The 55,476-nt window shown below is 68.4% G+C and carries 51 protein-coding genes (2 of these 51 only partly in view); 22 read left to right on the top strand and 29 right to left on the bottom strand.

Going from position 1 to position 55,476, the window contains the following annotated elements; all coding sequences use genetic code 11:
- Nucleotides 1-30, top strand: partial view of an arsenate reductase (glutaredoxin) gene (arsC, locus tag BLQ77_RS11075; protein WP_089958927.1) — the final stretch only. 309 nt of this gene lie to the left of the window's left edge; the window shows 30 of its 339 coding nt (coding positions 310-339); its start codon lies off the left edge, out of view; its stop codon occupies nucleotides 28-30.
- 5 nt (nucleotides 31-35) lie between these two features.
- On the opposite strand, the gene BLQ77_RS11080 is transcribed toward arsC, so the two are convergent.
- The 10 genes from BLQ77_RS11080 to BLQ77_RS11125 form a co-directional block, all read right to left on the bottom strand.
- Nucleotides 36-992 (bottom strand): calcium/sodium antiporter, encoded by a 957-nt coding sequence (locus BLQ77_RS11080; RefSeq protein WP_089958930.1) that lies wholly within the window; start codon nucleotides 990-992, stop codon nucleotides 36-38.
- 119 nt (nucleotides 993-1,111) lie between these two features.
- Entirely contained in the window at nucleotides 1,112-2,326 is a 1,215-nt protein-coding gene (locus BLQ77_RS11085) for a phenylacetate--CoA ligase family protein (RefSeq protein WP_207545836.1), read from the bottom strand.
- Between the two features lie 19 nt (nucleotides 2,327-2,345).
- The gene (gene thpR, locus BLQ77_RS11090) at nucleotides 2,346-2,906 is read right to left on the bottom strand and encodes an RNA 2',3'-cyclic phosphodiesterase (protein ID WP_089958936.1); all 561 of its coding nucleotides are present in this window, start codon (nucleotides 2,904-2,906) and stop codon (nucleotides 2,346-2,348) included.
- Nucleotides 2,907-2,915: 9 nt separating this feature from the next.
- Nucleotides 2,916-3,737, bottom strand: a complete 822-nt coding sequence (locus tag BLQ77_RS11095; protein ID WP_008882929.1) for an ABC transporter ATP-binding protein — start codon at nucleotides 3,735-3,737, stop codon at nucleotides 2,916-2,918.
- Between the two features lie 68 nt (nucleotides 3,738-3,805).
- Nucleotides 3,806-5,098 carry an ABC transporter substrate-binding protein gene (locus BLQ77_RS11100; protein ID WP_089958939.1) on the bottom strand — a complete coding sequence of 431 codons (1,293 nt, stop codon included), beginning with the start codon at nucleotides 5,096-5,098 and terminating at the stop codon, nucleotides 3,806-3,808.
- Nucleotides 5,099-5,149: 51 nt separating this feature from the next.
- A complete protein-coding gene (locus BLQ77_RS11105; protein ID WP_008883067.1) occupies nucleotides 5,150-6,226 on the bottom strand; it encodes a branched-chain amino acid ABC transporter permease in 1,077 nt (358 codons plus the stop codon).
- Between the two features lie 95 nt (nucleotides 6,227-6,321).
- Nucleotides 6,322-6,576 (bottom strand): hypothetical protein, encoded by a 255-nt coding sequence (locus tag BLQ77_RS11110; protein WP_008883061.1) that lies wholly within the window; start codon nucleotides 6,574-6,576, stop codon nucleotides 6,322-6,324.
- Between the two features lie 238 nt (nucleotides 6,577-6,814).
- Nucleotides 6,815-7,768 carry a branched-chain amino acid ABC transporter permease gene (locus tag BLQ77_RS11115; RefSeq protein WP_008883319.1) on the bottom strand — a complete coding sequence of 318 codons (954 nt, stop codon included), beginning with the start codon at nucleotides 7,766-7,768 and terminating at the stop codon, nucleotides 6,815-6,817.
- A 13-nt stretch (nucleotides 7,769-7,781) separates the two neighbouring features.
- Nucleotides 7,782-8,537 (bottom strand): ABC transporter ATP-binding protein, encoded by a 756-nt coding sequence (locus BLQ77_RS11120; RefSeq protein WP_050782237.1) that lies wholly within the window; start codon nucleotides 8,535-8,537, stop codon nucleotides 7,782-7,784.
- A gap of 259 nt (nucleotides 8,538-8,796) precedes the next feature.
- Entirely contained in the window at nucleotides 8,797-10,761 is a 1,965-nt protein-coding gene (locus BLQ77_RS11125) for an AMP-binding protein (RefSeq protein ID WP_089958943.1), read from the bottom strand.
- A 323-nt stretch (nucleotides 10,762-11,084) separates the two neighbouring features.
- On the opposite strand from BLQ77_RS11125, the gene BLQ77_RS11130 reads away from it, so the two are divergent.
- The 3 genes from BLQ77_RS11130 (at nucleotide 11,085) to aqpZ (ending at nucleotide 14,580) form a co-directional block, all read left to right on the top strand.
- A complete protein-coding gene (locus BLQ77_RS11130) occupies nucleotides 11,085-12,965 on the top strand; it encodes a hybrid sensor histidine kinase/response regulator (protein WP_089958947.1) in 1,881 nt (626 codons plus the stop codon).
- The gene (locus BLQ77_RS11135) at nucleotides 12,962-13,663 is read left to right on the top strand and encodes a response regulator transcription factor (protein ID WP_008883499.1); all 702 of its coding nucleotides are present in this window, start codon (nucleotides 12,962-12,964) and stop codon (nucleotides 13,661-13,663) included. Before BLQ77_RS11130 ends, BLQ77_RS11135 begins: the two co-directional genes overlap by 4 nt.
- A 185-nt stretch (nucleotides 13,664-13,848) precedes the next feature.
- The gene (gene aqpZ, locus BLQ77_RS11140; RefSeq protein WP_040383639.1) at nucleotides 13,849-14,580 is read left to right on the top strand and encodes an aquaporin Z; all 732 of its coding nucleotides are present in this window, start codon (nucleotides 13,849-13,851) and stop codon (nucleotides 14,578-14,580) included.
- Between the two features lie 28 nt (nucleotides 14,581-14,608).
- Here the strand turns inward: aqpZ and BLQ77_RS11145 are convergent, their stop codons facing one another.
- The 7 genes from BLQ77_RS11145 to BLQ77_RS11175 form a co-directional block, all read right to left on the bottom strand.
- Nucleotides 14,609-15,055 carry a DUF2383 domain-containing protein gene (locus BLQ77_RS11145; protein WP_089958950.1) on the bottom strand — a complete coding sequence of 149 codons (447 nt, stop codon included), beginning with the start codon at nucleotides 15,053-15,055 and terminating at the stop codon, nucleotides 14,609-14,611.
- A 112-nt stretch (nucleotides 15,056-15,167) separates the two neighbouring features.
- The gene (locus BLQ77_RS11150; RefSeq protein ID WP_089958954.1) at nucleotides 15,168-16,367 is read right to left on the bottom strand and encodes a hydantoinase/carbamoylase family amidase; all 1,200 of its coding nucleotides are present in this window, start codon (nucleotides 16,365-16,367) and stop codon (nucleotides 15,168-15,170) included.
- Between the two features lie 234 nt (nucleotides 16,368-16,601).
- Nucleotides 16,602-17,039, bottom strand: a complete 438-nt coding sequence (locus tag BLQ77_RS11155; RefSeq protein WP_089958958.1) for an acyl-CoA thioesterase — start codon at nucleotides 17,037-17,039, stop codon at nucleotides 16,602-16,604.
- Nucleotides 17,036-17,800, bottom strand: a complete 765-nt coding sequence (locus BLQ77_RS11160) for a TIGR02186 family protein (protein ID WP_089958962.1) — start codon at nucleotides 17,798-17,800, stop codon at nucleotides 17,036-17,038. Before BLQ77_RS11160 ends, BLQ77_RS11155 begins: the two co-directional genes overlap by 4 nt.
- Nucleotides 17,797-18,708: a sulfite exporter TauE/SafE family protein gene (locus tag BLQ77_RS11165; RefSeq protein ID WP_008883410.1), complete on the bottom strand. Its 912-nt coding sequence runs from the start codon at nucleotides 18,706-18,708 to the stop codon at nucleotides 17,797-17,799. The genes BLQ77_RS11160 and BLQ77_RS11165 overlap by 4 nt, the downstream gene beginning before the upstream one ends.
- 98 nt (nucleotides 18,709-18,806) lie before the next feature.
- A complete protein-coding gene (locus tag BLQ77_RS11170; protein ID WP_089958966.1) occupies nucleotides 18,807-19,499 on the bottom strand; it encodes a DUF4386 domain-containing protein in 693 nt (230 codons plus the stop codon).
- Between the two features lie 123 nt (nucleotides 19,500-19,622).
- Nucleotides 19,623-20,231, bottom strand: a complete 609-nt coding sequence (locus BLQ77_RS11175; RefSeq protein WP_089958970.1) for a TetR/AcrR family transcriptional regulator — start codon at nucleotides 20,229-20,231, stop codon at nucleotides 19,623-19,625.
- Nucleotides 20,232-20,428: 197 nt separating this feature from the next.
- Between BLQ77_RS11175 and BLQ77_RS11180 the strand changes: the two genes are divergently transcribed.
- The 4 genes from BLQ77_RS11180 (at nucleotide 20,429) to pheT (ending at nucleotide 28,554) form a co-directional block, all read left to right on the top strand.
- Nucleotides 20,429-21,613, top strand: coding sequence for an efflux RND transporter periplasmic adaptor subunit (locus tag BLQ77_RS11180; protein ID WP_089958973.1), 1,185 nt, complete (start codon nucleotides 20,429-20,431; stop codon nucleotides 21,611-21,613).
- 37 nt (nucleotides 21,614-21,650) lie between these two features.
- Nucleotides 21,651-24,788, top strand: a complete 3,138-nt coding sequence (locus BLQ77_RS11185; RefSeq protein WP_008883102.1) for an efflux RND transporter permease subunit — start codon at nucleotides 21,651-21,653, stop codon at nucleotides 24,786-24,788.
- Between the two features lie 167 nt (nucleotides 24,789-24,955).
- Complete coding sequence (locus tag BLQ77_RS11190) at nucleotides 24,956-25,831, top strand: MBL fold metallo-hydrolase (protein ID WP_089958977.1); 876 nt, start codon at nucleotides 24,956-24,958, stop codon at nucleotides 25,829-25,831.
- A gap of 326 nt (nucleotides 25,832-26,157) precedes the next feature.
- The gene (gene pheT / locus BLQ77_RS11195; protein ID WP_089958981.1) at nucleotides 26,158-28,554 is read left to right on the top strand and encodes a phenylalanine--tRNA ligase subunit beta; all 2,397 of its coding nucleotides are present in this window, start codon (nucleotides 26,158-26,160) and stop codon (nucleotides 28,552-28,554) included.
- A 553-nt stretch (nucleotides 28,555-29,107) separates the two neighbouring features.
- Here the strand turns inward: pheT and BLQ77_RS11205 are convergent.
- Nucleotides 29,108-29,446 carry a carboxymuconolactone decarboxylase family protein gene (locus BLQ77_RS11205; RefSeq protein ID WP_008882981.1) on the bottom strand — a complete coding sequence of 113 codons (339 nt, stop codon included), beginning with the start codon at nucleotides 29,444-29,446 and terminating at the stop codon, nucleotides 29,108-29,110.
- 395 nt (nucleotides 29,447-29,841) lie between these two features.
- Nucleotides 29,842-31,530 carry an acyl-CoA dehydrogenase family protein gene (locus tag BLQ77_RS11210; protein ID WP_089958988.1) on the bottom strand — a complete coding sequence of 563 codons (1,689 nt, stop codon included), beginning with the start codon at nucleotides 31,528-31,530 and terminating at the stop codon, nucleotides 29,842-29,844.
- Nucleotides 31,531-31,676: 146 nt separating this feature from the next.
- Here BLQ77_RS11210 and BLQ77_RS11215 point away from each other — a divergent pair, with 146 nt between their 5' ends.
- Entirely contained in the window at nucleotides 31,677-32,447 is a 771-nt protein-coding gene (locus BLQ77_RS11215) for a sulfite exporter TauE/SafE family protein (RefSeq protein WP_008883111.1), read from the top strand.
- A gap of 16 nt (nucleotides 32,448-32,463) precedes the next feature.
- Here BLQ77_RS11215 and BLQ77_RS11220 read toward each other — a convergent pair whose 3' ends face one another.
- From BLQ77_RS11220 to glpD, 4 genes are all read right to left on the bottom strand, one after another.
- Nucleotides 32,464-33,588, bottom strand: a complete 1,125-nt coding sequence (locus BLQ77_RS11220; RefSeq protein WP_089958991.1) for an enolase C-terminal domain-like protein — start codon at nucleotides 33,586-33,588, stop codon at nucleotides 32,464-32,466.
- Nucleotides 33,589-33,606: 18 nt separating this feature from the next.
- Complete coding sequence (locus tag BLQ77_RS11225) at nucleotides 33,607-34,347, bottom strand: aspartate/glutamate racemase family protein (RefSeq protein WP_089958994.1); 741 nt, start codon at nucleotides 34,345-34,347, stop codon at nucleotides 33,607-33,609.
- Nucleotides 34,348-34,506: 159 nt separating this feature from the next.
- A complete protein-coding gene (gene glpK, locus BLQ77_RS11230) occupies nucleotides 34,507-35,991 on the bottom strand; it encodes a glycerol kinase GlpK (RefSeq protein ID WP_089958999.1) in 1,485 nt (494 codons plus the stop codon).
- A 91-nt stretch (nucleotides 35,992-36,082) separates the two neighbouring features.
- Nucleotides 36,083-37,672: a glycerol-3-phosphate dehydrogenase gene (glpD, locus tag BLQ77_RS11235; protein ID WP_089959002.1), complete on the bottom strand. Its 1,590-nt coding sequence runs from the start codon at nucleotides 37,670-37,672 to the stop codon at nucleotides 36,083-36,085.
- A gap of 335 nt (nucleotides 37,673-38,007) precedes the next feature.
- Here glpD and lepB point away from each other — a divergent pair, with 335 nt between their 5' ends.
- The 6 genes from lepB to BLQ77_RS11265 all read left to right on the top strand — a co-directional run bounded on the left by lepB (nucleotide 38,008) and on the right by BLQ77_RS11265 (nucleotide 42,093).
- Nucleotides 38,008-38,841 (top strand): signal peptidase I, encoded by an 834-nt coding sequence (gene lepB / locus BLQ77_RS11240; protein WP_040383644.1) that lies wholly within the window; start codon nucleotides 38,008-38,010, stop codon nucleotides 38,839-38,841.
- Nucleotides 38,838-39,521 carry a ribonuclease III gene (gene rnc / locus BLQ77_RS11245; RefSeq protein WP_008883420.1) on the top strand — a complete coding sequence of 228 codons (684 nt, stop codon included), beginning with the start codon at nucleotides 38,838-38,840 and terminating at the stop codon, nucleotides 39,519-39,521. Before lepB ends, rnc begins: the two co-directional genes overlap by 4 nt.
- Nucleotides 39,514-40,419 carry a DMT family transporter gene (locus BLQ77_RS11250; protein WP_089959006.1) on the top strand — a complete coding sequence of 302 codons (906 nt, stop codon included), beginning with the start codon at nucleotides 39,514-39,516 and terminating at the stop codon, nucleotides 40,417-40,419. The genes rnc and BLQ77_RS11250 overlap by 8 nt, the downstream gene beginning before the upstream one ends.
- An 86-nt stretch (nucleotides 40,420-40,505) precedes the next feature.
- Entirely contained in the window at nucleotides 40,506-40,712 is a 207-nt protein-coding gene (locus BLQ77_RS11255; RefSeq protein ID WP_089959009.1) for a hypothetical protein, read from the top strand.
- Nucleotides 40,713-40,853: 141 nt separating this feature from the next.
- Nucleotides 40,854-41,759, top strand: a complete 906-nt coding sequence (gene era / locus BLQ77_RS11260; RefSeq protein WP_089959012.1) for a GTPase Era — start codon at nucleotides 40,854-40,856, stop codon at nucleotides 41,757-41,759.
- 4 nt (nucleotides 41,760-41,763) lie between these two features.
- Complete coding sequence (locus BLQ77_RS11265; protein WP_089959016.1) at nucleotides 41,764-42,093, top strand: DUF1491 family protein; 330 nt, start codon at nucleotides 41,764-41,766, stop codon at nucleotides 42,091-42,093.
- Nucleotides 42,094-42,316: 223 nt separating this feature from the next.
- On the opposite strand, the gene BLQ77_RS11270 is transcribed toward BLQ77_RS11265, so the two are convergent.
- Nucleotides 42,317-42,919: a Pr6Pr family membrane protein gene (locus tag BLQ77_RS11270; RefSeq protein ID WP_089959019.1), complete on the bottom strand. Its 603-nt coding sequence runs from the start codon at nucleotides 42,917-42,919 to the stop codon at nucleotides 42,317-42,319.
- A gap of 55 nt (nucleotides 42,920-42,974) precedes the next feature.
- Here BLQ77_RS11270 and recO point away from each other — a divergent pair, with 55 nt between their 5' ends.
- The 5 genes from recO (at nucleotide 42,975) to BLQ77_RS11295 (ending at nucleotide 45,955) form a co-directional block, all read left to right on the top strand.
- A complete protein-coding gene (gene recO / locus BLQ77_RS11275) occupies nucleotides 42,975-43,703 on the top strand; it encodes a DNA repair protein RecO (RefSeq protein ID WP_089959023.1) in 729 nt (242 codons plus the stop codon).
- A gap of 51 nt (nucleotides 43,704-43,754) precedes the next feature.
- The gene (gene pgsA / locus BLQ77_RS11280) at nucleotides 43,755-44,420 is read left to right on the top strand and encodes a CDP-diacylglycerol--glycerol-3-phosphate 3-phosphatidyltransferase (RefSeq protein ID WP_040383647.1); all 666 of its coding nucleotides are present in this window, start codon (nucleotides 43,755-43,757) and stop codon (nucleotides 44,418-44,420) included.
- On the top strand, nucleotides 44,417-44,665 hold the full coding sequence (gene moaD, locus BLQ77_RS11285) for a molybdopterin converting factor subunit 1 (RefSeq protein ID WP_083791741.1): 249 nt from the start codon (nucleotides 44,417-44,419) through the stop codon (nucleotides 44,663-44,665). Before pgsA ends, moaD begins: the two co-directional genes overlap by 4 nt.
- Nucleotides 44,666-44,669: 4 nt before the next feature.
- Nucleotides 44,670-45,116 carry a molybdenum cofactor biosynthesis protein MoaE gene (locus tag BLQ77_RS11290; protein WP_008883473.1) on the top strand — a complete coding sequence of 149 codons (447 nt, stop codon included), beginning with the start codon at nucleotides 44,670-44,672 and terminating at the stop codon, nucleotides 45,114-45,116.
- A 68-nt stretch (nucleotides 45,117-45,184) separates the two neighbouring features.
- On the top strand, nucleotides 45,185-45,955 hold the full coding sequence (locus tag BLQ77_RS11295; protein WP_040383648.1) for an FCD domain-containing protein: 771 nt from the start codon (nucleotides 45,185-45,187) through the stop codon (nucleotides 45,953-45,955).
- Nucleotides 45,956-46,361: 406 nt separating this feature from the next.
- Here BLQ77_RS11295 and BLQ77_RS11300 read toward each other — a convergent pair whose 3' ends face one another.
- From BLQ77_RS11300 to BLQ77_RS29315, 5 genes are all read right to left on the bottom strand, one after another.
- Entirely contained in the window at nucleotides 46,362-48,806 is a 2,445-nt protein-coding gene (locus tag BLQ77_RS11300) for a pyrroloquinoline quinone-dependent dehydrogenase (protein ID WP_089959026.1), read from the bottom strand.
- A 61-nt stretch (nucleotides 48,807-48,867) separates the two neighbouring features.
- A complete protein-coding gene (locus BLQ77_RS11305; RefSeq protein ID WP_008883399.1) occupies nucleotides 48,868-49,269 on the bottom strand; it encodes a hypothetical protein in 402 nt (133 codons plus the stop codon).
- 250 nt (nucleotides 49,270-49,519) lie between these two features.
- Nucleotides 49,520-50,857: an ammonium transporter AmtB gene (gene amtB / locus BLQ77_RS11310; RefSeq protein WP_008882984.1), complete on the bottom strand. Its 1,338-nt coding sequence runs from the start codon at nucleotides 50,855-50,857 to the stop codon at nucleotides 49,520-49,522.
- 38 nt (nucleotides 50,858-50,895) lie between these two features.
- Complete coding sequence (locus BLQ77_RS11315; RefSeq protein WP_008883046.1) at nucleotides 50,896-51,234, bottom strand: P-II family nitrogen regulator; 339 nt, start codon at nucleotides 51,232-51,234, stop codon at nucleotides 50,896-50,898.
- A gap of 306 nt (nucleotides 51,235-51,540) precedes the next feature.
- Nucleotides 51,541-51,717, bottom strand: coding sequence for a hypothetical protein (locus BLQ77_RS29315; RefSeq protein ID WP_242661686.1), 177 nt, complete (start codon nucleotides 51,715-51,717; stop codon nucleotides 51,541-51,543).
- Between BLQ77_RS29315 and BLQ77_RS11320 the strand changes: the two genes are divergently transcribed.
- Together BLQ77_RS11320 and BLQ77_RS11325 are read left to right on the top strand one after the other, a co-directional pair.
- Nucleotides 51,692-53,695 (top strand): transglycosylase domain-containing protein, encoded by a 2,004-nt coding sequence (locus BLQ77_RS11320; RefSeq protein ID WP_242661687.1) that lies wholly within the window; start codon nucleotides 51,692-51,694, stop codon nucleotides 53,693-53,695. The two genes, BLQ77_RS29315 and BLQ77_RS11320, sit on opposite strands and share 26 nt — an antisense overlap.
- 96 nt (nucleotides 53,696-53,791) lie before the next feature.
- Nucleotides 53,792-55,476, top strand: partial view of an aldehyde dehydrogenase family protein gene (locus BLQ77_RS11325; protein ID WP_089959037.1) — the 5' portion only. The gene runs 649 nt beyond the window's last position; the window shows 1,685 of its 2,334 coding nt (coding positions 1-1,685); the start codon lies at nucleotides 53,792-53,794; its stop codon lies beyond the right edge, outside the window.

Raw genomic sequence — 55,476 nt, forward strand, 5'->3', positions numbered from 1 at the left:
CCGCCGGAACGGGTGCTCGAGCTGCTCTGAGGCGCTCAGATCGCGGTCGCCACCAGCCAGCCCACGTAGACCACGTAGGCCGCCAGCAGAAGCGCGCCCTCACGCCGGCTGACACGCCAGCCGGTCGTCGCGAAGAGCGTCAGGGCCAGCGTTGCGCCGAGCATCACCCAGATGTCGAGCCGGATGATCTCGGGCGGGACGGCCAGCGGTTGCACCAGCCCCGTGACGCCGAGAATGCCCAGTATGTTGAAGATGTTGCTGCCGACGATGTTGCCGAATGCCACGTCGCCCTGCCCCTTGCGGACCGCCAACACCGAGGTGACAAGCTCGGGCATCGATGTGCCGATGGCAACGATGGTGAGACCGATCACCGTCTCGGGAATCCCCGCCATCTGGGCCAGCCCCACCGCGCCCGTGACGAGGAGCTTCGCCGCGAGGATGATCCCCGCGAGCCCGCCGAAGGTCAGCAGCAGGTCACGCCAGGGGCGCCCTTCGGGGATGTCGAAGACCTGGGCCTCGGCCTCAAAGACCGCCTGCGCGGCGGTGGCGCGACGGCGTTCCTGCACCAGCGTGCCGCCGACATAGGCCAGAAGCGCCAGCACCAGCGCGGCGCCTGCAACCCGCCCGATCTCGCCCATCAGCGTGCAGCCGAGGCAGAGCGCGGTGGCAACCAGAAGCACCGTGCCGTCGCGCCGGAAGGCGGCGCGCTCGACCGCGATCGGCGCCATCAGCGCGGCGATCCCGAGGATCAGGAGGATGTTGCCGGTGTTGCTGCCGACGACATTGCCCACGGCGATGCCCGGCGAGCCGACCCAGGCCGCCTGAAGGCTGGTCACCAGCTCGGGCAGAGAGGTTCCGAAACCGACGAGGGTCAGGCCGATGACCAGCGGCGACAGGCCGAGCCGGCGCGCGAGCGCGACCGAGCCGCGCACAAGCGCGTCGCCTCCCAGGACAAGTCCGACAAGGCCCAGGACGAGAAGAACGATGTTCATGATGGGGGGATCACCCGAAGACACGCGCTGAACCGCGTTAGCCGTGAGATGGGGGGCGCCGTTGGCCGGTCAACCCCCTCTCGATGAATGTCCCCGCGCCGGTGGCGGCGCGCCGCCGGTCAGTCGTATTGCCTCGTGTCCTCGATCACCACGCCGTCGCGGGGCAGACCGCCGGGCTTGACCAGCTCGACGATGCCCTTGAGCTTCAGCACCTCCGAGATCGTGCCGGCGTAGGCGCCCGGATCCTCGGCAACGGTCTCGATGCGCACGGTCATCACGTCCATCTCGCCGTCGCGGCTGGCCACCACACGGGCCCGGTCGATCTCGGAATGTTTGGCCACCAGCGCGGCGACCTGCTCGGGACGCACGAACATGCCCTTGATCTTGGTGGTCTGGTCGGCGCGGCCCATCCAGCCCTTGATGCGCAGGTTGGTGCGGCCGCAGGGGCTCTCGCCCTCCATCACCGCGCTCATGTCGCCGGTGGCGAAGCGGACCAGCGGGTAGTCCGGGTTGAGCGTGGTCACCACCAGCTCGCCGACCTCGCCCGGGGCCACCGGGTCGCCGGTGCCCGGGGTCACGATCTCGACGATCACCTGCTCGTCGCAGATCATCCCCTCCATCGCCTCGCTCTCGTAGGCCACCATGCCGAGATCCGCCGTCGCGTAACACTGCCGGCACGAGATGCCGCGGTCGGCGTAGAACTGGCGCAGCGACGGGAACAGCGCCCCGCCCGACACCGCCGCCCGCGCGATCCTGAGCTCGAGCCCCATCTCGTCGGCCTTCTCGAGGATCAGCTTCAGGTAATCCGGCGTGCCCGCGTAGGCGGTGACGCCCACGTCATGCGCGGCGCGGGCCTGCAGCTCGGTCTGGCCGGTGCCGGCGGGCAGCACGGCGGCGCCCACGGCCCGCGCGCCGTTCTCGAAGATCATGCCGGCGGGGGTCAGGTGATAGCCGAAGCAGTTCTGCACGATGTCGCCCAGCCCGATGCCGCAGGCGTTGAGGAAACGCCCCAGCCGCCACCAGTCGTGCTCGGCCCCGCCCGGCTCGTAGATCGGGCCCGGCGACTGGAAGACATGCGCGAAGCCGTGCGCAGGCCGCGCCGCGTAGCCACCGAAGGGCGCCGCCGCCCCCTGCGCCGAGACCAGCGCCGACTTGCGCAGCACCGGCAGCGCGGCAAGCGCCGCGCGGTCGGTCACCGACGCCGCGTCGATCCCGGCCAGCGACGTGGCATAGCCCGGCAACTTCTGGGCTCGCGCGATCTGCGTGGGCAGCGCCTCGGCCAGCGCCGTGGCGCGCTCGTCGGCGCTGCGGGTTTCCAGGTCGTCGTAATACATGCTCAGCCGAGCCTCCCTTTCAGTCTTCCCCGGATCCTGCGTCCAGCCTGTATTCCGCCAGGGTCTCGTAGACCGCGCCCGCGGGCGTCAGCACCGACCCCACCAATCTCATCACCTCGACCGGCGCGGGGTCGGAGCGCACCCCGGCATGGTGCGCCACGGCCTCCTCGAACCGCGCCCGGTCCGCCGGACCCAGCCCCGCGCCGAAACGCAAAAGCGTCACGTGCGGGCGGAACCTCTCGCGCGGCAGCTCGATCCCCGCCGCGGTCACCGCCTTCAGCGCCGCGCGGCGCAGCGCCACGAGCCCCGGTGCGCGCGCCACCTCTGCCGCCAGCAGCTTCACCCGCCGCCCGCCAAAGGCGGTGAGCCCCGCGACTGCCATCTCGCAGCCCGGCAGCGGACTGCCGTCGAGGGCCATGTGCAGCTCGTCCAGCACCGCTTCGGGCTGGTCGTCGAGGAAGGCCAGCGTCAGGTGCAGGTTTTCCTCGGGCACCGGCCGCCCCACCGGAACCGCCTCCTGCAGCCCGAGCATGAGCGGCAGCAGCGGCTCGGGAACCGGCAGGCCGAGAAAGCAGCGCATCGCCCCGTGTCATGCCAGCCAGCGCTTGCGGCGGCGGTAGGAGCGCACATCGCGGAACGACTTGCGGCCGTCGTCCGACATGCCGAGGTAGAATTCCTTGACGTCCGGGTTCTCGCGCAGGTCCGCCGCGGGCCCGTCCATCACCACGCGCCCGTTTTCGAGGATGTAGCCGTAATGCGCGTAGCGCAGCGCCACGTTGGTGTTCTGTTCGGCCAGCAGGAACGACGTGCCCTCGCCCTCGTTCACCGCTTTCACGATCTCGAAGATCTGCTCCACCAGCTGCGGCGCAAGGCCCATCGACGGCTCGTCCAGCAGGATCGTCTCGGGGCGCGACATCAGCGCCCGCCCGATGGCGCACATCTGCTGCTCGCCGCCCGAGGTGTAGCCGGCCTGCGACTTGCGCCGCTCCCTGAGCCGGGGAAAATAGTCGTAGACCATCTCGAGATCGCGCTCGACCGCGGCCTTGCCGTCGCGCCGGGTGAAGGCGCCGGTCATCAGGTTTTCCTCGATGGTCAGGTGCTCGAAGCAGTGGCGTCCCTCCATCACCTGGATCACGCCCTTCTTCACCAGCGCCGCCGGGTCGAGATCCTGCACGCGCTCGCCGCGATACATGACCGAGCCCTTGGTGACCTCGCCGCGCTCGGAGTGCAGCAGGTTCGAGATCGCCTTCAGCGTCGTGGTCTTGCCCGCGCCGTTGCCGCCCAGCAGCGCCGTGATGCCGCCCTTGGGCACCGACAGCGACACGCCTTTCAGCACGAGGATGACGTGGTTGTAGATCACCTCGATATTGTTGACCTCGAGAAGGGTCTCGGTGCGCCCGGCGTCCAGCATGATTTCATCTTTCTCCTATGGGTCACGGCCCGGCGGCAGCGGCTGGCGCCGCCGCCGGTCGTGTCAGCTCACATCTGGCAGTCTTCGTTGACCGGCCAGGGCGCGTTGGCCTCGGCGTATTCCTTGGCCTTCGCCATCTCGAGCTCGGAGATGGCCTCGCTGTCGGGCATGATGAGGTCCGACGCCTTCACGAATTTCGCGCCGTCCCACTCGAGGATCCAGCCGCCGGAGTGGCCGGTGTGGTTCGAGCACGAGGTCGAGAACGGCGGCACCATGCCGGTGAGGCCGAGCTCTTCGAGCCGCTCCTCGGTGAGGTTGAGGTTCTCGAGCCCCCAGCGCAGGTCGGAGGCAGAGATGTCGGGCTTGCCCGCATGTTCCTGCGCCACCACGATGCCCTCGGCAAGGATCGCCGAGATCACCAGACCGCGGGAGTAGAAGACGCCTTCCATCTCCTCGGGGTTGGTCTGCGACTTGCCCGCGTCGATCACGTACTTCTTGACGTCGGCCATGACCGGCGCGTCTGGGTTCGGGAAAGACCAGCTGACGGACTTGTAGCCCTTGCCGTCCTCGCCCACGAGCTTGAGGTCGGCGTCATGCCCGGCCCACCAGACGCCGAGGATGTTCTCCATCGGGTACTTGGTCTTTGCGGCCTCGGTGATGGCGCCGGCGTTCATCGCGCCCCAGCCCCAGAGCACCACGTAGTCGGGACGCTCGCGGCGGATCTGCAGCCACTGCGCCGACTGGTTCTGCATTTCCTTCAGGCCCACCGGGATCGGCAGCAGTTCGAAGCCCATCGCCTCGGCCTTCATCTCGAGATAGGGCAGCGGCTCCTTGCCGAACGGGTGGTCGAGGTGCAGGAAGGCAACCTTCTTGCCGTTCAGATCGCCCATTTCCGAGAGGTACTTCAGGATGATCGAGGCCCCGTCCCAGTAGCTCAGCGGGGTGTTGAAGGCCCACTGGAACACCGCCCCGTCCGCCATCGGCGAGAAGCCGTAGCCGGGTGCTAGGATCGGGATCTCGTCGACGTTGGTCTTGGGCAGCACCTGCAGCGTGATGCCGGTGGACCAGGGCTGGGTCACGATCGCCGAGCCCTTGGTCTTCTCGTAGCACTCCACGCCCTTTTCGGTGTTGTAGCCGGTCTCGCACTCGCTGAAGTCGATGGCGATGCCGCCGATGCCGCCGTCGCGGGCGTTGAGCATGGCCATGTAGTCGGCCTGGCCGTTCATGATCGGGATGCCCGTCGCGGCGAACGGCCCGGTGCGGTAGGCGAGGTTCGGCGTCGAGAGCCCCTCGGCCATCGCGGTGGTTCCCATGAGCGCGCCCAGCGCCGCCACGGCGGCCAGCCTCTTGAACTGTTTCATCTTCAAGGTCTCCTCCCTTTTTATCCGATGATCTGCGGTTCGCCCGTCCCGTCAGTGCGGGAAGGGCCAGATGATGAGCTTCTCCCGGATCAGCGCCCAGAGCCGTGCCAGCCCGTGCGGTTCGATGATCAGGAAGAAGACGATGAGCGAGCCCACGATCATGATGTTCAGGTGCTCGACGGTGGCCGAGCTGATCGGGATGCCGAGCGCCTCGGGCAGCGTGTTCAGCAACACCGGCAGACCCACGATCAGGATCGCGCCAAGGTAGTTGCCGAGCACCGAGCCGAGCCCGCCGATGATGGCGATGAACAGGATGCGGAAGCTCAGCGGGATGTCGAAGAGGTTGGGCTCGGCCGCGCCGCGCCACATGAAGACGAAGAGCGCACCGGCGACACCGACCACGTAGGACGACACGGCGAAGGCGGTCAGCTTCGAGCGCATCAGGTTGATGCCGATGAGCTCGGCCGCGATGTCCATGTCGCGGGTCGCCTTCCACGTCCGCCCGAGGTTGCCGCGGGTGAGGTTGATGCAGACCACGGTGAGCAGCGTCACCACTCCCAGCACCACGAAATACTGCACGATGGACGAGGCCTGCGGGCCGGCGACGTAGACCCCGAAGATCTCGAGGTTCGGCACCTGGATCGCGCCCGAGGCGTTGTAGTTGTAGAGCCAGCCCCACTTCTCGAAGAGCCACACGAGGAAGAACTGCGCCGCCAGCGTCGCGATGGCGAGGTAGAAGCCCTTGATCCGCAGGCTGGGGATGCCGAAGGCCACGCCCACCCCGGCGCTGAACACCCCCGAGAACAGGATCGCCACGATCGGGTTCAGCCACGGCATCAGCGTGACCATCTTGTAGCAGGCGTAGGCGCCCACCCCCATGAAGGCCGCGGTGCCCAGCGACAGCTGCCCGGCGTAGCCGGTCAGCAGGTTCAGCCCCAGCGCTGCCAGCGAGTAGATCAGGATCGGGATCAGCAGCGTCTGGAAGGTGAACTCGCTCGCCGTCAGCGGAAAGATCACCCAGGCGAAGGCCAGGATCACCGCCAGGAGCACCGCGTCCTGCCGGACGGGAAACAGCGCCTGGTCGGCCTGGTAGCTGGTCTTGAATTGTCCGGCCGTGCGGTAGAGCATCTGGCCTCTCCTCCTTGTCTGATGGCGCGCGAGGCACCTGTGCGGTCGGACGGGTCCGCCGCGAATTCGCGTTCGTAAGAGCCGCTTGCGCGGTGTCAGAGACTGCCTTCGTGCAGGCGCAGGTCCTCGTCGGGATAGGCCCGCTTCGGCGCCGGCGCGTAGCCCGTCACCTCCGAGTGCCGCACCAGCCAGAACCAGGCCCAGAGCCCCAGTCCCCCGCCGATTGCCGCAAGGATCACCGCGGTCACCATCTGCCCGCCCGCACCGCCACTGGCGGTCAGGGCGAGGTAGCCGAAGGCCCAGAAGCCGGCCCAGGCGGTGACGTTGAGGATCGCGATCAGCTTTGCCATCTCTTTCTTCTCCCTAGCGCGGTGGCGTCCGTTCTCCTTCCGGTGCCACCCACCTCCTTGCGTGGAGCCCAGAAGGGGGCTCCGCCTGTTTCGGTGATCCCGGGCACGTGGTGCGCACCGTGTCTCACCTGTCTTTCGCCCGAAGGCTGGCCGGGACCCCTGCGTGACGGGGCTCCGCCCTCCGGCGCCTCAGACCCTCCCCCCGGAGGACCTGTCGCGCCAGAGGCGCGGACCGGCGCTAGACCCTTTCGATGATGCGTTCTCCGAACAGCCCCTGCGGGCGGAACAGCAGGACGATCAGCGCGAGCACGAACGCGAACCAGGTCTCGGTGTTGCCGCCCAGAAGCGGCTGACCCCAGTAGATCTCGAACAGCTTCTCGAGCATCCCGATCAACAGGCCACCCACGATGGCCCCGGTGATCGATTCGAGTCCACCCAGCATCAGCACCGGCAGCGCCTTGTAGGCGATGACCTCGAGCGCGAAGCTGACCCCCGCCCGCGCGCCCCAGGCGATGCCCGTGACCAGCGCGATGATGCCGGCGATGAACCAGACCAGAACCCAGATCTGCTGCAGCGAGATGCCCACCGACAGCGCCGCCTGGTGGTCGTCGCCCAGCGCCCGGATCGCCCGGCCCATGCGGGTCTTGTTGAGGAAGGCCAGCAGCGCCACCACCAGAAGGGCCGCCACGACCACCGCCGTGATGTCCTTCTGCTCGAGGATCAGCAGGCCGCCCCAGGGCTCGAGCACCAGCGAATCCGTGGGGATGCCGAGCTCGTCGGTGATCATCACCTTGTTCTCGCCGCCGAAAATGATCTCGCCGAGGCCGATCAGGAACAGCGTGATGCCGATGGTGGCCATGAAGAGGATGATGTCCGGCTGGCCGACCAGCGGGCGCAGCACCACCCGCTCGATCGAGACGGCGAGCACAAACATCACGCCCAGCGTCAGGATCACGCAGATCCAGGCGGGCACGCCCATGGCGTGCAGCCCCACCAGCGTCAGCGCCGCGAAGACCACCATGATGCCCTGCGCGAAGTTGAAGATCCGGCTCGAGCGGTAGATCAGCACGAAGCCCAGCGCGATCAGCGCGTAGAGGATGCCCGAGACCAGCCCCTCCCACAGCACCTGCAGCAGGAAGTCCGGCGCGGTGAACATGTCCACGAAGGGCTTGATGAAGATGTCGTTCAGCATGTCTGCGGTCTCCTCAATGCGACACGCCGAGATAGGCGTCGATCACGTCCTGGTTGCGGCGCACCTCGTCGGGCGGCCCGTCGCCGATCTTCTTGCCGTAGTCCATGACCACCACCCGGTCGCTCAGGTCCATCACCACGCCCATGTCGTGCTCGATGAGCACGATGGTGGTGCCGAACTCGTCGTTCACGTCGAGGATGAAGCGGCTCATGTCCTCCTTCTCCTCGACGTTCATGCCAGCCATGGGCTCGTCGAGCAGCAGCATCGACGGCTCGGCGGCCAGCGCGCGGGCCAGCTCGACCCGCTTCTTGAGCCCGTAGGGCAGCCGCCCCACCGGGGTCTTGCGGATCGACTGGATCTCGAGGAAGTCGATGACCTTCTCGACCACCTCGCGGTTGGCGATCTCCTCGTTGCGGGCCTTGCCCCACCACAGCGCCTGGCTGGCGATGCCCGCGTGCATGTGGGTGAGCCGCCCGGTCATGACGTTGTCGAGCACCGTCATGCCCTCGAAGAGCGCGATGTTCTGGAAGGTCCGCGCCACGCCCATGCGGGCGATCTCGTAGGGGCGCATCGGCGGGCGCTTGGCACCCTTGTACCAGAGCTCGCCCTCGGAGGGGGTGTAGAAGCCCGAGATGATGTTGAGCATCGACGACTTTCCGGCCCCGTTCGGTCCGATGATGGCGCGGATCTCGCCCTCACGGATGTCGAAGGAGATGTCCTTGATCGCCACCACCCCGCCGAAGCGAAGCGTGATGTTGCGCAGCTCCATCAGGACCCCGCCGATCTGCCGCCCGTCCGCGGTCACGTAGCCTTCGGTATCCTTCACGGCCCCCTGCCTTTCATCGCTTCCCCAAATACTCTGGTCGGATCCGTGCATCATGCCCTGCCCTCCGCACCGGCGCGGTGCCCCGCGGGATAGTGGGTTTCGCTCCGGACCGCCGGCGGCGGCGAACCGTCCGGGAGACGGTTCGAGGAGTGAACGGGCGGAGCCCCGCGACGGCGAAGCCGAGCGTCACGCGCCATTCCCGTCATTCCGCGGCCATCGCGGGGGATGCGCCCGGCACCACCTCCGCGTCCATGATGGTGAGCGTCGCCCTGATCTTGCCCTTGCGGCCGTCCTCGTAGGTCACCTCGGTCTCGGTGTAGATGCTGGGCGAGCCGTCGTAGAGCGCGGTCACAAGGTCGCCGAACTTCTCGGCGATGATCTTGCGCCGCACCTTGCGGGTCCGGGTCAGCTCGCCGTCGTCCGCGTCGAGCTCCTTGTGCAGCACGAGGAAGCGGTGGATCTGGCAGCCCGAGAGCATCTCGTCCCCGGCCACCGAACGGTTCACCTCTTCGACGTGGCCGCGGATGATCTCGAGCACCTTCGGATGCCCGGCGAGCTCCTGGTAGGAGGCGTAGGCGATGTTGTTGCGCTCGGCCCAGTTGCCGACGGCGGTGAGGTCGATGTTGATGAAGGCGGTGCAGCGGTCGCGGCCCGCCCCGAAGACCACCGCCTCGAGGATGTTGGGGTAGAACTTGAGCTTGTTCTCCACGTATTTCGGCGCGAAGAGCGCGCCGTCGGCCATCTTGCCCACGTCCTTGGCGCGGTCGATGATGCGCAGGTGGCCGGTGCTTTCCTCGAAGAAGCCAGCGTCGCCGGTCGCGACCCAGCCCTCGGCATCCTTGGTGTCGGCGGTGCTCTCGGCGTTCTTGTAGTATTCCACGAAGACGCCCGGCGAGCGGTAGAACACCTCGCCGTTGTCGGCGATGCGGATCTCGACGCCCGGCGAGGGCACGCCCACGGTGTCGGGCCGGACCTCGTGGTCGGGCTGCTGGGTGATGAAGACCGAGGCCTCGGTCTGGCCGTAGAGCTGCTTGAGGTTGATGCCGAGCGCCCGGTAGAAATCGAAGATCTCGGGGCCGATGGCCTCGCCCGCGGTGTAGCCCACGCGCACCTTGCTCAAGCCCAGCGTGTTCTTCAGCGGGCCGTAGACCATGAACGAGCCCAGCGCGTAGCGCAGCCGGTCGAGCAGCCCCACCGGCTTGCCGTCGAGGATCCTGGGCCCGACGGTGCGGGCGTGGTCCATGAAATGGTGGAACATGCCGCGCTTGAACGCGCCCGCGTCCTCCATGCGGATCATGATCTGGGTGAGCTGGGTCTCGAACACCCGCGGCGGCGCGAAGTAGTAGGACGGCGCGATCTCGCGCAGGTCCGTCATCATGGTCTCGGCGCTTTCCGGGCAGTTCACGCAGAAGCCGGTCCAGTAGGCCTGCCCGATCGAGAAGATGAAATCGCCGACCCAGGCCATCGGCAGGTAGGCGAGCACTTCCTCGCCCGGCCCCAGCTTGTCGAACTCGGCCGAGTTCTTGGCGGTCTCGATGATGTTGCGGTTCGACAGCACCACGCCCTTGGGCTTGCCGGTGGTGCCCGAGGTGTAGAGCATCACGCAGGTGTCGTCGTAGCCGAGGCTCTCGCGGCGCGCGGTCAGCTCGCCGACGAACTCGTCATGGGCGGCGCGGCCCTGGTTCTGGACGCTGGCATAGTCGTGCAGGCGGCGATGATCGTATTTCCGCATCCCCCGGGGATCGACGTAGATCATGTGCTCGAACTGGTGCAGGTCGTCCTGGATGTCGATGACCTTGTCCACCTGCTCCTGGTCGGCGGCGATGACGAAGCGGGCGCCGCAATGCTGCAGCGCGTATTCCATCTCTTCGGCGGCGGCGTCCTGGTAGAGCGGCACCGGCACCGCGCCGCACATCTGCGCGGCGACCATGGACCAGTAGAGCGTCGGACGGTTGCGGCCGATGACCGCCACGTGGTCGCCCTTGCGGACGCCGAGGTTCAGCAGCCCGAGTGCAAAGGCCTCGATCTCCTTCTCGGTCTCCGCCCAGGTCCAGCTCTGCCAGATGCCGAACTCCTTCTCGCGATACGCCGGGCGGCTCCCGAAGGTCCCCGCGTTGCGCTGCAACAGAGCCGGAATCGAGCGCAGACCTTCCGCGCCCTCGGACATGTATGCCAAGTTGTCTCCTCCCGTCTTGCCCCTTCCCCGGGACCTCCCCCCTCTCCTCCAGAGGGGTCATCGCGCCTCCACGCGATTCAGGCACCATTAAGGGTCAGCTGCAGGCTGACGGTCAATGTTTACGTGATGTTTGCCCAATTCTAACGAATTGTAACAACCGTCGCAGGGGCGCTGCCCCTCTTGGCCTGCGGCCAATTCACCCCGGAGTTTACCGGGCAAGATGAAGCCGGGGCGCTTGTTGGCGGCGGGAAGCAGGGCATGCTTTGCACCGGCGGCGCGCGGTGCTAGCCATGTGGCCGAGGGAGGACGGCCGGATGAACAAGGACGCGCTGACACAGGCGGGGCTCAACCTGATCCAGCAGGCGCTGTCGATCTACGACAGCGATCTGCGGCTGGCGGTGAGCAACCGGCGCTTCGCCGAGCTGTTCGACCTGCCGGAGCGGCTCTGCACGGAGGGGGCGAGCTTCGAGGACACCATCCACTATCTCGTGGAGCGCGGCGAATACGGCCCGGTCGACCACCCCGAGAGCTTCGTGGCGGCGCGGCTGGAGCAGGCCCGTGCCTTCGAGCCGCATTACATGGAGCGCACCCGCGCCAACGGCCGCACCATCAGCGTCGAGGGCGCGCCGCTGCCGCAGGGCGGCTGGGTCACCGTCTACACCGACATCACCGCGATGAAGCGGCAGGAGAGCCTGCTGCGCACCCGTTCGGAGCTCTTGTCCGAGGAGGTGCTGCGCCGCTCCGAGGAGCTTTCGGCCACCAACCGGCAGCTGGCCGCCACCAACGCGGCGCTCGAGGAGGCGCGGCGCGAGCTCACCGAGATGGAGGCGCGTACCCGTCTCACCACCGAGATGATGCCCGCGCATATCGCCCGGGTCGATGCCGGCTGGCGCTACACCTTCTCGAACCGGCGGCTGCCGCACGTGATGCCCGGGCGGCCGTCGGAGATCGTGGGGCTGCACGTCTCCGAGGCACTGGGGCCAGCCTATGCCAAGGTGCGGCCGCACATGGAGCAGGCGCTGGCCGGGCGCCAGAGCATCTTCGAGTTCACCGACGAGGGCTCGTCGCGGCGGATCCGGGCGGTGTTCACCCCCGACCCGACGGAGCCCGGGGTCTACATCCTGAGCCACGACGTCACCGAGGAGACGCAGTCCCGCGCCGCCCTGCAGCAGACCAAGCGCCGCGAGCTGGCCGCGCAACTGACCTCGGGGCTGGCGCATGATTTCTCGAACCTGCTGACCATCATCCTCGGGATGCAGTCCAAGCTGGCGCGGATCAACGGGACCCCGGAGGCGCAGCCGCTGATACAGGCCACGCTGCAGGCGGCGCGGCGCGGCGGCGAGCTGCTGAACCGCATCGCCGACATCACCAGCCACCGGGCGTGGCGGCCGGCGCCGGTGGACCTCGGGGCTTTCCTCGCCGATCTCGAGACGCTGGCCACGCCGTCGCTGCCCGGACGGCTGGCGCTGCGCATCGCGGCGGAGGCGCGCGGCACCTTCCTGCTCGACGAGGGGATGCTGCAGGACGCGGCGCTGAACCTCGTCCTGAACGCGGCGGACGCCTGCGGCCAGGAAGGCACGATCACGGTGGCGGCACGCACCATCCTCGACACCTGGCTCGAGCTCTCGGTTTCCGACACCGGCCCCGGGTTCAGCCCGCAGGCGCTGCAGCACGGGCTCGACCCGTTCTTCACCACCAAGGGCGGCGAGGGCTCGGGGCTGGGGCTGGCGATGGTCTACGACATGGTCAAGCTCGCGGGCGGCGAGGTAAAGCTCGCCAACGGCGCGCCCGGCGCCTGCGTGACCCTGCGCCTGCCGCTGCGCCGGGCCGAGGCGCTGCCGCGCGCCGGGCTGGTGCTGCTGGTCGAGGACAACCCGGACCTGCGGGCGGAGGTGCGCGAGATGCTCACCGCCATGGGGCACCAGGTCGCCGAGGCGGCCTCGGTCGAGGAGGCGCGGACGCTGGCGGAGCGGCTGGAGATCGACCTCGTGCTGTCGGACATCACTCTGGAGGGCGCCCTGCCCGGGTCCGAGCTGCCGCTGCTGTTGCCGGATGTGCCGGTGCAGCTGATGACCTCGTTGCCGCCGGACAGCCCGCTCAGGCGCGAGGCGGTGGCCCGTGCGCCGGTGCTGGCAAAGCCCTTCACGCCGGAAGAGCTGGCGGCGTTCCTCGGTCATCCGGGAGCCGCCGCATGACCGCGCCGCTGGTCTCGATCCTCGACGACGAGCCGACGATCCGCGCCATCCTCTCGGAGGCGCTGACCGAGGCCGGGTTCCGAACCATGGCCTTTGCCCGCGCCACCGAGTTCGAGGCAGCGCTGAAGCGGGCGACGCCGGACCTGTGCCTCGTGGATCTCGGGCTGCCGGATCGCGACGGGCTGAGCCTCGTGCACCGGCTGGCGCTGGAACAGGGGGCGGCGGTGATCATCATCTCGGGGCGCGCGCAGGTGCAGGACCGGGTGACCGGGCTCGAACTTGGCGCCGACGACTACATCATCAAGCCCTTCGACCCCGCCGAAGTGGTGGCCCGCGTCCGGGCCCGGCTGCGCGGGCCGCGCGCCGCGCCGCGCGGGGGCGACAGCGCGCGCTTCGCCGGATGGACCGCGCATTTCGACCGCTACGCGCTCGAGGACGAGACCGGTGCCGAGACCCCGTTCAGCCATGCCGAGGGCGAGGTGCTGCGGCTGTTCCTCGACAGCCCCAAGCGGCTCATCACCCGGGCGCAGATGCAGGAGAGCCTCGGTGGCGCCGCGGGCGAGAGCTTTGACCGGGCGATGGACGTGCGGATCTCTCGGCTGCGCACCAAGCTTCGGGAGGACCCGAAGAACCCGCGTCTGATCAAGACCATCTACGGCGCGGGGTACATCTTCCTCGGCGACGTGGAGTGGGTCTAGGGCACGTCCCGGGTCACCGGGGCTGACGACCCGGGGCCTTTGCCATTTCGGGGTGCCCCGAAGACACATCGCGCCTGCCCGCGACCTGCCGCTCGCACACGCAATTTCGCTTTGTGCGAGCGGCAGGCGGTGGCACTATACCTGTGCTTGAATTTCAGAAAATAGACTCTCGCAAGAGGTATTTCATGGAACATTCCGGAAAATACGCCGCCGAGTTCATCGGCACCTTCTGGCTGACCTTTGGCGGCTGCGGCGCGGCGGTGCTGTCCTCGGCCTTCCCCGAAGTCGGAATCGGCCTCCTCGGCGTCTCGCTCGCCTTCGGTTTGACGGTGCTCACCATGGCCTATGCCATCGGCCACGTCTCGGGCTGCCACCTCAACCCGGCGGTGACCGTGGGGCTGGCGGTCGGCGGGCGGTTCCCGATGTCGGACGTGCTGCCCTACATCATCGCGCAGGTGCTGGGCGCGGGGCTCGGGGCGGCGGTGCTCTACGTGATCGCCAGCGGCGTGCCCGACTTCGACGCCGCCGCCTCGGGCTTTGCCGCCAACGGCTACGGCGCCCACAGTCCGGGAGGCTATTCGCTGATGTCGGCCTTCGTGGCCGAACTGGTGCTCACCATGATGTTCCTCTTCATCATCATGGGCACGACACACGGGCAGGCGCCGGTGGGCTTCGCGCCGCTGGCCATCGGGTTGGCGCTGACGCTGATCCACCTGATCAGCATCCCGGTCACCAATACCTCGGTGAACCCGGCGCGCAGCACCGGGCCCGCTCTTTTCGTGGGCGGCTGGGCGCTGTCGCAGCTCTGGCTGTTCTGGCTGGCACCGCTCATGGGCGGCGCGCTTGGCGGGGTGCTCTACCGCTGGCTCAGCCCGACGCCGACGGGCAGCGTCGAGGGCGGCGTTCCCAGCAGCTGACGCCACGCGCGGCCGGTCAGGGGGCTGCTCAGGGGGCTTCGGGCTCTTCCGACAGCAGCTTGACCAGCTCGCCCTTCATCTGCTCGAGCTCGTCGCGGTAACGCGACGGGCCGAGAATGCTCAGCGCCGCGTCGAAATCGGCGAGCACTTGCGCCTCAGCGTCCTCGATGGCGGTCATCATGTCGCCGTCGATGTCCTCGAACATCGAGCGCAGCGACACCGAGGTGCGGTTCACCGCCGCCCGCAGCCCGCCCGAACGGTCGGGCTCGCCGCCCAGCGCGGTGATGGTTGCGGAGATGCGGTCGCACTGTTCGAGGTGCAATCCCCGGAACTTGAGCGCGATGTGGCGGAATTCGGGTTCGGCCTTTTCGGTCATTTCCTCGAACCAGGCATGGGTCTCGACGCTGCGGGACAACAGGTCCTGCAGGGTCACGAGCTGGTCCTCGGTGGCATTGATCGGCTGAACATCGTTCATGGCGTCTGTCCTCGGCTGCTGTCCCCGACCGGGGCGTCACGCACCAACGCCGCAATGCGGCGAGGGGTTCCCGCCGGGGTGCCGGGGGTTTATCCGGTGGCCCCCGTGGCCCCTACCCCAGCGCCGCCACCGCCCGCGCCAGCGTGTTGAGCCCGGTCACGAGGTCGGCCTCGTCGGTGTCCTCGGCGAAATCGTGACTGATGCCGCCGATCGAGGGCACGAAGAGCATCGAGACAGGCATCAGCCGCGCCACGTTGGTGGCATCGTGCAGCGCGCCCGAGGGCATCACGCGCCAGCGGTCGGGCGCCTCATCGCTCGCGGCCCGTTCGAGGGCGCCGCGCAGGCCGGGGTCCATCGCCACCGGGTCGAGGCCCAGCATCGGGCCAAAGCCCGGCTCCATCCCCATCTCCTGTGCGATCTCGGCGGCGGCGGTGCGGATGATCTCTTCCATCCGCGCCAGCCGGTCGGCATCACCGTCGCGCCACTGCATCGAGAAGCGCACCCGACCGGGCACGATGGAGGCCGCGTTGGGGTGCACCGCCACGTGGCCGATGGTCCAGACGGTCTGCGGCGTCATCACGTTGGCGAAACGCTCGGCGATGCGCGCGTTGAAGCCCGCAAGCGCCTGGAACGCGTCGCGGCGCAGGTGCATCGGCGTGGTGCCCGCGTGGTTCTGCTGGCCGGTGAAGGTGATGTGCATGTCGCGGATGCCGACGATGGCATCGACCACCCCCAGCTTCTCGCCGCTGCTGTCGAGCACCGGCCCCTGTTCGATGTGCATCTCGATGTAGCCACTGAACCGCCCGGGATCGACGAAATCGCCGCGCCGCACGCCGAAGCGGGCGCGGGCCTCGGCAAAGCTCAGGCCCCCGGCATCGTGCAGCGCGTCGGCGCCCTCGAGCGTCTGGTTGCCGGCCCAGACCGAACTGCCGGTGGTGACGCCGAAACGCCCCTCCTCGTCCTCGAAGGACACCACCGAGACCGGCGGCCCGCCCGCGGCGCGCGCCGCGCGCGAGATCTCGAGCGCCGCGATCACCCCGAGCGCGCCGTCGAGCCAGCCGCCCTCGGGCTGGCTGTCGGAATGCGAGCCCATCAGCAGCGAGCGGCCCTCGGCGAGCCCGAAGAGCGAACCCACCGGGTCGTAGTGCGGCTTGAGCCCGGCCTCGGACATGCGCATCGCCAGCCAGTCGCGCGCGGCGATGTCGGGATCCGAGAAGCCCGGGCGCGACACCCCCTTGCCGACGCCAGAGGCCCCGAAGCGGCGCAGGGCGTGCAGGTCCTTGAGGAAACGGTCGGGATCGACGGGCAGCATGGGCGCACTCCTTTGACCGCAAGCCTGCGCCCGGGTCGGAGCGATGTCAATTTATCATGAGAAATTCGGCGGCATGGCGTAGCGGGCTGCGAGGGTCTGCCTCAGCCTCACACCATGAGCCCAGCGGGCAGTTGCAAGGTTTGACTCGCCCGACGCCCCATGATCCCGGCAGGCAGGCGCAAGGCCTACCTCTGCCACGGGCCATATCCCGGCAGGCGGGCGCGAAGACCTGCCTCAGCCCTTCACCATGATCGCCTCGAGCCGCGCCCGCGCCGTGTCGGGGATCGGCGTCGGCCGGGTGTCGGGATCCACGGCCACGTGGACGAAGAACCCCTCCACGCAGGCGATGTCCTCGTCGTTGCGGAAGATGCCGATCTCGAAGCGCACCGAGCTCGTGCCCAGCCTGCCGACCCGAATGCCCGCGTGCAGCACGTCGGGAAAGCGCGCCTCGGCGTGGTAGGTGGCGCCGCTCTCGACCACGAGGAAGCGCAGGCCGCCCTCCTGCGCGATCTCCATCCCCTGCTCGATCTGCCAGAGGCTCACCACCGTGTCGAAATAGGACAGGTAGGTAACGTTGTTGATGTGACCGTAGGTGTCGTTGTCCTTCCAGCGGGTCTGGATCTCGCGGAAGGCATGGTAGGCGGAGCGGGGTTGCGGGGGTCTGCGTGTCATCCGGATTTCAGCGCCCTGAAGGCGGCCGAGGCGCCCCAGCCCGCGGCGATGGCAATCACCAGCGACAGCAGTCCGTAGAGCGGCGGCTGGTTGCGCGAAAGGTTGTAGAGCCAGCGCTCGAGCCCGACCTTGCCGACCTGGATCACCGAGGCGTGCTGCGAGACGACGCGGCCGCCGCGGGTCAGGTAGACGCGGGTGGTGTACTCGCCCTCGACGATGTTGGCGGGCATCGAGATCGCGGTGTCGAAGAGCGTGCTGTCGCGCAGCTCGACGGTGTTCGGGCGCTGCTGGTAAAGCCCCTTGCTTTCGCGCAGGCGGATCAGCGCGTCGGTGAAGCTCTGCGAATCCTCGATGCTCATCGGCGCCCCCACCGAGCGGATGGCGCGCGCGACCGAGACCCGGTGGCGCAGATCCTCGACGTCCGAGATCACGTCGCCCCACGCGGCCGAGGTGGCCACGGCGTAGAACGAGGGCGCGGCGTCGATCTCAACCGCGTCGGTGTTGACCCAGATGCCGAGCCTCCGCTCCTTGCGCCAGACGGTGGCCGGGGTGACCGGCCCCGCGACGGTGACAATCACCTGCAGCGGCGGGTCCGAGCGGATCGGGGCCTCGCGCTTGACGGCACCGAAGATCAGGATCTCGGAGCCGTCGAAATCGGCGGTGATGTTCACGCTGTCCTTGCTGAGCCCCATGACCACTTCCTCGGCCCGGAGCGGCAGCGCGACCAGCGACAGCAGAAGGAGAAGCAGCGCCCGCATCATTCGCCCCCCGTCCCGAGTTCGTAGAGGTCGGCCGGGGTCAGGAACAGGTCCAGCGCCAGCTTGAAGCAGACCAGCAGCACCAGCGAGGCCAGCGCAATGCGCAGCTGTTCGGCCTTGAGCCGCGTGCCGATGGCGGTGCCGAACTGCGCCCCGATGACACCGCCGATCAGCAGCACCAGCGCCAGCAGCACGTCGACCGTCTGGCTGGTGATGGCGTGAGCCATGGTGGTGAAGGCGGTGACGAAGATGATCTGGAAGAGCGAGGTGCCGACCACGACCTTGGTGGGCATCCCCAGCAGGTAGATCATCGCGGGCACCATGATGAAGCCGCCGCCCACGCCCATGATGGCCGAGAGCACGCCGACAGAGACCCCGACCAGCAGCGGCGGAATCGCCGAGATATAAAGGCCCGAGGTGCGGAAGCGCATCTTGAAGGGCAGCCCGTGCACCCAGCCGTGATGGCGGCGCTTGGGCACCGCGCCCTTCTTCGAGCGGCGCAGGGCGTTGAGGCTCTCGATGAACATCAGTCCGCCGATGATGCCGAGGAAGACGACGTAGCAGAGCCGCACCAGCAGGTCGACCTGGCCCAATTGCTTGAGAAGGTTGAAGATCCAGATCCCCAGAGCCGCCCCCACGAGACCGCCGCAGAGCAGCACCGTGCCCATGCGCAGGTCAACCGTCCGTCGCTTGAGATGCGCGAGCACCCCCGAGACCGAGCTGGCGACGATCTGGTTGGCGCCGGTGGCGACCGCCACCGCGGGCGGGATCCCCATGAAGAACAGCAGCGGCGTGATCAGGAAGCCGCCTCCCACGCCGAACATGCCCGAGAGAATTCCCACCAGCCCGCCAAGGCCGAAGAGCAGGAAGATGTTGACCGAGACCTCGGCGATGGGGAGGTAGATCTGCATGGCGCGACTTTGCGAGCGCGGCGATAATTTGGCAAGCGGCGGAAGACGCTTTGTCTTCGCGCCTGCAGCAGTTTCGCCACCCTGCTCCGGCGCGACCGTCAGCGCGCGTGAAGGCCGGGCGCGCGCAGCAGCAGCCAGAGGCAGAAGCCGCTCTCGGCCAGCATCGGCAGCAGGTAGGCAGGCGCGAAGGCGGCGCCGAGCTCGGGCGCGAGGAAGCGCAGCGCGCTGCCCGCGATGTAGACCAGCCCTGACGCCGCGATCAGCCAGCCCAAGAGCGCCGGTCGTGCCCCGGCGCGCGCCAGCAGCCAGCCGGTAAGCAGGCAGTTCACCCCGAAGAACACCAGCCCGAGGTCGTAGCCGTGCGCCTGCAGCGCCATGGCAAGCTGCGCCGTCGCGGCCCCTGCCTCGCCCTGCATCTCGAGCGTCAGCAGCGCCCCCGCCTGGAACAGCAGCGACGCGGCGATCAGCCCGGCCTGCACCAGACGGAAGACCATCGCCGCCAGCGCCACCGGCGCGCTGACCGGGCGCAGGAGCTGGTAGAGCAGCACCGCCAGCGCCACGTCGGCGAGCGCCATGACGGTGTCCGCAGCGAGGCTCGCCCGCAGAAGCCCCGGTCCCGCGAGGATCCGCGCCGCCGTCTCAGCCGCGTTGCCCGGCACCACCAGCGCCCCGCGAAAGGCAAGCTCGCTGGTGAGGCCAAGTGCGATGATGCCGAGATAGAGCACGCCTGCGGCGCGGGCGGCGCCGAACGGGCGGCTACGGGCGGGGCTGGCAGGACGGGCGTCGAACATCGGGGCGGCTCCGGCGGCCTGGAGGGTGCCCCGAACCTAGGGGGTTTTGCCGTCCCTGAGTACCGTTTTCAGGCCCGGATTTTTGTGGTCCGGATTGCAGGGCGTCCCCTGCCCGGGCCCGGCTCAGCGCGGGCGCAGGCCGTCGAGGAAGATGCTGATCGAACGGTCGCGCCGGACCGCCTTCTGCTCGAGAGGGACATGTTTGCCGCTCGAGGTCATGAGCGCGTGCAGCGCATTGCCCATGACCATGTCGACCAGCAGCTCGGCGGCCTCGTCGGGCGTCATGTCGTGGCAGGTGACCTCGCCCTCCTCCAGCGCGGCGTCGAGCTCGGCCGAGATGTAGCGGATCAGCGCCCCGCGGCCGGTGGCGTCGAACTCGCGGGCTATGCCGGGATAGACCGGCGCCTCGGCGATCACCGCACGCATCAGCTCGAGCGGCGCATGCTCGAACTCGGGGGTGAAGTTCACCGTCAGCAGCTTGCGCAGCCGGTCGGGCAACGGCAGCGCGCGGTCACCCTCGTCGAGCGGCCGGAAGATGGTGCCGCCGATCCGGGCGAAGGCGGCGCCCAGCAGTTCCTCGCGGCTGGAGTACAGCGTGTAGAGCGTGCGCTTGGACATTCCCGCCCGGCGCGCGATCGCCGCCATGCTCACGTCTTCCAGCCGGCACTGGCACAGCAGCTCGCGTACGGCGTCGAGCACGATGTCCTGCCGGGTGGACTGGTCGATCTGCACCGGCCTGCCCCTCCGCCGCTGGATATAGCCGCAGCACTCCGATGATGGTTTTCGCAAATCGCGTCTCCTGTGCTGCGCTGCCGCGAAATTTGTCTGAGTCTCCGCGCTGCACTCTTTACAAAACCTGACGGTTTCCATAACGGGTTGCAAGACCGATCCGCACATGAGCGGCTCTTTGCCTTCTTCGGAGAGACATTATGCCCCAAGGATTCTTCCGATCCCTGCGCGAAAAGCTTGTGATCGGCGGCCTGTTTGCTGCCGCATCCGCCCTTCCCGTCGCCGCGCAGCAGGGCGAGGCCCCGCCGCAGCCGGTGACCGTCGTCACCCTCGAATCGTCCGACGTGACGCTGACCTCGGCGCTTCCGGGCCGGGTCACCGCCTCGGGCGTGGCCGAGGTCCGGCCGCAGGTCGGCGGCATCATCGACGAGCGCCTTTTCGAAGAGGGCCGCGACGTCACGCGTGGCGACCCGATGTACCGCATCGATTCGGCCACCTACGAGGCCGCCAAGGCCGCGGCCGAGGCATCGCTGGCACAGGCCGAGGCGCAGCTTGCCTCGGCAGAGCGCGAGGCCACCCGTCAGAACGAACTGCGCGAGCGAAACGTCGCCAGCCAGCAGACCCTGGATGACGCGCTGGCCGCGCGCGACGTGGCCGCCGCGTCGGTGAAGGTCGCCGAGGCCAACCTGCTGTCGGCCAACATCGACCTCGACCGCACCACGATCCGCGCCCCCATCTCGGGCGTCGCGGGCCTGTCGGAGGCAACGCAGGGCGCGCTCGTGACCTCGGGCCAGACCACCGCGCTGACCACCATCCGCCAGCTCGACCCGGTCTATGTCGACGTGACCCAGTCTGCCGCCGAGGTGCTGCGCTGGCGCCGGTCGGGCCAGCAGGTGGCCGAGGATTCCTCGGCCGTGGTGCACCTGCGTCTCGCCGATGGCGAGATCTACGAGCACGCGGGCTACCTCGCCGCCGCGGAGCCGCACGTCAACGAGCTGACCGGCGTGATCGTGCTGCGGCTCGAGTTCCCGAACCCCGAGCGGCTGCTGCTGCCCGGCATGTACGTGCAGGTCGAGGTGCCCCAGGGCCAGATCAACGGTGCCATCCTCACCCCGCAGGAAGGCGTGACCCGCGACCGCCGCGGCCGCCCGGTGGCCATGGTGGTGAACGCCGAGAACGTCGTCGAGACCCGCGAGCTGACCGTGCAGAGCGATCAGGGCGCCAACTGGGTCGTGACCGGCGGGCTCGAGGCGGGTGACCGCATCATCGTCGCCGGTCTGCAGAAGGTCTCGGTCGGCATGACCGTGACCCCGCAGGAGCGCAGCGCCGAGACCGAGGGAGGCGCAGAGCAGGCGCCTGCCGCCGACGCGCCCGCCAAAGAATAAGCCGCTAAAGCCGCGCCACAGGCGCCAGGAGTCCGCAATGGCCCGTTTCTTCATCGACCGTCCGGTCTTCGCCTGGGTGATTTCGATCCTCATCATGGGGGTCGGCCTGCTGTCGATCCTGAGCCTCCCGGTCGCGCAGTACCCCGAGATCGCGCCGCCCTCGGTGCGGGTCAGCGCCCAGTACCCCGGGGCCTCGGCCGAGACCGTGGCAAACACCGTCACCCAGATCATCGAGCAACAGATGACCGGGCTCGACGGCATGCGCTACATGTCCTCGTCCTCGACCTCGGCCGGCACCGCCTCGATCACGCTGACCTTCGAATCCGGGACCGACCCGGACGTGGCGCAGGTGCAGGTGCAGAACAAGCTGTCACAGGCAACCGCGCTGCTGCCCGAGACCGTGCAGCGGCAGGGCGTCACGGTCGAGAAATCCTCGTCGTCCTTCTTCATGGTGATCGGCCTGATCTCCGAGGACGGCACGCTCGAACAGGCCGACCTCTCGGACTACCTGAACTCGAACCTCGTGGACGAGTTCAGCCGGATCGAGGGCGTCGGTGGCGCGCAGGTCTTCGGCGCGCAATACGCCATGCGGATCTGGCTGCACCCGTCCAAGCTCGCCGCCTTCGAGATGACCCCGGCGGACGTGGTCAGCGCGGTCTCGGCGCAGAACGCCCAGATCTCGGCCGGTGCCTTCGGCACGCTGCCCGCGCCCGATGGCCAGCAGCTCAACGCCACGATCACCGCGCAGTCGCTGCTGTCGACCCCCGAGGATTTCCGCAACATCGTGCTGCGGGCCGAGACCGACGGCGGCCTCGTGCTGCTGCAGGACGTGGCGGACGTCGAGATCGGCGCCGAGAACTATTCCACCATCGCCCGCTACAACGGCCAGCCCGCCTCGGGCATGGCGCTGCAGCTGGCGTCGGGCGCCAACGCGCTCGACACCTCGGAGCGGGTCAAGGCACGCATCGAGGAGTTCTCCGAGTTCTTCCCCGAGGGGGTCAACTACGTCATCCCCTATGACACCACGCCCTTCATCGCGATCTCGATCCACGAGGTGCAGAAGACGCTGATCGAAGCCATCGTGCTGGTGTTCTTCGTGATGCTGCTGTTCCTGCAGAACTTCCGCGCCACGCTGATCCCGACGCTGGCGGTCCCGGTCGTCATCCTCGGCACCTTCGGGGTGCTGGCGCTGGCGGGCTTCACCATCAACACGCTGACCATGCTCGCCATGGTGCTGGCCATCGGCCTGCTCGTCGACGACGCCATCGTGGTGGTCGAGAACGTCGAGCGGATCATGGAAGAAGAGGGGCTGTCCCCGCGCGAGGCGACCCGCAAGTCGATGGGCCAGATCACCGGCGCCCTCGTCGGCATCGCGCTGGTGCTGTCGGCGGTGTTCGTGCCCATGGCCTTCTTCCCCGGCTCCACCGGGGTGATCTACCGGCAGTTCTCGATCACCATCGTCTCGGCCATGGCGCTGTCGGTGCTGGTGGCGATGACCCTGACCCCGGCGCTTTGCGCCACGCTGCTCAAGTCCAAGGACGCGCACCACACCAAGCGCGGCCCGGCGGGCTGGTTCAACAAGGGCTTCGACAAGACCACCGACGGCTATGCCGGCACCGTGGGCTGGCTGATCCGCCGCCCCTTCCGCGTGCTCATCCTCTACGCGGCGCTCGGCTACGGCATGGTGTTCCTGTTCAACAACACCCCCACCGGCTTCCTGCCGGACGAGGACCAGGGCATCCTTTTGACTCTGGTGCAGGCGCCGACCGGCGCCACCGCCGAGCGCACGCTCGAGGTGGTGAAGCAGGTCGAGAACCACTTCTCGACCAACGAGCAGGACAGCGTCGATTCGGTGTTCGGCGTGGTCGGCTTCTCCTTCGCGGGCCAGGGCCAGAACATGGGCCTCGCCTTCGTGCGGATGAAGGACTGGGACGAACGCCCCTCGCCCGCGCAGAGCGTGCAGGCGGTGGCGGGCCGTGCCTTCCCGGCCTTCATGGGCATCCAGGACGCCATGGTCTTCCCGATCGTGCCGCCCTCGGTGATCGAACTCGGCAACGTCTCGGGCTTCGACTTCTACCTGCAGGCGCAGGCCGGGCAGACCCATGAGCAACTGCTGGAAGCCCGCAACCAGCTGCTGGGCATGGCCGCGCAGAGCCCGATCCTGGGCTCGGTCCGTCCCAACGGGCTCGAGGACGCGTCGCAGTTCAACCTCGACATCGACTGGCGGGCCGCCGGCGCGATCGGGGTGTCCCCCACCAACGTCGGCAACCTGCTGTCGGTGGCCTGGGCCGGTTCGTACGTCAACGACTTCAACGACAACGGCCGGATCAAGCGCGTCTACGTGCAGGGCTCGCCGGAAAGCCGTGCGACGCCGTCGGACCTGCAGAAGTGGCGGGTCCGGAACTCGAACGGGGATCTCGTGCCCTTCGCCAACTTCACCTCCGAAAGCTGGACCTACGGCCCGCAGGGTCTCACCCGCTACAACGGCGTGCCGGCGATGCAGATCCAGGGCTCGCCCGCCGAGGGCGTCTCCACCGGCGAGGCCATGGCCGAGATCGAGCGCATCGCCTCGCAGCTGCCGCCGGGCTACTCGGTGGCGTGGACCGGCCTGTCGCTCGAGGAACGCGATTCCGGCGGCCAGGCCCCCCTGCTCTACGCGCTGTCTCTGGCGGCGATCTTCCTCTGCCTCGCGGCGCTCTACGAGAGCTGGACGATCCCGCTGTCGGTGATGCTCGCCATGCCCATCGGCGTGCTGGGCACCATGGGCGCGGCCTACTGGTTCGGCTTCGACAACGGCGTGTTCTTCCAGGTGGGCCTGCTCACCGTCATCGGGCTGACCGGCAAAAACGCGATCCTCATCGTCGAATTCGCCCGGGAAAGGTTCGAGGCCGGCGAGGAGATCCTGACGGCGGTGAAGGAGGCGGCGCGCCAGCGCTTCCGCCCGATCATCATGACCTCGCTCGCCTTCACCCTCGGCGTGGTGCCGCTGGTGCTGTCGAGCGGCGCCGGCGCCGGCGGCCGCAACGCGGTCGGTTCAGCGGTGCTGGGCGGGACCATCACCGGCACCGTGCTGGGCGTGATCTTCGTGCCGCTGTTCTTCGTGGTGGTGATGCGGATCTTCGGCCGCAAGCAGATCCGCGAGAACGCCGCGAAGGCCAAGGCCGAAACCGCCTGAGACCGAGCGCCATGACGCTTCCGACGCCGCCCCCGCCCCGGGGCGGCGTTTTCTTTTGCCGCACCGGTCTTTTCATGCGCCCGATGCCACCTAGATAACTCATATTCACGATATTGAACATGATGGCCGGCAGCGCCCGGCAGGACCACAGCAGAAAGAGACGCGACATGCCCCGCAGCCCCATCGTCAAGAGCTTCTGGGACGAACCGACCGGAAGCTGGCAATACGTCTTCCACGATCCCGCCACCATGAAGGGCGCCATCGTGGATCCGGTCTGGGACTACGATCCGCTGGCCGCGGCGACCTCGACCCGGAACGCCGATGCGATCCTTGCCTACGTGCGCGAGGCGGGCATCGAGATCGTCTGGATCCTCGACACCCACCCCCACGCCGACCACTTCTCGGCGGCGCCCTACCTGCAGGAGCAGCTCGGAGCCCCAACCGCCATCGGCGAGAAGGTGGTGAAGGTCCAGAGGCTCTGGAAGGAGATCTACCACCTCGGCGACGACTTCCCCATCGACGGCTCTCAATGGGACCGGCTCTGGGCCGATGGCGCGCGCTTCGAGGTGGGCGAGATCCCGGTCACGGTGATGTTCTCGCCCGGCCACACGCTGGCCTCGGTCACCTATGTCGCCGGCGATGCGGCCTTCGTGCACGACACGCTCATGATGCCCGACAGCGGCAGCTCGCGCGCGGATTTCCCCGGCGGGTCCTCGGCAGAGCTCTACGCCTCGATCCGGCGTATCCTTGCCCTCCCCGACGACACCCGCGTCTACGTCGGCCACGACTACGCGCCGGAGGGCCGGGACGCCGAATGCTGCGCCACGGTGGCCGAGCACAAGGCCAGCAACATCCACTTCCGCGACGATCCCACCGAGGCCGAGTACCGCGCCACCCGCGATGCCCGCGACGCCACCCTGCCGCTGCCGAAGCTCATGCTCGCCGCACTGCAGATCAACACCCGCGGCGGACGCAAGCCCGCCCCCGAGAGCGACGGCCGCAGCTATCTCAAGATCCCGCTGGATTATTTCGAGCCTCGGTGAGGGCGCCCTTGCCCGGCGGTCGGAAGGGCGGTGAGGGCGGGATGCCTCCGGCGGGAGTTTATCCGGCAAGATGAAGGGGCGGGTTGCGCGTTTGCCCTGGGGACGTGCGTGTTGGAAGCGTCTGGGTGGTGCGCCTTGGAGGGGGGCGGTGCTGCGCAGGCGGCGGCGTTTGACGGTGGCGGTGGCGGGGATTTCGCGGGGGCGTGGTGCCTGCGCTTTCGCGAGAGGTCTTTTCGGGCGCCGGGAAGGGGCCGCGCCCCTTTCCCCCTGCGCCGCGATGGGGTAAGCCGCAGCGGATACAAAAACCAACCCCGGGCGCCATCGCGATGAAATTCACGCTTTCCTGGCTGAAAGAGCACCTCGACACCCAGGCCTCGGTCGACGAGATCACCGAGGCCCTGACCGATCTTGGACTGGAAGTCGAAGGGGTCGAGAACCCCGCCGACCGCCTGTCCGCCTTTACCATCGGCAAGGTCCTGAAGGCCGAGAAGCATCCCGACGCGGACAAGCTTCGGGTCTGCACGGTGATGACCGACGAGGGCGAGAGCCAGATCATCTGCGGCGCGCCCAATGCGCGCGAGGGCATCACCGTGGTGGTGGCCAAGCCCGGCACCTATGTGCCCGGCATCGACACCACGATCCAGGTCGGCAAGATCCGCGGCATCGAGAGCTTCGGCATGATGTGCTCGGAGCGCGAGATGGAGCTGTCGGAAGAGCATGACGGCATCATCGAGCTGTCCTCGGGCGAGGTCGGCCAGCGCTTCGTCGATTGGCTCGCCGAGAACGACCCCGCCAAGGTCGACCCGGTCATCGAGATCGCCATCACCCCCAACCGCCCCGACGCGCTCGGTGTGCACGGCATCGCCCGCGATCTCGCGGCGCGCGGCCTCGGCACGCTGAAGCCGCTGGCCGAGGTCACCGTGCCCGGCGCCTTCCCCTGCCCGGTCTCCGTGACCATCGAGGACAGCGCGACGGAAGGCTGCCCGGTGTTCTACGGTCGCCTGATCCGCGGCGTGAAGAACGGCCCGTCGCCGACGTGGCTGCAGAGCCGCCTGAAGGCCATCGGCCTGCGACCGATCTCGTTCCTCGTGGACGTGACCAACTTCTTCACCTTCGACCGCAACCGCCCGCTGCACGTCTTCGACGCCGACAAGATGACCGGCGGCCTGCGGGTGCACGCGGCCGCGGGCGGCGAGACGCTCAAGGCGCTGGACGAGCGCACCTACACCCTGGAGCCGGGGATGATCCTCATCTCCGACGACACCGGCCCCGAGAGCCTTGGCGGCGTCATGGGCGGCGAGCCGACGGGCGTGTCCGACGAGACCGTCAACGTCTTCCTCGAAGCGGCGTATTTCGACACGATCCGCACCGCCTACACAGGCCGCGGGCTGAAGATCAATTCCGACGCCCGCTACCGCTTCGAGCGCGGCATCGACCCGGCCTCGGCTGCCCCCGGCATCGAGGCGGCGACCCGGATGATCCTCGACATCGCCGGCGGCGAGGCCTCCGAGGTCGTCGTTGCGGGCGCGGTTCCGGACGTGTCGCGGGCCTACCGGCTCGACACCGACCGGGTGATCAGCCTCGTCGGCATGGAGATCCCCGCAGCCGAGCAGCGCGCGACACTCGAGGCGCTCGGCTTCACGCTCGACGGCGACATGGCGCAGGTGCCCTCGTGGCGCCCCGACGTCATGGGCGAGGCGGATCTGGTCGAGGAAGTGGCGCGCGTGGCCTCGCTCACCAAGCTCAAGGGCCAGCCGATGCCGCGCCCGCAGGCCGGCGTTCCGGCGCCGATCCTGTCGCCGATGCAGAAGCGCGAGCAGGTGGCCCGGCGCACCGTGGCCGAGCTCGGCTACAACGAGTGCGTGACCTACAGCTTCGTCGACAAGCTGGCGGCCGAGCTCTTCGGCGGCGGCAGCGATGCCACCATGCTCGCCAACCCGATCAGCTCGGAGCTGAGCCACATGCGCCCGCAGCTCCTGCCGGGGCTGCTGCGCGCGGCGGCCCGCAACCAGGCGCGCGGCTTCGCCGACCTGGCGCTGTTCGAGGTGGGCGCGGCCTTCCAGGGCGGCGAGCCCGGCGAGCAGCACACGCAGGTCACCGGCCTCCTGGTCGGCCGCACCGGTCCCAAGGACGTGCACGGCGGTTCGCGCCCGGTCGATCTCTACGACGCCAAGGCCGATGCCGAGGCGGTGCTCTCGGCCATGGGGGCGCCCGCCAGAATGCAGATCCTGCGCGGTGCCGAGGACTGGTGGCACCCGGGGCGTCACGGCAAGCTCTGCCTCGGCCCCAAGAAGGTGCTGGGCCTCTTCGGCGAGATCCACCCCAAGGTGCTGTCCGAGCTGGGCGTGAAGGGCCCGGCGGTGGGCTTCACGCTCTACCCGGCCGAGATCCCGCTGCCGCGCTCCAAGGGGTCGAGCCGTCCGGCGCTGATCCTCAACGACCTGCAGGCGGTCGAGCGTGACTTCGCCTTCGTGGTCGACGCGGATGTCGCGGCGCTGGATCTGGTGAACGCCGCTGCCGGTGCCGACAAGGCGCTGATCGAAGAGGTGCGGGTGTTCGACGAGTTCATCGGCGGCAGCCTCGGCGAGGGCAAGAAGTCGCTGGCGATCACCGTGCGGCTGCAGCCTTCGGGCGAGACGCTGAAGGAGAAGGACATCGAGGCGGTCGCCGCGAAGATCGTCGAGAAGGTCAGCAAGGCCACCGGCGGCACGCTGCGCGGCTGAGCCCCCCCTCCCCCGGAACGCGGAAGAGGCGCGACCAGCCCGGTCGCGCCTCTTTTCGTGTCATCCTCTGGCCGGAGCCGGTCGCGTCAAGTGGTCTTGCGTGCGCAGGCGTCCTTGCCCGCACCGGCCTTGGCATCTCCCTTCGCGGCGGCATGGGCCCTTGCGGGCTCCTTTGCGGTCCGGGTCTTCCCGACCGGGGTGGTCTCGGACTGTTGCCGAACCTCCTTCTTCCCCACGCCCTTGCCGGTTGCGGCGGTCTTGGTCTCGGCCCTCATCTGGCCCGGGGCGCGGTCTGCTTCGCATGATCTGCTCCTGCGCCCTGGCAGGTGCGGCGGTCTCGTGCGTCTCCTGCCCGCGCGTCAGGAGACGCGGGCCGGTCGCGCCCCGGGCGCTGGCGGCACCGTAGAAGCCGAGGGCGATGGCGGCGGCGGAGAGATTTGCGAAAGGTCTCACCTGCTCAGCGCCTCTTGCTTGAGGTCAGCGGTGACACGCAGAGCCCGCCGTTCCCGTCGCTGATTTCCGTCGCCGCGCAGAAGATTTTCCGAAGGGCGCGTTAGTCTGCCGACAGTTCGTCGAAGACGGCCAGCGCCTTGGCCGCGTACATCAGCCCCGGGCCACCGGCCATCTGGATCGAGGTGCCGAGGATCTCGCCGATCTCCTCGCGCGTGGCGCCGATCCGCACCAGCGCCGAGACGTGGGTGAGGATGCAATCCTCGCAACGCAGCGCCACGGCGATGCCCAGCGCGATGAACTCCTTCTGCTTCTTGTCGAGAGCGCCATCGGCCGAGGCCGCCTGCTCGAGCGCCACGAAGCCGGCGAAGGTGTCGGGGATCGCCTTGCGCATGTTGCGGAGGTTGTTGCGGGTGTCGGCCAGCTTGTCCTTGTAGGTCATATCAGACTCCTGAGATATGTTTGAGCCCGTCAAACCACCTCTGCCCGTACCGATCCTTGATCGAAATCATCCCGGTCGGGAAATACTCTTGGAGGGAGCCGCGCATCGCCTGCCTGTGGCTTGGCGATCTGCGTCCCGAACCTCTCGGAATATCCGGGCCGCGTCGGAAGGGCCCCGACAGTTCGCGCAGACCTCGACCAATCACAAGCCCGGGGGGCGGCGGCCTTCGGCCTTGGTTCCCCGCCGGGGCGTGACGGTCTTTACCGGACCATTGCCCGGCAAAGGGAAAGGGACCGCCCGACGGACGGTCCCTGATGTGTTCAAGCCGGCAATCACCTGCGCCTGGATCTCGGCGTGCCGCCGCGGTACCGCACCCCGGAGGGTCCCCGACATCGTCAGCCGAGCAACCGGCGCGCAATCACCTGTGCCTGGATCTCGGCGGCCCCCTCGAAGATGTTGAGGATGCGGGCGTCGCAGAGGATGCGGCTCACGGTGTATTCCAGCGCGAAGCCGTTGCCGCCGTGGATCTGCAGCGCGTTGTCGGCGTTGGCCCATGCCACGCGGGCGCCCAGCAGCTTGGCCATGCCGGCTTCGAGATCGCAGCGGATGCCCTCGTCCTTTTCCCGCGCCGAGAAATAGGTGAGCTGGCGGGCGATCATCAGCTCCACCGCCATCATCGCAAGCTTGCCGGACACGCGCGGGAAGGCGATCAGCGACTTGCCGAACTGCTTGCGCTCCTCGGCGTAGCGCATGCCCACGTCAAGCGCCGCCTGCGCCACGCCGATGGCGCGCGCCGCGGTCTGGATGCGGGCGGATTCGAAGGTCTCCATCAGCTGCTTGAAGCCCTTGCCCTCCTCGCCGCCGAGCAGGTTCTCGCCCTGGACCTTGAAGCCGTCGAAGCCGAGCTCGTATTCCTTCATGCCGCGGTAGCCCAGCACCTCGATCTCGCCGCCAGTCATGCCCGGGGTCGGGAACGGATCCTCGTCGGTGCCCGGCGTCTTCTCGGCCAGGAACATCGACAGGCCCTTGTAGTCCGAGGTCGCAGAATCGGTCCGCGCCAGCAGCGTCATCACGTGGGCACGGGCGGCGTGGGTGATCCAGGTCTTGTTGCCGGTGATCGTGTAGTCGCCGTCCTCGCCCCTGACCGCGCGGGTGCGCAGCGAGCCGAGGTCCGAGCCGGTGTTGGGCTCGGTGAAGACCGCGGTGGGCAGCTTCTCGCCCGAAGCCAGCGCCGGCAGCCACTTCTGCTTCTGCTCGTCGGTGCCCCCGGCGAGGATCAGCTCGGCGGCGATCTCGGACCGGGTGCCCAGCGAGCCCACGCCGATGTAGCCGCGCGACAGCTCCTCGGAGACCACGCACATCGACGCCTTCGACAGGCCGAAGCCGCCGTATTCCTCGGGGATGGTCAGGCCGAAGACGCCCATCTCGGCCAGCTCCTCGATCACCTCCATCGGGATCAGCTGGTCCTTGAGGTGCCACTCGTGTGCGAAGGGTTCGATCTTGTCGACGGCGTAGCGGCGGAACTGCTCGCGGATCATCTCGAGCTCGTCATCGAGCGCGGTCTTGCCCACGGTGATCTCGGCCGAACGCTCCTGCATCAGCTCCACGAGGCGGCTGCGGGCGGACTGGGTGTTGCCCCTGGTCATCAGCGTGGTCACGGCGTCGGTGCAGAGCGACATCACCGCGTCGCGGCCAAGGCCCATGTCCTTGAGGCGCACCATCTCGCCCTGGTTCATCTGGATGCCGCCAACGATCTGGCTCAGGTACTCGCCGAACGCGATCTGGTGGATCAGCGCCTCGACCTCGCCGAAGCTGCCCTCGGAGGTCAGCTTGTCGGCCCAGTACTGCATCTGGCGCAGGCTTTCGACGTAGGTCGCGAGCCAGGCCAGCCCGTGCGCGGCGAACTGGTTTTCCTCGATCAGCCGGCCCGAGACGCGGCCATCCTCCTCGACCGTGTCGCGCACCGACTGGCGCGCCATCTCGAGAACTGCTTCCGCCGGCGCGATGGCCGCCTTGGTCAGGGCCAGCAGATCGTCGAGCAGGATGCTCTGGCCCATTGCCATGTCCTGTCCATCATGTGCCATGAATCACTCCCTTCTCCTGGTCGGGTCGGAGATAGTCACTTTGCAGGTGCAGCGCAACATAAATGCGCCAAAGACGCTACCGCGGTTTTATTATTGCGCATTAAATTCTGCCGGGACTTGCCCTAAGAGCATGATATGAGCAGCCCATGGACAGTTTGCTTACCCTGATTTCCCCTTCCGCGCTGGTTCTTTCTTTCGGAGTCGCGCTTCTCGCTGGCCTCGTGAAGGGCATGGTGGGCTTTGCGATGCCGATGATCCTGATTTCCGGGCTCGGCAGCTTCCTGTCGCCCGAGCTGGCGCTGGCCGGGCTGATCCTGCCGACGCTCGCGACCAATGCCATCCAGGCGTTGCAGCACGGCGCCGGGGCGGCGCTGGGATCGCTGCGCAGGTTCCGCATCTTCCTCGGCTGCGGCCTCACCTTCCTGCTGCTGTCGTCGCAGCTGGTGCGGGTGCTCCCGGTCGAGGTGCTGCTGGCGATGATCGGCGCGCCGGTGGCGGTGTTCTGCGCGCTGCAGATCGCCGGCTGGCGCCCGCACCTGAAGAACGGCCAGACGCCGCTGGTCGAGGCCACGGTGGGCAGCGTCGCCGGCTTCCTCGGCGGCATGTCCGGGGTCTGGGGCCCGCCCATGGTCGCCTACCTGACCGCCATCGACACCGAGAAGCGCGAGCAGATCCGCATCCAGGGTGTGGCCTACGGCCTTGGCGCGGTGGCACTGGTGGCCGCACACACGCTCTCGGGGGTGCTCAATGCGCAGACGGTGAAGTTCTCGGCGCTGATGCTGGCCCCCGCCCTGCTGGGCATGTGGGTCGGGATGCGGATCCACGACCGCATCGACCAGACCACCTTCCGCCGGATCACGCTCTGGGTGCTGCTGATCGCGGCGCTGAACCTGCTGCGCCGCGCCTTCTTCGCCTGAGCGTTACCGGCCCGGATCAGCCCAGCGCCGGTTCCGCCGCGTATTTCTCGAGCATTGCCGGGTCCACCTCGACCCCGAGCCCCGGCCCGGTGGGCACGTGTACCCGCCCCTTCCGCACCGGGAAAGGCTCGGTGAGGATGTCCTCGGAGGCGTAGTAGGTGGACATGTAGTACTCGCAGTCGAGCCGCAGATCGGGCAGCGCCGCCATCAGGTGCGCCCCCGCCGCGTGGGCGAGCCCGGTCTCGAACATGCAGCCGCCGTAGACCTCGATCCCCGCCGCCCGCGCGATGGCGCCGACCTCGAGCGACCGCCGGATGCCGCCGGACTTCATCACCTTCAGCGAGAAGATGTCGGCCATGCGGATCTGCGCGCCGTAGAGCGCCTCGCGGACGCCGAACACCGACTCGTCGGCCATGATCGGCGTGTCGATGACATGGGTGATGTGGGCCAGCGCCTCGCGCTCGTGCATCTTCACCGGCTGCTCGACGAAGGTCGGGCGGAAGGCCTCGAGATCGCGGATGCAGCGCACCGCGTCATAGGTCGGAAGGCCCTGGTTGTAGTCGATGCGCAGGTCGGCCTCGGCGCCGTAGATGCCGCGCAGCTTCTCGAGCCGCATCAGGTCGAAGGCATGGCCCGCGAAGCCGGTCTTCATCTTGAAGATCCGCACGCCGTCCTCCCACATGGCAGCCACGTCCTCTAGATCCTTGCCGAAATCGGGATTGGCGACCGAGAAGCTGAGCCGCATGTCCTCGCGCATCCGCCCGCCGACCAGTTCGCTTACCGAAAGCCCGCTGATCTTGCCGGCAAGGTCCAGCAGCGCCATCTCGAGCGCGGCCTTGGCCTCGGCATGGCCGGTGAGCAGCGTCTCGACCAGCGCCATGATCGGCTCGACCTGCACCGGGTCGCGCCCAAGGAGGTGTTCGCGCAGGTAGACGTGCAGCGCCGCCACCGCACCCTCGGCGGTGCCGGTGAAGACCGGCCAGGGCGCGGCCTCGCCCCAGCCGGTGAGGCCGGTGTCGGTCCCCAGCTCCAGGATCACCGTGTGGATATCGGCAACGTCGCCGATGCCGTGGGAATGCACCGCCTTGCCGGGGATGCGGATGCGGTGGACGCGCAGGGTTCGGATCTTGTGGTCGCTCATCGGCTTGGCCCCCAAATGTCAGTAGCGTGGATCGTCGAGCCCGGCGGCGAAGCGGTCCGGGGCCAGCGACTGGTGGAACCAGCGCAGGAAGGTGTAGATCGAGAAGACCGGCAGCCCCAGCGCCTTGCGCAGGTCCGCCGCATAGGGCGTCATGTTGGTGCATTCGAGCACGATGGCCCCGACCTCGGGGTGTTGGCTCACCAGCGCCCGACCGGCCTGCAGCAGGTCGCGGCGGCAGGCGTCGAAGTCGATGTCGAGCTCGTCGCCGAGGATCGCGCGGGTAAACTCGGTCCCCGCCTCGGTGCTCATGATCGGTGTGTCGAGCGGCACGTTCGCCGCCGCAAGGTGGGCGTCGGTGAGGGTCGAGGCCGAGATCGTCAGGATGCCCACGCGCTTGCCCGGCGGCAGCATCGCCTGCACCATCGGCACCTGCATCAGCGACGAGGTCGCCACCGGCACCGGCACGGCGCTGGCGATCTGGTCCTGCACGATGGAGAGGAAACCGCAGTTGGTGGTGATGCCGTCGCAGCCATGCGCCACCAGATCCTGCGCCGCGGCGATGAAAAGATCGACCAGCACCCGCGCGTCCTGCCGCACCACCTTCTCCGGGGTCGCGCTGCGCACGATGCGGAACTGCACCGGGAAGGGCCAGGTGGCGGCGTTGCCGATGTCTCCGGGAATGCGCGGGAACCGCGTCTCGAGCATCAGGATGCCCAGGTTGGCCCCAAAGACGGTCTTGCCGCCGCGTTCGGTCGTCATCGTCGCTCTCCTGTCCGCACCCGGCGCAGAACGCGCCCGGGCGCGGGCAGTGTCAAGGGGTGCCGCTTCTGATGCCCAAGGCCAGGACCAGCATTGCCCGCAGGGTGACCAACCGGCCGGGCGCCCTGCCCCGGAGAAGCGCTTACCCCAGGCGGTCGCTCAGAACGCCTGCGCCGCGGCCACCGCGCGCTTCCACGCGGCGTATTTCTCTTCGCGCAGGTCCGCGTCCATGGCTGCCTCGAACTTGCGCTCCAGCGCCCAGGTCGCGGCGAAGCCCTCCATGTCCGGGTAGATCCCCGCCCGCTGCCCGGCGAGCCAGGCTGCGCCCATCGCCGTGGTCTCGAGCACCTGCGGCCGGTCGACCGATGCGCCGGTGATGTCGGCGAGGAACTGCATCGCCCAGTCGCTGGCGCTCATGCCGCCGTCGACGCGCAGCGCCGTGTCATCGGCGCCGGTCCAGTCGGCGTGCATCGCCTCGAGCAGGTCTCGGGTCTGGTAGCCGACGCTCTCAAGCGCCGCGCGGGCAAGCTCGGCCGGGCCGCTGTTGCGGGTGAGCCCGAAGACCGCGCCCCGGCATTCGGCGTTCCAGTAGGGCGCACCGAGGCCGGTGAAGGCCGGCACCAGCACGATCCCCTGCGCGGCATCGGCGGCCTCGGCCAGTGGCTGGCTCTCGCGCGCTTCGCGGATCACCTTGAGCCCGTCGCGCAGCCACTGGATCACCGCGCCCGCGATGAAGATGGAGCCCTCGAGCGCATAGGTCCGCTTGCCGTCGAGCTGGTAGGCGATGGTCGAGAGCAACCGATTCTGCGAGGTCACCAGCTCCTCGCCGGTGTTCAGAAGCGCAAAGCAGCCGGTGCCGTAGGTGGACTTGAGCATCCCCGGCCGGAAGCAGGCCTGCCCGATGGTCGCCGCCTGCTGGTCGCCCGCGACGCCGAGGATCGGGATCTCGGTGCCAAAGAGATCGGCGCGCGCCATGCCAAAATCGGCGGCGCAATCGCGCACCTCGGGCAGCATCGACATGGGGATGCCGAGCAGCTCGCACATGGTCGAGGACCAGCGCCCGTGGCGGATGTCGTAGAGCATGGTGCGGGCGGCGTTGGTGGCGTCGGTGACGTGCTCGCGCCCGCCGGTCATCTTCCAGATGAGCCAGGTGTCCACGGTGCCGAAGACCAGCTCTCCGGCCTCGGCCCGGGCCCGCGCGCCCTCGACATTGTCGAGGATCCACGCCACCTTGGTGCCCGAGAAATACGGGTCGAGCAACAGCCCGGTCTTGCGGGTCACCGTTTCTTCGTGGCCCTCGGCCTTCAGCGCCTTGCAGAACTCCGAGGTGCGCCGGTCCTGCCAGACGATGGCGTTATAGACCGGCTGGCCGGTGTTGCGGTCCCAGACCAGCGTCGTCTCGCGCTGGTTGGTGATGCCGATGCCGGCGATGTCCGCGGCGCCCAGCCCCGCCTTCTCCATCACCCCGCGGCAGGTCGCGGCGGTGGTGGTCCACAGGTCCGAGCAGTCGTGCTCGACCCAGCCCGAATGCGGATAATGCTGGGCGAACTCCTCCTGCGCGATGGCGGCAATCTTCAGGTCCTTGTCGAACAGAATGGCCCGGCTCGACGTGGTGCCCTGGTCGATCGCTAGAATGTAACCCATCTCTCCCCCCGATAGTCTGCGTCACACGCGGCGCTCAGGCCGCAACAGTTTGCGGGCGATGTCAATTCGCCCCGATCATTTTGCCTGTCGCTCAGCCCACGGCCCGGGTCTCGTGCCGGCGCCGCGCCGCCATGTAATCCTCGAGCGCAGCGACCTGCGGCTCCGACAGGTGCAGGCCCAGCTTTGTGCGCCGCCAGAGCACGTCCTCGGCGGTGCGGGCGAATTCCTTGGTCATCAGCCAGTCGACCTCGGCACCGCAGAGCGTCGCACCGAAATCCGGTCCGAGGTCGTCGGCGATGCGCGGAGAGCCCAGCGCCTGCACCGCCTCGGTGCCGTAGGTGCGCACCAGCCGCCGGGCCCAGCGGTCCGACAGGAACGGGCAGGCCTTCTGCAGATCGAAGATCTGGCGGTCGACGCCATCCGCCGGGAAATCCCCGCCGGGCAGCGGCGCGCCGGCGGTCCACGGGTCGGTGACGCCGCTGATGTGCTCTCCGATGCGGGCCATCGCGCCCTCGGCCAGGCGCCGGTAGGTGGTGATCTTGCCGCCGAACACGTTCAGCACCGGCGCCCCGCCGGCGCCCTCGACCTTGAGCGTGTAGTCCCGTGTCGCCGCCGTGGCGCTGGTCGCGCCGTCATCGTAGAGCGGCCGCACGCCGGAATAGGTCCAGACCACGTCGTCCTTCGTGATCTCGCGCTTGAAGTAGCGGTTGGCGAAGGCGATCAGGTAATCGCGTTCCTCGGGGGTACAGACCGGCGGGCTGTCGGGGTCGTGGTGTTCCGCGTCGGTGGTGCCGATCAGGGTGAAATCCTGCTCGTAGGGAATGGCGAAGATGATCCGCCCGTCGGTGCCCTGGAAGAAGTAGCACTTGTCATGATCGTAGAGCTTGCGCGTAACGATGTGCGAGCCGCGCACCAGCCGCACACCTTCGTTCACGTTGAGATGAACGGTGTCCTTGATGATCTCGCCGACCCACGGACCGCCCGCGTTCACCAGCATCCGCGCACGGTGCACGGCGGTCTCGCCGGTCTCGGTATCACGGGTCTCGACCCGCCAGACGCCGTACTCGCGCGCCGCCGAGAGCACCTTGGTGCGGGTGAGGATGGTCGCGCCGCGCGCCTCGGCATCGCGGGCGTTCAGCACCACGAGGCGCGAATCCTGCACCCAGCAGTCGGAATATTCGTAGGCGGTCTCGAAGCGGTCGTCGATCGGCGCGCCCTCGGGGGTGCCGGGCAGGCTCAGCGAGGTGGTGCCGGGCAGGATCTTCCGGCCACCGAGATGGTCGTACATGAAGAGCCCCAGCCGGATCAGCCAGGCCGGGCGGCGGCCCTTCATCCACGGCATCACGGTCGTAAGAAGCTTCGAGGTCGGCGTCTCGCTCTCGAACCGCATCGAAGGGTGGTAGGGCAGCACGAAGCGCATCGGCCAGCTGATGTGGGGCATCGCGCGCAGCAGGGTCTCGCGCTCGATCAGCGCTTCGCGGACGAGGCGGAATTCGAAGTACTCGAGGTAGCGCAGGCCGCCGTGGAAGAGCTTGGTCGAGGCAGAGGACGTGGCGGAGGCAAGGTCGTTCATCTCTGCCAGCGTGACCGAGAGGCCGCGGCCCGCGGCGTCGCGTGCGATGCCGCAGCCGTTGATGCCACCACCGATGATAAAGAGGTCCGTCGCGTCGCTCTCTTCCATGAGTTGCCCTGCCTTCTGCTTGTTCCGGCGCCACAGTGATACGACCATGATTGCGCGTTTCGCAACCGTTGGTTTTCGTTTTCGTTCGTTTTCCCGTCACCGGCAATCGTGCCGGGCGACGGTTTCCGAGGGTTTCCTAACTCAATCCAATGGCCCCACCGAATGTTCCGCCCCTCGCCCGAGGTTTGCGAAAAACCGCGAACCGGTCCGGGCCTCGGATCGCCGGGTCAGGCGGCCCGGCCCGGGGCGCGCGACGGCCGGGACCGGCTGCCGCCTTGACACTTCGGGGCCTCCCCCCCATGAAACCGGAGCAACCGGAACAAGAGGCAGTGTTCATGGCGAAAGAGAAGGAAAAGGGCGGGATCCTGGAGACCGTCAAGACGATCGTCTACGCCCTGCTGATCGCAGGCGTTTTCCGCACCCTGTTCTTCCAGCCGTTCTGGATTCCCTCGGGTTCGATGAAGGACACGCTGCTGATCGGCGACTTCCTGTTCGTGAACAAGATGAGCTACGGCTATTCCTACGCCTCCTGCCCCTCGATCCGCCTGCCGCAGATCGGCATCGACATCGACGCCAAGGACATCTGCGGATGGCTCGGCGGCGACAACGAGCGCCTTTTCGGCTCGGAGCCCGAGCGCGGCGACATCGTGGTGTTCCGCCACCCGGTCCACGGCACCGACTTCATCAAGCGCCTGATCGGACTGCCCGGCGACCGCATCCAGGTCAAAAACGGCCTGCTCTACATCAACGATGAGCCCGTCCAGGTCGAGCGCAACGGCACCTTCACCGAGGTCGCCGAGCCGCAGGGCCCGCAGCAGCTACGCCCGCGCTGCGAGAACGGCCCGGTGGGCACCGGCGGCACCTGCGAGAAATCGCGCTGGACCGAGACCCTTCCGAACGGCAAGACTCATGACATCCTGAACATCGCGATGCAGGGATCGGACAATACCGGAGTCTACACCGTGCCCGCTGGTCACTATTTCATGATGGGCGACAACCGCGACAACTCGTCCGACAGCCGCGTGCCGAACGCCGCAGGTGGCGTCGGCTTCGTTCCCTTCGAAAACCTGATCGGCAAGGCCAATCGCGTGGTGTTCTCGTCCGCGGGCAACTCCATGCTCTACTTCTGGACTTGGCGCGCCAACCGCTTCTTCCACAAACTGCAATGAAACGCTCTGCCGAGATAGCCGCGCTCGAGCAGCGTCTCGGCCACCGCTTCGCCGACCCGGAGCGGCTGCGCCGCGCGCTCACCCATTCGTCGATGTCCGCGCCGGGCCGCGAGGACAACCAGCGGCTCGAGTTCCTCGGCGACCGCGTGCTGGGCCTTGTCATGGCCGAGGCGCTGCTGTCCGAAGATCGCGGCGCCAGCGAAGGCCAGCTGGCACCCCGCTTCAACGCGCTGGTGCGCAAGGAAGCCTGCGCCGAGGTCGCCCGCGAAATCGACCTCGGGGCCGCGCTGAAGCTCGGGCGCTCCGAGATGATGTCCGGCGGGCGGCGCAAGATGGCGCTGCTGGGCGACGCCATGGAGGCGGTGATCGCGGCGGTCTATCTCGACGCCGGGTTCGGCACCGCCAAGGCGCTGGTGCTGCGGCTCTGGGGCGACCGCATCGCGCGGGTCGAGGAAGACGCGCGCGACGCCAAGACCTCTCTGCAGGAATGGGCTCAGGCGCGCGGCATGGTGCCGCCGAGCTACACCGAGGTCGCCCGCGAGGGGCCGGACCACGCACCAGTCTTCACCATCGAGGCCAGGCTCGAGAACGGCGCCGCGGCGCGTGCCACCGCCGGCTCCAAGCGCAAGGCCGAACAGCAGGCCGCCTCGGGGCTTCTCGACAAGGTGACCAATGGCTGACGGCGTCGGGCCGGGCCCGGGCAGCGGGCCCGGCGCGCGCGGCAACGCCCTTGGCGCGCTCTTCATGGTCATCGCCATGACACTCTTCGCGGTCGAGGATTCGCTCTTCAAATCCGTCACCCCCGCCCTGCCCCCCGGGGTCGCCACGCTGATCTTCGGCCTGACAGGCACCACGCTCTACGTGCTGATGACGCTGCGCGCCGGCGAGCCGGTGCTGCATCCGGCGATCCTGCGGCCCTCGCTGATGATCCGCACCTTCTTCGAGATCGTCGGGCGGCTGTTCTTCGCCCTGTCGCTGGCCTACACGCCGCTGTCGGTCACCTCGTCGATCCTTCAGGCGGCACCGCTCGTGGTGACCGCGGGCGCGGCGCTCCTGCTGAACGAGACGGTGGGCCCCCGGCGCTGGGCCGCCATGGCCATCGGCTTCGTCGGCGTGCTGATGATCCTGCGCCCCACCCCGGACGCCTTCCGCCCCGACGCGCTGCTGGCGGTGGCTGGGATGATCGGATTCGCCATGCGCGACCTCTTCACCCGCGCGAGCCCGCCCGCGGTCTCGGCCAACCAGCTGGGCGTTCTGGGCTTTGCGGTCATCGTCACCGCGGGCCTGCTGATGCTGCCCTTCGACCCGACCCCGCCGCGCCTGCCCGACGCGGGCGAGCTCTGGCGGCTGCTGCTGACCGGCGTCGTGGGCGTGACCGCCTATACCGCGCTCACCCGCGCGATGCGCAGCGGCGAGGTCTCGGTGGTCGCGCCGTTCCGCTACTCACGTCTGCTGGTCGCGTTGCTCTTCGCCTTCCTCTTCTTCGGCGAGCGCCCCGACCTCTGGACCCTCGCCGGTGGCGCGCTGATCGTCACGAGCGGGCTCTACACCCTGATCCGCAGCGCCCGCAAAGGCTGAACCGCCGCGCGCGATCGTCCCGAAACCTTGCCACTCCAAAAGTTTCGCCCGAAATCGGCGCGAGATCCCAACGCACAGTGCAGAGATTGCAGCACCTCCGGAGGCTCCGATCCCTTCTCGCCCCCGCGTTCCTGCTCGGCGCCACCCCCGCCAGCGCCCTCGACACCGCAAGCGACGTCGATCTCAGGGAGTCCACGGCCTTCCTCATCAACACCAACGGCGACCTCAGCGCCGAGATCAATTCGGTGATCCCGACCTCCGGGCGCGACCTCTGCCGCATCGGCTGCACCTAAGTACCGCGCGGGCAGCGGGCGGGTGTCCGGGATTCTGAACGCCCGCACTCGGGTCGCCCGCCAGAACCGAAGGCGACGCGGGCACTGGTCCGCACCGGCGCAATGAGGTAAAGGCATCCGATCACAGAACCGGATCGCCCAATGACCACACGCGCAGGCTTCATAGCCCTCATCGGAGAGCCCAACGCGGGCAAATCCACGCTCACCAACCGCATGGTCGGGGCGAAGGTCTCGATCGTGACGCACAAGGTGCAGACGACCCGCGCCCGCATCCGCGGCGTGGCAATGGAGGGTGACAGCCAGCTGATCTTCGTCGACACGCCCGGCCTCTTCAAGCCGCGCCGCCGGCTCGACCGGGCGATGGTCGCCGCCGCCTGGGGCGGTGCTGCGGACGCGGACATCATCGTGCTGCTGATCGAGGCCCACCGCGGCGTCACCGAAGGCGTCGAACGCATCATCGACGGGCTGGCCGAGCTGCCGCACGGTCGCAAGGTGGCGCTGGCGATCAACAAGATCGACCGCGTCGAGGCACCGGTGCTGCTGGCGTTGTCCAAGGACCTGAACGACCGCTACGCCTTTGCCAACACCTTCATGATTTCGGCCGAGCGCGGCTACGGCGTCGCCGACCTGCGCAAGTGGCTGGCCGAAGAGGTCCCCGAGAGCCCGTGGCTCTACCCCGAGGACCAGATCGCCGACCTGCCGATGCGCATGATCGCGGCCGAGATGACCCGCGAGAAGCTCACCCTGCGGCTGCACCAGGAGCTGCCCTACCAGCTTACCGTCGAGACCGAGCACTGGCAGGAGCGCGAGGACGGCAGCGCCCGCATCGACCAGATCATCTATGTCTCGCGCGACGGCCACAAGGGCATCGTGCTGGGCCACAAGGGCGAGACGATCAAGGCCATCGGACAGGCCGCCCGCGCCGAGATCGAGGAATTCCTCGGGCGCAAGATCCACCTCTTCCTGCAGGTGAAGGTGCGCGAGAACTGGCAGGACGAGGCCGAGCGTTATTCCGAGATGGGGCTCGACTTCAAGGACGGCAACTAGGCCGATGGCCCGCCTCACGACCCGGTTCTGGGTCGACGCCTACCTGGCGCGGCTGTCATTCCAGAACATCCCCGCCTATGTCACCGCCCATGGCGACGACAGCGCCGGGGCGGTGCTGGTCAAGCTCGCGACGCTCGATGGCCGGGCACGGGCCTTTGCCCGCAGCTTCGACCTGATGAGCGGCGAGCGGCGCTGGGAAGAGCTGACCTCGGGCGACGAGCGCGAGGTCGATGCGTCGGTGGCAAAACAGCGCAGCTTCGACCCGGATCTCTGGGTGATCGAGGTCGAGGACCGGCAGGGCCGCCACCTGCTCGACGAGGAAGGTCTGGCCTGAACTGCCCTTCCTGACGCAAGCCCCGCGTGGTTAGGGTTTGCTGTTAAGGGCGCGGGGGCGCCGAGCCGCGGTTTCCCCTTAGGTAGCGCATGAGCCGCCCGGTGAGGGATTGCTTCCTCCTTGCGCTCGAGCCGTGCGATGCGGCCTGCCCTTCCCGGCGCAACACCGCTGCGGGCGGCCTGCAAACTCAGCGCAACCGCCCTGCGACGCCGCCATGCTCCCCCTAGCGCAAGAGCCGCGCAATGCCGACCTGCAGCCCGCCCGCAGCGGTGAAGCCGGCGCAGAGCATCCCCGACCAGCGCAGCACCCCGCCCCAGCCGATCCGTGTCGGATCGACGAAGAAATACGGGTAGATGCCCTCGAGCTGGCCGCGCAGCAGCGCGTAGGCCACGTAGGCCAGCGGCCAGAGCAGCCAGCTCAGCGCCGTGGTGAAGCGCAGCCCGTGCTTGGGCGCGGCGACCAGCCAGAACAGCACCACGAGGATCGGCGTCACCGTGTGCAGGCCGACATCGGCGATCCCGGAGAGGCCGAGCCCCTCCCACGGGCTGGCGAGCAGCAGGTGGTAGACCACGCCGGTGATCGCGATCCAGAGCGTCACGCCGCCCAGCCACGCGGGCCGCGCCATGCGCCCCGAAGAAGCGATGCGCAGGAAGGTCACCGCCACCAGAAGGTTGGTCAGGATGGTGTAGAAGCGCGCCAGCCGCCACGCGGTCTCGAACGCGCTGTGGTCCGGGTTCTCCTGCGCGGTGGCAGCGAACTGCACACCCAGCGCGACAAAGGTCAGCAGGGCGATGATGGCGGCGAAGACACGGGCGGGCTGGCTCATGCAACGACGGTCTCGCAACTTGCGGCGGCGGGCAAGCCGTCGGATAGTCCGACGCATGGACTGGCGCGACACCGGCATACTCCTCTCGGCCCGCAGGCATGGCGAGACCTCCGCCATCCTCGAGATCTTCACGGCCGGCCACGGGCGCCACATGGGCGTGCTGCGCGGCGGGGCGTCGCGCAGGATCGCGCCCTCGCTGCAACCGGGCGCGCAGCTCGACGTGGCGTGGCGGGCGCGGCTCGAGGACCACATGGGGGCCTGGACGGTCGAGCCGCAGCGCTCGCGCGCGGCGACGGCGATGGCGGACCGGCTGTCGCTGGCGGGGCTCAACGCGGTGGTGGCGCTGCTGGCCTTCTGCCTGCCCGAGCGCGAGTCGCACCCGGCGCTCTATGCGCGCTCCGAGAACCTGCTCGACCTCCTGGGCCAGCGCGAGCTCTGGCCGCTGGCCTACCTGCGCTGGGAAATGGCGCTGCTCGACGAGATGGGTTTCGGGCTCGATCTCTCGGCCTGCGCCGTCACCGGCATCAACGAGCCGCTGGATTTCGTCTCGCCGCGCACCGGCCGCGCGGTCTCGGCGGTGGGCGCGGGCGACTGGGCGGAGCGGCTGCTGCCCCTGCCCCCCGTGCTTCTGGGGCGCGGCCCCGCCCCCGATCACGAGATCCTCGCCGGACTGAAGACCACCGGTCACTTCCTTGAGAACCGGCTCGCCAACCAGCTCCGCGACAGGCCGCTTCCCGCCGCCCGGGCGCAGTTCGTCGAGCGCCTGGCCCGCTCCGTCAACTAAGTCGACGCAGCGTCCCTTCCCTCGCCCGGGAAAGAACGCTACGTATCCCTCATGCGCTGGACTCTGCCAAATACCCTCACCGCGCTCCGCCTTCTGGCCGCACCCGGCCTGGCGGTGATGTTCCTCTATTTCTCGCGCCCGCTGGCCGACTGGTTCGCGCTGCTGCTCTTCGTGAGCGCCGCCGTCACCGACTGGTTCGACGGCTACATCGCCCGGGCGTGGTCGTTGGAATCGAAGATGGGCGCGATGCTCGACCCCATCGCCGACAAGGCGATGGTTGTGATCGCCCTGATGGTGATCGTGGGCTACTCGTCGATGTCACCGTGGCTGGTGCTGCCGGCGACCTTCATCCTCTTCCGCGAGGTCTTCGTTTCGGGGCTGCGCGAGTATCTCGGCGACACCGCCGGTACGCTCAAGGTCACCAAGCTCGCCAAGTGGAAGACGACGTTCCAGATGGTCGCCATCGCGGTGCTCTTCGCGCAGGGCGTGTTCGAGCATTACCTCGCCGTCAGCGTCGAGGGGCTGGACCCGGGACAGGTCGGTGCCATCCTCGACCGCGAGGTCCCGGACCCGCACGGGCTGATCTGGAAGGAACAGGGGATGTTCTACGCCGGTCACATCGGCCTGACCCTGCTCTGGGTCGCCGCCGCGCTGACGCTGGTCACCGGCTGGGACTACTTCACCAAGGCACTGCCGCACCTGAGGGATCCGAAATGATCGATGTGCTCTACTTCGCATGGGTGCGCGAGCGCATCGGCCTGCCGAAGGAGCGGGTCGAGTCGCAGGCGACCACCGTCCGCGAGCTGGTCGAGGAACTGCGTGCGCGCGAGGAACGCTACGAGGCGGCCTTTGCCGACCTCTCGGCGCTGCGGGTGGCGGTCGACCAGGAGCTGGCGGATTTCGACGCCCCGCTGGCGGGGGTGCGCGAGCTTGCCTTCTTCCCGCCGATGACCGGGGGCTGAGCCCATGGCGCTGCGGGTTGTCGTCCAGCAGGAGCCCTTCGATTTCGGGGCCGAGGCCGAAGGCTTCGCCGCCGGGCGCCACGATCTGGGCGCCGTCGTGACCTTCACCGGCGTGGTGCGCGATGTCGCCGGCACGCTCGAGGGCATGGAGATCGAGCACTACCCCGGCATGACCGAGAAGGCGCTCACCAAGATCGCCGAGGAGGCGCAGGCGCGCTGGTCGCTGGGCGAGGTGCTGGTGATCCACCGCCACGGGCCGATGGCGCCGGGCGAGCGCATCATGATGGTGGCCACCGCCTCGCCGCACCGGCAGGACGCCTTCGAGGCAGCGGAATTCCTCATGGACTACCTGAAGTCCCGTGCGCCGTTCTGGAAGAAGGAACGCAGCGCCGGCGACACCGCGTGGGTCGCGGCCAGGGACGAGGACGAGGCGGCGCTCGACCGCTGGTAGGCCGGCCTTGCCTCGCCAGGGGCTGCGGTCATATGATCTTACCAATTCAAGGCCAGATGGACTGCCCCATGCCCTTCCGCCCCGTGCATCCGGAGAAACTCGCCTCGGCCGTCGTGCGCCAGATCGAGGAGCTTATCCTGCGGGGCATCCTGCGCCCCGGCGAACGGCTGCCCGCCGAGCGGGAGCTGTCCGAGCGGCTGGGGGTATCGCGCCCGAGCCTGCGCGAGGCGGTGGCCGACCTGCAGGCGCGCGGGCTGCTGACCGCCCGGGCCGGTGCCGGCATCTTCGTCACCGAGGCGCTGGGGTCGGCCTTTTCCGACACGCTGGTGCAGCTCTTCTCGCGCCATGACGAGGCGGTCTTCGACTACCTCGACTTCCGCCGAGACATGGAGGGGCTCGCCGCCGAGCGCGCCGCCACCCGCGGCACCGAGAGCGATCTCAAGGTGATCGACGCGCTCTTCGCCCAGATGGAGGCGGCGCATGGCCGCCGCAACCCGGCGGACGAGGCGCGGCTGGACGCGGATTTCCACCTTGCGATCATCGAGGCCAGCCACAACGTCATGATGCTGCACATGATGCGCTCGATGTACCAGCTGCTGCGCGAGGGGGTGTTCTACAACCGCTCGATCATGTTCAAGCAACGCACCACCCGCGAAGCGCTGCTCGACCAGCACCGGGCCATCAACACCGCGCTGCAGGCCCGCGATCCGGCCGCCTCGCGCGCGGCGGTCGAGGCGCACCTGGCCTACGTGGAAGGCGCGCTCGCCGCCGACCGGCAGGCGGAGCGCAACGAGGACATCGCCCGGCAGAGGCTCGAGCGGGTGAAGACGCGGAGCTGAGGTCGGGACGCCGGATGTTCTGGCGGCGTTGGAGAGGGGGCGCTGCCCCCTCGGCGCGATGCGCCTCACCCCCGGAGTTTATCTGGCAAGATGAAGGCGCAAGGGGGAGCTGTGGGGAGCACGCTTCCCTGGGGTGGCGTGGCGTTTGTGGATGTGGGGTTACGGGTCCTTTGGCAGTTCGTGGCCCGACGTGGCGTCATCCACCGGAGTGTGCCTGACCACATGACGGCGCGCTGGGGAGATGCGGCGAGGGCAGAGAGCTCGGGTGGTGCGGCGTCTCTGGGTGGGTTGGGGATACGCAGATCGAGCGCCACCTGCACGCTACGCCGGGAATTTGACCGGCAAGATGAAGGCGCGAAGGGGGAGCTGCGGGAAGGACGCCGCGCCGGGATGGCGCGGCGTGGGGTTACGAGCCCGAGGGCAGCTTGTAGGCCACCAGCGCGTCCCCTACCGGCGTGTGCATGAAATGGTGACCGCCCGGTCCGATGACGACGTATTGCTCGCCGTCCACCTCGTAGGTGATCGGGTTCGCCTGCCCGCCCTGGTCGAGCACGTCTGACCAGAGCGTCTCGCCGGTCTGCAGGTCGATGGCGCGGAACAGGTTGTCGGTGGCGGCGCCGATGAAGATCAGCCCGCCCTTGGTGACCACCGAGCCGCCGTTGTTGGGCGTGCCGATCTTGACCGGCAGCATCGAGGGGATGCCGAACGGCCCGTTGCGGCGCGCGGTGCCGATGGGCGTGTCCCAGACCTGTTTGCCGGTCTCGAGGTTGACTGCGGTGATCCCGCCGTAGGGCGGGCGGGTGCAGGGCATGCCGGTGAGTTCGGACTGCCAGCCGGCGTTCACCTGGATCGCGTAGGGCGCGCCGGCCTGCGGGTCGCCCGCGCCCTCGGCGCCGGCACCGCCGCCGTTGCCGGTCTCGTTGATCGGCTTCCAGCCCTCGGCATCCGCGGTCTCGCGCGGGACCAGCCGGTTGAAGTTCGGCACGTCGTTGTAGTTCATGATCATCAGGTTGCGCTCGGGGTCGATGGCGACCGAGCCCCAGTCATTGCCGCCGTTGTAGCCGGGATACTGGATGTACCAGTCCTCGCCCGGGGGCGTCAGGTAGCCGTCATAGCGCGCCTGGCGGAAGCGGATCCGGCACCAGAGCTGGTCGATGGGGGTGAAGCCCCACATGTCCTTCTCGGTGAGGTCCGGCTTGCGGATGTCGAACCACTCGGACACCGGCTGGCTGTCGGCGACGTAGTCCGGCTCGACCGGCGACTCGGGCAGGTCGGTAACCTCGCCCACCGGGGTCAGCGGCTCACCGGTCTCGCGGTTCAGGATGTAGACGTCGCCCTGCTTGGAGGCGAGCAGGATGGCCTTCTGTCCCTGGTAGTCGAGCAGCGAGGCCTGGCTGCCGAGATCGTAGTCCCAGACGTCGTGACGCACGGTCTGGAACTTCCAGCGCTCCTCGCCCGTGGTCGCGTCGAGCGCCACCAGCGAGGTGGCGTAGTCGTTCTCGACCTCCGAGCGGTTCGAGCCCCAGTAGTCCACCGACGAGTTGCCGAGCGGCAGGTAGACCATGCCGAGTTCTTCGTCGCCAGTCGCGGTGGTCCACATGTTGGGCGTGCCGCGGGTGTAGGTCCCGCCCTCGGGCGGGCCGTTGCGCATCTCGTCGGGGGCGGCGAGATCCCACGCCCAGACCAGCGCGCCGCTGCGGGCGTCGTAGCCGCGGATCACGCCCGAGGGGGCGTCCTCGGCCTGCCCGTCCTTGACCTGCGCGCCGGTGACGACGACGCCTCGCACGATGGCGGGGGGCGCGGTCACCGCGTACCAGCCGGGGACCTTGTCGCCGATGCCCTCCCAGAGGTCGACGTTGCCGGCCTCGCCGAACTCGGCACAGGGCTCGCCGGTGGCCGCGTCGACAGCGATCAGGCGGGCGTCGATGGTGCCCTCGATGACTCGGGTGCGACAGGCGTCGCCCTCGGCCTTGGCCGGGTCCGTCCAGACCGAGACGCCGCGGCAGGTGGCGCCGTAGGGGATGGCCTCGGCCGGCACTTCGGGATCGTAGCGCCAGTTCTCCTCGCCGGTCCTGGCGTCGACAGAGACGAGGATGTTCATGGCGGTGCACATCAGGAGGTCGTCTCCGACCTTGAGCGGGGTGTTCTCGGGCGAGTACTTGCCCTCGGCCGCGCCGCTCGGCAGGTCGCCGGTGTGATAGACCCAGGCCCGTTCGAGCCCGGCGACGTTCTCGGGGGTGATCTGGTCGAGCGGCGAATAGCGCTGCGCCGCCTCGTCGCCGCCCCAGAACGGCCAGTCGCTGCCGACATCGCTCGGGGTGACGGCGGCGTAGGGGGCGGAGTCGTTGCCGGGCGCTTCCGCCGGCTCGGGGATGGCGCTGTCCTCGGCGGGGGCGGCGGTTTGTTCCTCCGCCGTGGCCGCGCCGTCGCCACCGGGGGCTGTGGCGGCGTCTTCCGCCGGCGCCGCGCTCTCCTCGGCGGGGGCTGCACCCTCTTCTGCCGGAGCGGCGGTGTCGTCAGCCGGGGCCGGGGCCTCTTCGGCTGGGGCGGCGCTGTCCTCCTCGGTGGGCGATGCGCTGTCCCTGTCGGAGGGCGGGGCGATGTCTCCCTCGGTGGACGGCGCGCTGTCGTCCCCGGCCGGTGCGGGGGCGTCTTCGTCGGTGGCGGTGGGCGCCTCGGGCGCGGGTTCCGCCGGGGTGGCGTCCTGCGCCTCGGGCGGGGCGCCCTCTTCGCTGCCGGTGGCGGTGTCGGGAGCCGGTGCGGTGTCCTGCGCCAGCGCCGGCGCCAGCGGGGCGGCGAGCGCGGCGGTCAGGGCGAGCACCGACAGGCTGCGGGAATGAATGTATGTCATGAGACCTCCTCGAGAGCCGGCGCGCGCGCCCTGCCCTCCTTGTCCAGTCAGTTGGGTCCGGTCAGTAGGCCGGGCGCCGCACGACGCGGCGGATGTTGGGGATGCAGAGCAGCAGCAGCACGAGGATCACCGTCGGTGCGACCATGCGCGGGACCTGCGCCCACCAGTCGGCGCCGACCTCCCACCAGGCCCAGACGACGGTGCCGATCCAGACAACGAGATAGAGCCAGAGCGCCGCCATGCGGCCGTGGTTGAGCAGGATGCCGGTGCCGATCAGCCCGAGCCCGGCCAGCCCGTAGTACCAGCTTCCCCCCAGCGCGATCAGCCAGACGCCGCCGATGGCGATGACGAGACCGAACAGCACGCAGATCCAGCCGAGCAGCCTCACTCCCCAGCCGGGGTGCGTCAGCGGTTCGGCGCGCGCAGAGCTGCCGGCACGGGACGTGTCATAAGTGGCGGTCATGAAGACCTCCCTTCCATGTCTATTCGCTTGGCAAGGGCGGGGAGGCGGGCAACGAGGGGCACCGACCATGACCTGGCCCTCATCAATGGAACGGAAGTGCGGCTCGGAAGGTTCCCGCCGATCACGAAATTCTTTCAGCAGGCCGCAATACAGCGGTCCGGGGGCATCTCAAACCACCCTCCGGGCAAGAAAAAACCCGGGCGCAAGCGCCCGGGCAGTTGGTCACGAAAGGCTGATAGGAAGGAGGAGATCAGCCTTTGGAGAATTCGGGATAGGCCTCCATGCCCAGTTCGCCCATGTCGAGGCCCGCGATTTCTTCCTCTTCCGAGACACGGATGCCCATGACCAGCTTGAGGATGAACCACACGACCGCGGAGGAGATGAGGGTGAAGATGCCGACCACGACGATGCCGTAGAGCTGGGTCGCGAAGGATGCGTCGGCATTGGTGAAGACCACGGCGATGGTGCCCCAGATGCCACAGATGAGGTGGACCGGGATGGCGCCCACGACGTCGTCGATCTTGAGCTTGTCGATCATCGGAACCGCGAAGACCACGATGATGCCGCCAATTGCGCCGATGATCAGCGCCGCGCCGAGCGTCGGGGTGAGCGGCTCTGCGGTGATCGAGACGAGGCCTGCGAGGGCGCCGTTCAGCACCATGGTGAGGTCGGGCTTCTTGTACATGATCTGGGTGATGATCAGCGCGGCCACCGAACCGCCGGCTGCGGCGATGTTGGTGTTGGCGAAGATGCGCGACACGTCTGCGACGTCACCGACGGTGCCCATGGCAAGCTGCGATGCGCCGTTGAAGCCGAACCAGCCGAGCCACAGGATGAACGTGCCGAGGGTCGCGAGGGTCAGGTTCGAGCCCGGGATCGGGTTGACGCGGCCGTCCTTGAACTTGCCGATACGCGGTCCGAGGATGATGGCGCCGGTCAGTGCGGCCCAGCCACCCACCGAGTGCACGACGGTCGAGCCGGCGAAGTCGAGGAAGCCCGCTTCGTCGAGGAAGCCGCCGCCCCACTTCCAGGAAGCCTGCAGCGGGTAGATGATCGCGGTGAGCACGATGGTGAAGATCAGGAACGGCCACAGCTTGATGCGCTCGGCGAGGGTGCCGGAGACGATCGACGCGGTGGTTGCGCAGAACATCAGCTGGAAGAAGAAGTCCGAGCCGGTCGAGGCGTAGGAGTAGTCGTCCGCGGCATCGGCGGTCACGCCGACGGCTTCGAGAACGGCCGGGCCCCAGACGCCGGACAGCACGCCGTCCATGGACCAGGTGCCGAGCGGGTACATCAGGTTGTAGCCGATGAGGTAGTAGAAGATGCCTGCCAGCGAGAACAGCACGACGTTCTTCATGCACTGCATCGCGACGTTCTTGGACCGGACGAGGCCGGCCTCGAGCATGGCGAAGCCCGCGGCCATCCACATCACGAGGAAACCGCCGATGAGGAAGAGCAGCGAGTTGAGGATGAAGATCGTGTCAGTCGACGCGTTCACGCCCGGAACGGGGCCCTCGTCCTGCGCGAGGCCCAGCGACGGCAGCGCGATCAGCGCGGCGACCGGGGCGAGAGTCTTGAGAAGTTTCATGTTGCGATGTCCCTAATTATCCTGCGGTCCGATGATGGTCAGATCGCGTCGGCGTCGGTTTCGCCGGTGCGCACACGCACGGCCTGCTGCACGTCCAGAACAAAGATCTTGCCGTCGCCGATCTTGCCGGTCTGGGCGGTCTTGGTGATCGTCTCGACGACCTGATCGGCCATGGAAGCCGCAACCACGATCTCCAGCTTGATCTTCGGCACGAAATTCACCGCGTATTCTGCGCCGCGATAGATTTCCGTGTGTCCAGACTGTGAGCCGAAGCCCTTGATTTCCGTCACCATCATGCCGCGCACGCCGATTCCGGTGAGCGCCTCACGCACCTCCTCGAGCTTGAACGGCTTGATCGTCGCAATGATCAGTTTCACCTTGGTCCCTTTCGATTTCGCAGACCGCAGCCTGCACTATGCAGTGGCAGGAAGACGCCCACGGCTCGGGTTTGAAAGAAACGGGGCTTGTAACGCTGGGGCTGCGCCCCAAGGATGATCAAGAAATGTACTGTTTTTGAACAGATGCACGAATTATAGGCACACTAAAAACTCGTCATTGTGACCGTTTCGCGGTCTACATCCCCGGTCAAAGCCGTTATTCTGCGGTGCAAACACAAGAACACCGGGCAGAAGAGACATGAGTGATTCAGGCCGGGGCAAGGGCCGGCTGGTTGCTGAACGGCGCTACAGCAGAAAGAGCCCGCAGAACGCCAGCAAAAGCCCTAAGAAGCCCACGAAAACAACGACGAAGAAATCCGCGAGATCGACCGCGCGCAGCCGCAAGGCGCCGCGCCGCAACCCCGTTGTCGGGTTCATCCTCGGCGTCTTCGGCTGGATGTTCGGGCTGATCTGGACGATCACCTGGCGTGTCACCGCGGTGGTCGCCCTGCTCGTGGGTCTCGGCGTCGCCTATTTCTACAGCACCCTGCCCTCCTATGACGCGATGCTCGACGGCCGGGCGCGCGGCTCGGTCACGCTGATGGACCGCAACGGCTCGATCTTCGCGTGGCGCGGCGACCAGTTCGGCGGTGCCGTGACCGCCGACAGCGTCAGCCCGCACCTCAAGAACGCCGTCGTCGCCACCGAGGACAAGCGCTTCTACAAGCACTTCGGCGTGTCGCCGCGCGGTGTCGCGAGCGCCGTGCGCATCAACCTCTCGGAAGGCCGCGGCCCGCTCTCGGGCCACGGCGGCTCGACGATCAGCCAGCAGACCGCCAAGCTGCTCTGCCTCGGCGTCGAGTTCGACCCGACCCAGTGGAAGAACGAAGCCGAATACGTCGCCGACTGCCGCGAGACCTCGCTGGCCCGGAAGGGCAAGGAGGCGCTCTACGCCATGGCGATGGAGGCCAAGTACAGCAAGGACGAGATCCTCTCGATCTACCTCAACCGCGCCTACTGGGGCGGCGGCGCCTACGGCGTCGAGGCCGCGGCCGAGCGCTACTTCAGCAAACACGCGGGCGAGCTGAACCCGCAGCAGTCCGCGATGCTCGCGGGCCTGCTGACCGCGCCTTCGTCGCTTGCGCCCACCAACAACCTCGAACGCTCGCAGGCCCGCGCCTCGACCGTGCTGCGGCTGATGCACGATCAGGGCTACCTGACCGACCAGCAGTTCGACACCGCCATGGCCAACCCTGCGACCCTTTCGGAAGAGGCCGAATCGAAGACCGGAGGCTATTTCGCCGACTGGATCATGTCCGACCTCGAGGACAACGCCTTCACCAAGAAGACCTCCGAGGACCTCGTGGTGCGCACCACCCTCGACCAGCGCCTGCAACGCGCTGCCGAGGACGCGATGAACAAGGTCTACGCCGAGAAGGTCACCAAGCCCGGCTCGGTGGTCGAGGCGGCAATCGTGGTGATGTCGTCGGACGGCGCCGTGCGCGCCATCGTGGGCGGCAAGAAAACCGGCGTCTCGGGCGTGTTCAACCGCGCCACGCAGGCCAAGCGGCAGACCGGCTCGTCGTTCAAACCGTTCATCTATGCCACCGCGCTGGAACTCGGCCATTCGCCCTACGACACCGTCGTGGACGAGCCCTTCTGCATGAACATCCCCGGCTCCGGCCAGTGGTGCCCCGAGAACTACACCCGCAACTACAAGGGCCGCGTGACGCTCACGCAGGCGCTGGCGCAGTCGCTCAACATCCCCGCGATCAAGATCTCCGAGGGCGTGGGCCGCGATCTCGTGCGCAAGGTGGCGACCGGTTTCGGCATCCATTCCGACCTCAACGACACCCCTGCCATGGCGCTCGGCACCTCCGAGGCGACGCTGCTCGAGATGACCGCCGCCTACGCGGGCTTCCTCAACGGCGGCTCGCGCGTGGTGCCCTACGGCCAGGTCGAGCTGCGGGTGAAGGGCGACGACACCCCGCTGGTGAGCCAGAGCTCGGGCATCCAGGAACGCGTCATCCAGCAGGAGGCCGCGGGCCAGCTGGTGTGGATGATGCAGCACGTCATCAACGACGGCACCGGCGGCCGCGCCAAGCTGCCCGACGGGCGCGAGGCGGCGGGCAAGACCGGCACCTCGAACGATGCCCGGGATGCGTGGTTCATCGGCTTCACCGCCGATTACGTGGTCGGCGTCTGGATGGGCAACGACGACAACTCGCCGCTCAACGGCGTGACCGGCGGCGGCCTGCCTGCGGACATCTGGCGCGAGACCATGTCGCGCGTCAGCGAGGGGCTTGAGAAGCGCCCGCTGCCCGCGATCCCGCCGTCGGAACCCGCGCCGCAGGTGGCCGAACAGCAGCCCCAGCAGCAGCAGCGCCAGCCCACGCGCGAGCGTCGGCAGCGCGACAACTTCATCCAGCAACTGCTGAACGACCTGCTCGGCGGACGCTGACGTCGGAGCGATGGCGCGCCGGGGTGGATTTCACTTCCCCTCGGCACGCCGACCGGCTCTAACGAAGACGCTGCCGCGGGAGGAAGGAGCCAGAGCATGAGCGTGAAAGAGATCTTCGAGACCATGGAATACGGTCCCTCCGCCGAAAGCGCCTCCGAAGCGCTGGCCTGGCTCGCCACGCAGGAGACCGGCTTCGGCCAGTTCATCGACGGCGCCTTCACCGCCCCCGGCGACACCTTCGAAAGCCGCAACCCCGCCACCGGCGCGCTGCTCGCGAAGGTGACACAGGCAACGCAGGCGGATGTCGATGCCGCCGTCGCCGCCGCCCGCGCGGCACAGCCCAAGTGGGAAAAGCTGGGCGGTCCGGGCCGGGCGCGGCATCTCTATGCGCTGGCGCGGCTCCTGCAGAAGCACGCGCGGCTCTTCGCGGTGCTCGAGACGCTCGACAACGGCAAGCCAATCCGCGAGAGCCGCGACATCGACGTGCCCCTCGCCGCGCGGCATTTCTACTATCACGCGGGCTCGGCCCAGCTCATGGCCTCCGAGATGCCCGGGCGCGTGGCCATGGGTGTCTGCGGCCAGATCATCCCATGGAACTTCCCGCTGCTGATGCTGGCGTGGAAGGTGGCCCCGGCGCTCGCCACCGGCAACACCGTGGTGCTGAAGCCCGCCGAATGGACCCCGCTCACCGCGCTGCTCTTTGCAGACATCTGCCGCCAGGCCGGGCTGCCCAAAGGCGTCGTGAACATCGTCACCGGCGACGGTGCCGTGGGCGAGATGATCGTCGCGTCCGAGGTCGACAAGATCGCCTTCACCGGCTCGACCGAAGTCGGCCGCCGCATCCGCGAGGCCACCGCCGGCAGCGGCAAGGCCCTGACGCTCGAGCTTGGCGGCAAGTCGCCCTACATCGTCTTCGAGGACGCCGATCTCGACAGCGCCGTCGAGGGGCTGGTCGATGCCATCTGGTTCAACGGCGGGCAGGTCTGCTGCGCGGGCTCCCGGCTGCTGGTGCAGGAGGGCGTCGCCGGACGCTTCCACGCCAAGCTCAAGGCCCGGATGGAGAAACTGCGCATCGGCGATCCGCTCGACAAGTGCATCGACGTCGGCGCCATCGTCGACCCGGTCCAGCACAAGCGCATCGCCGAGATGGTGGCGGCCAGCGACGGCGAGGTCTTCCAGCCGGGCCCCTGCCCCGAGGGCTGTTTCTATCCGCCGACCCTGATCACCGGCCTCGCCCCCGCCTCGGCGCTGATGCAGGACGAGATCTTCGGGCCGGTGCTGGTCTCCGCCACCTTCCGCACGCCCTCCGAGGCGGTGGAGATGGCCAACAACACCCGCTACGGGCTTGCCGCCTCGGTCTGGTCCGAGAACATCAACGTGGCGCTCGACGTGGCGCCGAAGCTGGCCGCGGGCGTGGTCTGGATCAACGGGTCGAACATGTTTGACGCGGCGGCGCCCTTCGGCGGCCTGCGCGAGAGCGGCTTCGGGCGCGAGGGCGGCCCCGAAGGCCTGACCGCCTACACGAGGCCCGCCGGCAAGCCGAAGCCCGGCAAGCCCGTCGCCGCCTTCCCCGGCGGCGAGGCCGAGCCGCAGCCGGTCGACCGCACTGCCAAGCTCTACATCGGCGGCAAGCAGGCCCGGCCCGACGGCGGCTATGCCCGCAACGTGCACGACAAGCGCGGGGCCCTCATCGGGCAGGCGCCGCTCGCCAGCCGCAAGGATATCCGCAACGCCGTCGAGGCGGCGCGGGGCGCTGCCGGCTGGGCCGGGGCCTCGGCCCA

Origin of the sequence: Salipiger thiooxidans (genome assembly GCF_900102075.1) — a bacterium.
In the GTDB taxonomy this organism is placed as follows: domain Bacteria; phylum Pseudomonadota; class Alphaproteobacteria; order Rhodobacterales; family Rhodobacteraceae; genus Salipiger; species Salipiger thiooxidans.

What these genes read in the sequence shown, in the direction of transcription:
- BLQ77_RS11080 (WP_089958930.1), bottom strand. Translation starts at nt 992, where the DNA reads ATGAACATCGTTCTTCTCGTCCTGGGCCTTGTCGGACTTGTCCTGGGA.
- BLQ77_RS11085 (WP_207545836.1), bottom strand. Translation starts at nt 2,326, where the DNA reads ATGTATTACGACGACCTGGAAACCCGCAGCGCCGACGAGCGCGCCACG.
- thpR (WP_089958936.1), bottom strand. Translation starts at nt 2,906, where the DNA reads ATGCGCTGCTTTCTCGGCCTGCCGGTTCCCGAGCCGCTGCTGCCGCTC.
- BLQ77_RS11095 (WP_008882929.1), bottom strand. Translation starts at nt 3,737, where the DNA reads ATGCTGGACGCCGGGCGCACCGAGACCCTTCTCGAGGTCAACAATATC.
- BLQ77_RS11100 (WP_089958939.1), bottom strand. Translation starts at nt 5,098, where the DNA reads ATGAAACAGTTCAAGAGGCTGGCCGCCGTGGCGGCGCTGGGCGCGCTC.
- BLQ77_RS11105 (WP_008883067.1), bottom strand. Translation starts at nt 6,226, where the DNA reads ATGCTCTACCGCACGGCCGGACAATTCAAGACCAGCTACCAGGCCGAC.
- BLQ77_RS11110 (WP_008883061.1), bottom strand. Translation starts at nt 6,576, where the DNA reads ATGGCAAAGCTGATCGCGATCCTCAACGTCACCGCCTGGGCCGGCTTC.
- BLQ77_RS11115 (WP_008883319.1), bottom strand. Translation starts at nt 7,768, where the DNA reads ATGCTGAACGACATCTTCATCAAGCCCTTCGTGGACATGTTCACCGCG.
- BLQ77_RS11120 (WP_050782237.1), bottom strand. Translation starts at nt 8,537, where the DNA reads ATGGAGCTGCGCAACATCACGCTTCGCTTCGGCGGGGTGGTGGCGATC.
- BLQ77_RS11125 (WP_089958943.1), bottom strand. Translation starts at nt 10,761, where the DNA reads ATGTCCGAGGGCGCGGAAGGTCTGCGCTCGATTCCGGCTCTGTTGCAG.
- BLQ77_RS11130 (WP_089958947.1), top strand. Translation starts at nt 11,085, where the DNA reads ATGAACAAGGACGCGCTGACACAGGCGGGGCTCAACCTGATCCAGCAG.
- BLQ77_RS11135 (WP_008883499.1), top strand. Translation starts at nt 12,962, where the DNA reads ATGACCGCGCCGCTGGTCTCGATCCTCGACGACGAGCCGACGATCCGC.
- aqpZ (WP_040383639.1), top strand. Translation starts at nt 13,849, where the DNA reads ATGGAACATTCCGGAAAATACGCCGCCGAGTTCATCGGCACCTTCTGG.
- BLQ77_RS11145 (WP_089958950.1), bottom strand. Translation starts at nt 15,055, where the DNA reads ATGAACGATGTTCAGCCGATCAATGCCACCGAGGACCAGCTCGTGACC.
- BLQ77_RS11150 (WP_089958954.1), bottom strand. Translation starts at nt 16,367, where the DNA reads ATGCTGCCCGTCGATCCCGACCGTTTCCTCAAGGACCTGCACGCCCTG.
- BLQ77_RS11155 (WP_089958958.1), bottom strand. Translation starts at nt 17,039, where the DNA reads ATGACACGCAGACCCCCGCAACCCCGCTCCGCCTACCATGCCTTCCGC.
- BLQ77_RS11160 (WP_089958962.1), bottom strand. Translation starts at nt 17,800, where the DNA reads ATGATGCGGGCGCTGCTTCTCCTTCTGCTGTCGCTGGTCGCGCTGCCG.
- BLQ77_RS11165 (WP_008883410.1), bottom strand. Translation starts at nt 18,708, where the DNA reads ATGCAGATCTACCTCCCCATCGCCGAGGTCTCGGTCAACATCTTCCTG.
- BLQ77_RS11170 (WP_089958966.1), bottom strand. Translation starts at nt 19,499, where the DNA reads ATGTTCGACGCCCGTCCTGCCAGCCCCGCCCGTAGCCGCCCGTTCGGC.
- BLQ77_RS11180 (WP_089958973.1), top strand. Translation starts at nt 20,429, where the DNA reads ATGCCCCAAGGATTCTTCCGATCCCTGCGCGAAAAGCTTGTGATCGGC.
- BLQ77_RS11185 (WP_008883102.1), top strand. Translation starts at nt 21,651, where the DNA reads ATGGCCCGTTTCTTCATCGACCGTCCGGTCTTCGCCTGGGTGATTTCG.
- BLQ77_RS11190 (WP_089958977.1), top strand. Translation starts at nt 24,956, where the DNA reads ATGCCCCGCAGCCCCATCGTCAAGAGCTTCTGGGACGAACCGACCGGA.
- pheT (WP_089958981.1), top strand. Translation starts at nt 26,158, where the DNA reads ATGAAATTCACGCTTTCCTGGCTGAAAGAGCACCTCGACACCCAGGCC.
- BLQ77_RS11205 (WP_008882981.1), bottom strand. Translation starts at nt 29,446, where the DNA reads ATGACCTACAAGGACAAGCTGGCCGACACCCGCAACAACCTCCGCAAC.
- BLQ77_RS11210 (WP_089958988.1), bottom strand. Translation starts at nt 31,530, where the DNA reads ATGGCACATGATGGACAGGACATGGCAATGGGCCAGAGCATCCTGCTC.
- BLQ77_RS11215 (WP_008883111.1), top strand. Translation starts at nt 31,677, where the DNA reads ATGGACAGTTTGCTTACCCTGATTTCCCCTTCCGCGCTGGTTCTTTCT.
- BLQ77_RS11220 (WP_089958991.1), bottom strand. Translation starts at nt 33,588, where the DNA reads ATGAGCGACCACAAGATCCGAACCCTGCGCGTCCACCGCATCCGCATC.
- BLQ77_RS11225 (WP_089958994.1), bottom strand. Translation starts at nt 34,347, where the DNA reads ATGACGACCGAACGCGGCGGCAAGACCGTCTTTGGGGCCAACCTGGGC.
- glpK (WP_089958999.1), bottom strand. Translation starts at nt 35,991, where the DNA reads ATGGGTTACATTCTAGCGATCGACCAGGGCACCACGTCGAGCCGGGCC.
- glpD (WP_089959002.1), bottom strand. Translation starts at nt 37,672, where the DNA reads ATGGAAGAGAGCGACGCGACGGACCTCTTTATCATCGGTGGTGGCATC.
- lepB (WP_040383644.1), top strand. Translation starts at nt 38,008, where the DNA reads ATGGCGAAAGAGAAGGAAAAGGGCGGGATCCTGGAGACCGTCAAGACG.
- rnc (WP_008883420.1), top strand. Translation starts at nt 38,838, where the DNA reads ATGAAACGCTCTGCCGAGATAGCCGCGCTCGAGCAGCGTCTCGGCCAC.
- BLQ77_RS11250 (WP_089959006.1), top strand. Translation starts at nt 39,514, where the DNA reads ATGGCTGACGGCGTCGGGCCGGGCCCGGGCAGCGGGCCCGGCGCGCGC.
- era (WP_089959012.1), top strand. Translation starts at nt 40,854, where the DNA reads ATGACCACACGCGCAGGCTTCATAGCCCTCATCGGAGAGCCCAACGCG.
- BLQ77_RS11265 (WP_089959016.1), top strand. Translation starts at nt 41,764, where the DNA reads ATGGCCCGCCTCACGACCCGGTTCTGGGTCGACGCCTACCTGGCGCGG.
- BLQ77_RS11270 (WP_089959019.1), bottom strand. Translation starts at nt 42,919, where the DNA reads ATGAGCCAGCCCGCCCGTGTCTTCGCCGCCATCATCGCCCTGCTGACC.
- recO (WP_089959023.1), top strand. Translation starts at nt 42,975, where the DNA reads ATGGACTGGCGCGACACCGGCATACTCCTCTCGGCCCGCAGGCATGGC.
- pgsA (WP_040383647.1), top strand. Translation starts at nt 43,755, where the DNA reads ATGCGCTGGACTCTGCCAAATACCCTCACCGCGCTCCGCCTTCTGGCC.
- moaD (WP_083791741.1), top strand. Translation starts at nt 44,417, where the DNA reads ATGATCGATGTGCTCTACTTCGCATGGGTGCGCGAGCGCATCGGCCTG.
- BLQ77_RS11290 (WP_008883473.1), top strand. Translation starts at nt 44,670, where the DNA reads ATGGCGCTGCGGGTTGTCGTCCAGCAGGAGCCCTTCGATTTCGGGGCC.
- BLQ77_RS11295 (WP_040383648.1), top strand. Translation starts at nt 45,185, where the DNA reads ATGCCCTTCCGCCCCGTGCATCCGGAGAAACTCGCCTCGGCCGTCGTG.
- BLQ77_RS11300 (WP_089959026.1), bottom strand. Translation starts at nt 48,806, where the DNA reads ATGACATACATTCATTCCCGCAGCCTGTCGGTGCTCGCCCTGACCGCC.
- BLQ77_RS11305 (WP_008883399.1), bottom strand. Translation starts at nt 49,269, where the DNA reads ATGACCGCCACTTATGACACGTCCCGTGCCGGCAGCTCTGCGCGCGCC.
- amtB (WP_008882984.1), bottom strand. Translation starts at nt 50,857, where the DNA reads ATGAAACTTCTCAAGACTCTCGCCCCGGTCGCCGCGCTGATCGCGCTG.
- BLQ77_RS11320 (WP_242661687.1), top strand. Translation starts at nt 51,692, where the DNA reads ATGTTCGGGCTGATCTGGACGATCACCTGGCGTGTCACCGCGGTGGTC.